General features: G+C 63.3%; 54 protein-coding genes (2 of these 54 cut by a window edge). 26 read left to right on the top strand and 28 right to left on the bottom strand.

Translation table 11 applies throughout. From position 1 onward, the window contains the following. Positions 1-706: the end of a pyruvate kinase gene (gene pyk, locus GEV38_RS22310; protein WP_013974057.1), read on the top strand. 749 nt of this gene lie to the left of the window's left edge; 706 of the gene's 1455 nt are visible here — the last part of the coding sequence; the start codon falls outside the window, past its left edge; its stop codon occupies positions 704-706. Between the two features lie 139 nt (positions 707-845). Here pyk and GEV38_RS22315 read toward each other — a convergent pair whose 3' ends face one another. Further along, positions 846-1766 carry an iron-sulfur-binding ferredoxin reductase gene (locus tag GEV38_RS22315; protein ID WP_015271664.1) on the bottom strand — a complete coding sequence of 307 codons (921 nt, stop codon included), beginning with the start codon at positions 1764-1766 and terminating at the stop codon, positions 846-848. A 248-nt stretch (positions 1767-2014) separates the two neighbouring features. Between GEV38_RS22315 and GEV38_RS22320 the strand changes: the two genes are divergently transcribed. Beyond that, positions 2015-3538: a fumarate hydratase gene (locus GEV38_RS22320; RefSeq protein WP_013974059.1), complete on the top strand. Its 1524-nt coding sequence runs from the start codon at positions 2015-2017 to the stop codon at positions 3536-3538. A 121-nt stretch (positions 3539-3659) separates the two neighbouring features. On the opposite strand, the gene GEV38_RS22325 is transcribed toward GEV38_RS22320, so the two are convergent. Both GEV38_RS22325 and GEV38_RS22330 read right to left on the bottom strand, forming a co-directional pair. After that, positions 3660-4538: a carbon-nitrogen hydrolase family protein gene (locus GEV38_RS22325; RefSeq protein WP_015271665.1), complete on the bottom strand. Its 879-nt coding sequence runs from the start codon at positions 4536-4538 to the stop codon at positions 3660-3662. Next, positions 4535-5125 (bottom strand): GNAT family N-acetyltransferase, encoded by a 591-nt coding sequence (locus GEV38_RS22330; protein ID WP_013974061.1) that lies wholly within the window; start codon positions 5123-5125, stop codon positions 4535-4537. Before GEV38_RS22330 ends, GEV38_RS22325 begins: the two co-directional genes overlap by 4 nt. 115 nt (positions 5126-5240) lie before the next feature. Here GEV38_RS22330 and GEV38_RS22335 point away from each other — a divergent pair, with 115 nt between their 5' ends. Beyond that, entirely contained in the window at positions 5241-5639 is a 399-nt protein-coding gene (locus GEV38_RS22335) for a nuclear transport factor 2 family protein (RefSeq protein ID WP_015271666.1), read from the top strand. 124 nt (positions 5640-5763) lie between these two features. Here GEV38_RS22335 and GEV38_RS22340 read toward each other — a convergent pair whose 3' ends face one another. The 6 genes from GEV38_RS22340 to GEV38_RS22365 form a co-directional block, all read right to left on the bottom strand. Further along, positions 5764-6342, bottom strand: coding sequence for a DJ-1/PfpI family protein (locus tag GEV38_RS22340; protein WP_015271667.1), 579 nt, complete (start codon positions 6340-6342; stop codon positions 5764-5766). A 51-nt stretch (positions 6343-6393) separates the two neighbouring features. Continuing rightward, positions 6394-7551, bottom strand: a complete 1158-nt coding sequence (locus GEV38_RS22345) for a phosphatidylserine/phosphatidylglycerophosphate/cardiolipin synthase family protein (protein WP_015271668.1) — start codon at positions 7549-7551, stop codon at positions 6394-6396. A gap of 1 nt (position 7552) precedes the next feature. Then, on the bottom strand, positions 7553-8134 hold the full coding sequence (locus GEV38_RS22350) for a YceI family protein (protein ID WP_015271669.1): 582 nt from the start codon (positions 8132-8134) through the stop codon (positions 7553-7555). A gap of 44 nt (positions 8135-8178) precedes the next feature. After that, a complete protein-coding gene (locus GEV38_RS22355) occupies positions 8179-8475 on the bottom strand; it encodes a hypothetical protein (RefSeq protein ID WP_013974066.1) in 297 nt (98 codons plus the stop codon). Further along, entirely contained in the window at positions 8472-9551 is a 1080-nt protein-coding gene (locus GEV38_RS22360) for a serine hydrolase (protein ID WP_102083291.1), read from the bottom strand. Before GEV38_RS22360 ends, GEV38_RS22355 begins: the two co-directional genes overlap by 4 nt. 172 nt (positions 9552-9723) lie before the next feature. Further along, entirely contained in the window at positions 9724-10611 is an 888-nt protein-coding gene (locus tag GEV38_RS22365) for a hypothetical protein (RefSeq protein WP_015271671.1), read from the bottom strand. Positions 10612-10771: 160 nt separating this feature from the next. Between GEV38_RS22365 and olsB the strand changes: the two genes are divergently transcribed. Together olsB and GEV38_RS22375 are read left to right on the top strand one after the other, a co-directional pair. Further along, entirely contained in the window at positions 10772-11527 is a 756-nt protein-coding gene (gene olsB, locus GEV38_RS22370) for an L-ornithine N(alpha)-acyltransferase (RefSeq protein ID WP_015271672.1), read from the top strand. Further along, the gene (locus GEV38_RS22375) at positions 11527-12315 is read left to right on the top strand and encodes a lysophospholipid acyltransferase family protein (protein ID WP_015271673.1); all 789 of its coding nucleotides are present in this window, start codon (positions 11527-11529) and stop codon (positions 12313-12315) included. The genes olsB and GEV38_RS22375 overlap by 1 nt, the downstream gene beginning before the upstream one ends. A gap of 61 nt (positions 12316-12376) precedes the next feature. Here the strand turns inward: GEV38_RS22375 and GEV38_RS22380 are convergent, their stop codons facing one another. Further along, positions 12377-12961 carry an ACP phosphodiesterase gene (locus tag GEV38_RS22380; protein ID WP_015271674.1) on the bottom strand — a complete coding sequence of 195 codons (585 nt, stop codon included), beginning with the start codon at positions 12959-12961 and terminating at the stop codon, positions 12377-12379. 150 nt (positions 12962-13111) lie between these two features. On the opposite strand from GEV38_RS22380, the gene GEV38_RS22385 reads away from it, so the two are divergent. Both GEV38_RS22385 and GEV38_RS22390 read left to right on the top strand, forming a co-directional pair. After that, on the top strand, positions 13112-13414 hold the full coding sequence (locus tag GEV38_RS22385) for a helix-turn-helix transcriptional regulator (protein ID WP_015271675.1): 303 nt from the start codon (positions 13112-13114) through the stop codon (positions 13412-13414). A gap of 17 nt (positions 13415-13431) precedes the next feature. After that, positions 13432-14493, top strand: a complete 1062-nt coding sequence (locus GEV38_RS22390) for an alkene reductase (RefSeq protein ID WP_054573320.1) — start codon at positions 13432-13434, stop codon at positions 14491-14493. Positions 14494-14612: 119 nt separating this feature from the next. On the opposite strand, the gene GEV38_RS22395 is transcribed toward GEV38_RS22390, so the two are convergent. The 3 genes from GEV38_RS22395 to GEV38_RS22405 form a co-directional block, all read right to left on the bottom strand. After that, positions 14613-15482 carry a hypothetical protein gene (locus GEV38_RS22395; RefSeq protein ID WP_015271677.1) on the bottom strand — a complete coding sequence of 290 codons (870 nt, stop codon included), beginning with the start codon at positions 15480-15482 and terminating at the stop codon, positions 14613-14615. Between the two features lie 87 nt (positions 15483-15569). Beyond that, positions 15570-16565: an NAD(P)-dependent oxidoreductase gene (locus GEV38_RS22400; protein ID WP_013974074.1), complete on the bottom strand. Its 996-nt coding sequence runs from the start codon at positions 16563-16565 to the stop codon at positions 15570-15572. A gap of 49 nt (positions 16566-16614) precedes the next feature. Then, positions 16615-17505, bottom strand: coding sequence for a LysR family transcriptional regulator ArgP (locus GEV38_RS22405; RefSeq protein WP_054573319.1), 891 nt, complete (start codon positions 17503-17505; stop codon positions 16615-16617). Between the two features lie 97 nt (positions 17506-17602). On the opposite strand from GEV38_RS22405, the gene GEV38_RS22410 reads away from it, so the two are divergent. Continuing rightward, a complete protein-coding gene (locus tag GEV38_RS22410; RefSeq protein WP_003258234.1) occupies positions 17603-18202 on the top strand; it encodes a LysE/ArgO family amino acid transporter in 600 nt (199 codons plus the stop codon). Between the two features lie 283 nt (positions 18203-18485). Further along, positions 18486-19082: a superoxide dismutase gene (locus tag GEV38_RS22415; protein WP_013974076.1), complete on the top strand. Its 597-nt coding sequence runs from the start codon at positions 18486-18488 to the stop codon at positions 19080-19082. 117 nt (positions 19083-19199) lie between these two features. Here GEV38_RS22415 and GEV38_RS22420 read toward each other — a convergent pair whose 3' ends face one another. Next, on the bottom strand, positions 19200-19949 hold the full coding sequence (locus tag GEV38_RS22420) for a hydroxypyruvate isomerase family protein (RefSeq protein WP_054573318.1): 750 nt from the start codon (positions 19947-19949) through the stop codon (positions 19200-19202). Between the two features lie 92 nt (positions 19950-20041). Between GEV38_RS22420 and GEV38_RS22425 the strand changes: the two genes are divergently transcribed. From GEV38_RS22425 to GEV38_RS22475, 11 genes are all read left to right on the top strand, one after another. Continuing rightward, positions 20042-20944 (top strand): GntR family transcriptional regulator, encoded by a 903-nt coding sequence (locus GEV38_RS22425; RefSeq protein ID WP_015271681.1) that lies wholly within the window; start codon positions 20042-20044, stop codon positions 20942-20944. Between the two features lie 624 nt (positions 20945-21568). Beyond that, on the top strand, positions 21569-23614 hold the full coding sequence (locus GEV38_RS22430; RefSeq protein WP_256381861.1) for a pyrroloquinoline quinone-dependent dehydrogenase: 2046 nt from the start codon (positions 21569-21571) through the stop codon (positions 23612-23614). 190 nt (positions 23615-23804) lie between these two features. After that, on the top strand, positions 23805-24542 hold the full coding sequence (locus tag GEV38_RS22435) for a TSUP family transporter (RefSeq protein ID WP_043935892.1): 738 nt from the start codon (positions 23805-23807) through the stop codon (positions 24540-24542). 29 nt (positions 24543-24571) lie between these two features. Then, positions 24572-25540: a TauD/TfdA family dioxygenase gene (locus GEV38_RS22440; RefSeq protein ID WP_054573316.1), complete on the top strand. Its 969-nt coding sequence runs from the start codon at positions 24572-24574 to the stop codon at positions 25538-25540. 425 nt (positions 25541-25965) lie between these two features. Then, a complete protein-coding gene (locus GEV38_RS22445) occupies positions 25966-28020 on the top strand; it encodes a bifunctional diguanylate cyclase/phosphodiesterase (protein ID WP_015271685.1) in 2055 nt (684 codons plus the stop codon). A 156-nt stretch (positions 28021-28176) separates the two neighbouring features. Further along, the gene (locus tag GEV38_RS22450) at positions 28177-29514 is read left to right on the top strand and encodes an imelysin family protein (protein ID WP_013974080.1); all 1338 of its coding nucleotides are present in this window, start codon (positions 28177-28179) and stop codon (positions 29512-29514) included. 277 nt (positions 29515-29791) lie between these two features. Beyond that, positions 29792-31219, top strand: coding sequence for a di-heme oxidoredictase family protein (locus tag GEV38_RS22455; protein ID WP_015271686.1), 1428 nt, complete (start codon positions 29792-29794; stop codon positions 31217-31219). 20 nt (positions 31220-31239) lie between these two features. Then, positions 31240-32304 carry an imelysin family protein gene (locus GEV38_RS22460; protein WP_015271687.1) on the top strand — a complete coding sequence of 355 codons (1065 nt, stop codon included), beginning with the start codon at positions 31240-31242 and terminating at the stop codon, positions 32302-32304. Between the two features lie 2 nt (positions 32305-32306). Beyond that, positions 32307-33404, top strand: a complete 1098-nt coding sequence (locus GEV38_RS22465; RefSeq protein WP_015271688.1) for a DUF1513 domain-containing protein — start codon at positions 32307-32309, stop codon at positions 33402-33404. 233 nt (positions 33405-33637) lie between these two features. Then, entirely contained in the window at positions 33638-34786 is a 1149-nt protein-coding gene (locus GEV38_RS22470) for an efflux RND transporter periplasmic adaptor subunit (protein WP_015271689.1), read from the top strand. 12 nt (positions 34787-34798) lie between these two features. Further along, entirely contained in the window at positions 34799-37843 is a 3045-nt protein-coding gene (locus tag GEV38_RS22475; protein ID WP_054573314.1) for a multidrug efflux RND transporter permease subunit, read from the top strand. A 107-nt stretch (positions 37844-37950) separates the two neighbouring features. Here the strand turns inward: GEV38_RS22475 and GEV38_RS22480 are convergent, their stop codons facing one another. The 5 genes from GEV38_RS22480 to colR form a co-directional block, all read right to left on the bottom strand. After that, positions 37951-38184, bottom strand: coding sequence for a hypothetical protein (locus tag GEV38_RS22480; protein WP_025340525.1), 234 nt, complete (start codon positions 38182-38184; stop codon positions 37951-37953). Continuing rightward, on the bottom strand, positions 38184-38882 hold the full coding sequence (locus GEV38_RS22485; protein ID WP_054573313.1) for a lipopolysaccharide kinase InaA family protein: 699 nt from the start codon (positions 38880-38882) through the stop codon (positions 38184-38186). Before GEV38_RS22485 ends, GEV38_RS22480 begins: the two co-directional genes overlap by 1 nt. A gap of 6 nt (positions 38883-38888) precedes the next feature. Next, positions 38889-39572, bottom strand: coding sequence for a class I SAM-dependent methyltransferase (locus GEV38_RS22490; protein WP_013974088.1), 684 nt, complete (start codon positions 39570-39572; stop codon positions 38889-38891). A gap of 107 nt (positions 39573-39679) precedes the next feature. Beyond that, positions 39680-40990, bottom strand: a complete 1311-nt coding sequence (locus GEV38_RS22495) for a HAMP domain-containing sensor histidine kinase (RefSeq protein WP_015271692.1) — start codon at positions 40988-40990, stop codon at positions 39680-39682. Beyond that, a complete protein-coding gene (gene colR, locus GEV38_RS22500) occupies positions 40980-41663 on the bottom strand; it encodes a two-component system response regulator ColR (RefSeq protein ID WP_003255215.1) in 684 nt (227 codons plus the stop codon). The genes GEV38_RS22495 and colR overlap by 11 nt, the downstream gene beginning before the upstream one ends. Positions 41664-41846: 183 nt before the next feature. Here colR and GEV38_RS22505 point away from each other — a divergent pair, with 183 nt between their 5' ends. Continuing rightward, positions 41847-42575, top strand: a complete 729-nt coding sequence (locus GEV38_RS22505) for a phosphatase PAP2 family protein (RefSeq protein ID WP_015271693.1) — start codon at positions 41847-41849, stop codon at positions 42573-42575. A gap of 201 nt (positions 42576-42776) precedes the next feature. Here the strand turns inward: GEV38_RS22505 and groL are convergent, their stop codons facing one another. From groL to GEV38_RS22530, 5 genes are all read right to left on the bottom strand, one after another. Further along, the gene (gene groL / locus GEV38_RS22510) at positions 42777-44417 is read right to left on the bottom strand and encodes a chaperonin GroEL (protein WP_013974091.1); all 1641 of its coding nucleotides are present in this window, start codon (positions 44415-44417) and stop codon (positions 42777-42779) included. A 48-nt stretch (positions 44418-44465) separates the two neighbouring features. Further along, a complete protein-coding gene (locus GEV38_RS22515; RefSeq protein WP_003260750.1) occupies positions 44466-44759 on the bottom strand; it encodes a co-chaperone GroES in 294 nt (97 codons plus the stop codon). 248 nt (positions 44760-45007) lie between these two features. Further along, a complete protein-coding gene (locus tag GEV38_RS22520; protein ID WP_039612990.1) occupies positions 45008-45469 on the bottom strand; it encodes an FxsA family protein in 462 nt (153 codons plus the stop codon). A 67-nt stretch (positions 45470-45536) separates the two neighbouring features. Next, on the bottom strand, positions 45537-46268 hold the full coding sequence (locus GEV38_RS22525) for a HugZ family protein (RefSeq protein ID WP_015271695.1): 732 nt from the start codon (positions 46266-46268) through the stop codon (positions 45537-45539). 149 nt (positions 46269-46417) lie between these two features. Further along, the gene (locus GEV38_RS22530) at positions 46418-47428 is read right to left on the bottom strand and encodes a DUF481 domain-containing protein (protein ID WP_023662443.1); all 1011 of its coding nucleotides are present in this window, start codon (positions 47426-47428) and stop codon (positions 46418-46420) included. Positions 47429-47594: 166 nt separating this feature from the next. Between GEV38_RS22530 and GEV38_RS22535 the strand changes: the two genes are divergently transcribed. Next, entirely contained in the window at positions 47595-47948 is a 354-nt protein-coding gene (locus GEV38_RS22535) for an MGMT family protein (RefSeq protein WP_003260756.1), read from the top strand. 43 nt (positions 47949-47991) lie between these two features. Beyond that, positions 47992-49539, top strand: coding sequence for an AmpG family muropeptide MFS transporter (locus tag GEV38_RS22540; protein ID WP_013974096.1), 1548 nt, complete (start codon positions 47992-47994; stop codon positions 49537-49539). 115 nt (positions 49540-49654) lie between these two features. On the opposite strand, the gene GEV38_RS22545 is transcribed toward GEV38_RS22540, so the two are convergent. The 3 genes from GEV38_RS22545 to GEV38_RS22555 all read right to left on the bottom strand — a co-directional run bounded on the left by GEV38_RS22545 (position 49655) and on the right by GEV38_RS22555 (position 52553). Continuing rightward, on the bottom strand, positions 49655-50899 hold the full coding sequence (locus GEV38_RS22545; RefSeq protein WP_015271697.1) for an MFS transporter: 1245 nt from the start codon (positions 50897-50899) through the stop codon (positions 49655-49657). A gap of 211 nt (positions 50900-51110) precedes the next feature. After that, positions 51111-51953 carry a mechanosensitive ion channel family protein gene (locus GEV38_RS22550; protein WP_015271698.1) on the bottom strand — a complete coding sequence of 281 codons (843 nt, stop codon included), beginning with the start codon at positions 51951-51953 and terminating at the stop codon, positions 51111-51113. Positions 51954-52067: 114 nt separating this feature from the next. Next, entirely contained in the window at positions 52068-52553 is a 486-nt protein-coding gene (locus GEV38_RS22555) for a YajQ family cyclic di-GMP-binding protein (RefSeq protein WP_013974099.1), read from the bottom strand. A 100-nt stretch (positions 52554-52653) separates the two neighbouring features. Here GEV38_RS22555 and GEV38_RS22560 point away from each other — a divergent pair, with 100 nt between their 5' ends. The 3 genes from GEV38_RS22560 to GEV38_RS22570 are packed head-to-tail and all read left to right on the top strand — an operon-like array spanning position 52654 to position 56208. Beyond that, a complete protein-coding gene (locus GEV38_RS22560; RefSeq protein ID WP_015271699.1) occupies positions 52654-53571 on the top strand; it encodes a putative 2-dehydropantoate 2-reductase in 918 nt (305 codons plus the stop codon). A 38-nt stretch (positions 53572-53609) separates the two neighbouring features. Continuing rightward, positions 53610-55640 (top strand): ATP-binding protein, encoded by a 2031-nt coding sequence (locus GEV38_RS22565; RefSeq protein WP_013974101.1) that lies wholly within the window; start codon positions 53610-53612, stop codon positions 55638-55640. Position 55641: 1 nt separating this feature from the next. Next, positions 55642-56208 (top strand): cob(I)yrinic acid a,c-diamide adenosyltransferase, encoded by a 567-nt coding sequence (locus GEV38_RS22570; RefSeq protein ID WP_015271700.1) that lies wholly within the window; start codon positions 55642-55644, stop codon positions 56206-56208. A gap of 143 nt (positions 56209-56351) precedes the next feature. Here the strand turns inward: GEV38_RS22570 and GEV38_RS22575 are convergent, their stop codons facing one another. Then, positions 56352-56764, bottom strand: the 3' end of a protein-coding gene (locus GEV38_RS22575) for a Nudix family hydrolase (protein ID WP_015271701.1). 532 nt of this gene lie beyond the right edge of the window; 413 of the gene's 945 nt are visible here — the last part of the coding sequence; its start codon lies beyond the right edge, outside the window — the gene reads right to left on this strand; the stop codon is at positions 56352-56354.

Below are 56764 nucleotides of genomic sequence, written 5' to 3' on the forward strand. Positions count from 1 at the left end.
CCTGGGCGTCGAAATCGGCGACGCCGAGCTGATCGCCATCCAGAAGAAGATCATCCAGCACGCCCGCCGCAACAACAAGGCAGTGATCGTGGCGACCCAGATGATGGAGTCGATGATCCAGAACCCGATGCCGACCCGTGCCGAAGTGTCCGACGTGGCCAACGCCGTGCTGGACAACACCGACGCGGTGATGCTGTCGGCCGAGAGTGCCGCCGGTGCCTACCCGATCGAAGCTGTCCAGGCCATGGCCCGTATCTGCCTGGGTGCCGAAAAGCACCCGACCAGCCAGAAGTCCAGCCACCGCCTGCACACTACCTTCGAGCGCTGCGACGAGAGCATCGCGCTGGCGGCCATGTACACCGCCAACCACTTCCCGGGCGTGAAGGCGATCATTGCGCTGACCGAGAGTGGCTACACCCCGCTGATCATGTCGCGCCTGCGTTCGCACGTGCCGATCTTCGCCCTGTCGCCGCACCGCGCTACCCAGGCCCGTGCCAACATGTTCCGCGGCGTGTACCCGATTGCCTTCGATCCGGCCTCGCTGCCGGCCGACAAGGTGAGTCAGGCAGCGGTCGACGAACTGCTCAAGCGTGGCCTGGTGGAGCAAGGTGACTGGGTAATCCTGACCAAGGGTGACAGCTACCACACCATCGGTGGCACCAATGGCATGAAGATCCTGCATGTCGGTGATCCGCTGGTCGGTTGATCTGCTCCAAACGGGGCCGCACTGCGGCCCCATCGCCGGCAAGCCAGCTCCCACAGGTTACCGCGCAGGCCCAGGTCTGTTGCAATGCTGTGGGAGCTGGCTTGCCGGCGATGGGGCCAGCCCAGATTACACAAATGCCTCAGGCATGCTCGACAAACACATCGGCAAACACCTGCCCCCGTGGCACTCCGGCAATGAACAGCCGCCGGGCAAACCGCTCGACACTCCCCGGCGCCCCGCACACCAGCGCCACCGTCTGCCGCGATGACGGCCGCAACCCGGCCAACGCTTCATCCAGCCGCTCTGCCAGTACCAACTCGACACTCACATCCGCCATCTTGCGCAACGGCTCGGCCAGATAATGCCCAGCGTCCTCGTGCGCCACATGCATGACCCTGATTTCCCCTTGGTGCCCCTGCCGCAGAGCCTCGCGCAAGATGCCCCACAACGGCGCCAGCCCGGTCCCCGCCGCCAGCAACCACAGCGGCCGCTGTTGCCAGTCCGGGTCGTAGTGCAAGGCCCCTCCCCTGAGCTCGCCCAGGCGCAGCACATCACCCAGCTGCAAGCCACGGGCCTTGTCACAAAAGGCGCCGGGGTGCTGGCAGTCGATATGAAACTCGAGGAAATCATCTTCGCCCGGCAAGCTGGCCAAGGAGTAAGGCCGCGCCACCGCGCCATTCCACAGCACCACATGCTGCCCCGCCTGGTAACGCATTGCCCGTTCGGGCCGCAGCCGCACGCGCAGCACATCGCCGAACCAGTCCAGGGCACAGACCTGCGCCGGCAGGCCATCCTGCTGCGGGTCGAACAGCGCCACGCGCAGATCTTCGACTACCCGACACTGACAGGCCAGCCGCCAGCCCTGGGCATGCTTGTCCGGCGCCAGGGCCTCGGGCATGGCATCCAGCGGTTGCCCGCCCAGGCAGTGCACCAGGCAGGCATGGCAACTGCCGGCGCGGCAACTGTAGGGTACGTTCAGCCCGGCCTCGTTCAAGGCATCGAGCAGGTTGCTGCCGGTCGGCACCGCCCAGCGGCGCTCGCCCACGCAAAGTACGGGCATGGTCGGTCTTTCTCCACATATCACAGTGCACTTTAAGCCAAGCACGCAACGGCAGCAAAAAGGATGCCCAACCACTGCCGACCATGGTCCAGACCGACCGCAGGTGTGCCCGGCACGGATGCGCGCTATACTGCCGCGCCTTTTTCCGTCGGCCTGACCTGCCGGCGCCTTGCAAGGCGCTTCGACACGCTGGTCGGCACCGTCGAGCGCCGTAATGAATGTTCCCGTCTTTAAGAGGAGCGCGCTGCATGACCGTGATCAAGCAAGACGACCTGATTCAGAGCGTCGCCGACGCCCTGCAATTCATCTCGTACTACCACCCCGTCGATTTCATCCAGGCCATGCACGAGGCCTATCTGCGTGAAGAATCGCCTGCTGCGCGCGATTCCATCGCCCAGATCCTGATCAACTCGCGCATGTGCGCCACTGGCCATCGCCCGATCTGCCAGGACACCGGTATCGTCACCGTGTTCATCCGCGTGGGCATGGACGTGCGCTGGGACGGCGCCACCATGAGCGTCGACGACATGATCAACGAAGGTGTGCGTCGCGCCTACAATCTGCCTGAAAACGTCCTGCGCGCTTCGATCCTGGCCGACCCGGCCGGTGCCCGCAAGAACACCAAGGACAACACCCCGGCAGTGATCCACTACTCCATCGTCCCCGGCGACAAGGTCGAGGTCGATGTCGCAGCCAAGGGCGGCGGCTCGGAGAACAAGTCGAAGATGGCCATGCTCAACCCGTCCGACTCGATCGTCGACTGGGTACTGAAGACCGTCCCGACCATGGGCGCTGGCTGGTGCCCGCCTGGCATGCTCGGCATCGGCATCGGCGGTACCGCCGAGAAGGCCGCCGTCATGGCCAAGGAAGTGTTGATGGAGTCCATCGACATCCACGAACTGAAAGCCCGTGGCCCGCAGAACCGCCTGGAAGAAATCCGTCTGGAGCTGTTCGAGAAGGTCAACCAGCTGGGCATCGGCGCCCAGGGCCTGGGTGGCCTGACCACCGTGCTCGACGTCAAGATCATGGACTACCCGACCCACGCCGCTTCGCTGCCGGTGTGCATGATCCCCAACTGCGCCGCCACCCGCCACGCCCACTTCGTGCTCGATGGCTCCGGCCCGGCCGAGCTGGAAGCGCCGTCGCTGGACGCCTACCCGGAAATCGTCTGGGAAGCCGGCCCGAGCGCCCGTCGCGTCAACCTCGACGCCATCACCCCGGAAGAAGTCGCCAGCTGGAAGCCGGGCGAAACCATCCTGCTCAACGGCAAGATGCTGACCGGCCGCGATGCCGCGCACAAGCGCATGGTCGAAATGCTCAACCGTGGCGAAGAGCTGCCGGTGGACCTGAAAGGCCGCTTCATCTACTACGTTGGCCCGGTCGACCCGGTCGGTGACGAAGTGGTAGGCCCAGCCGGCCCGACCACCGCCACCCGCATGGACAAGTTCACCCGCCAGATCCTCGAGCAGACCGGCCTGCTCGGCATGATCGGCAAGTCCGAGCGCGGCCCTGCCGCCATCGAAGCGATCAAGGACAACAAGGCCGTGTACCTGATGGCCGTCGGCGGTGCTGCCTACCTGGTGGCCCAGGCCATCCGCAAGTCGAAGGTCCTGGCCTTCGCCGAGCTGGGCATGGAAGCGATCTACGAGTTCGAGGTCAAGGACATGCCGGTGACCGTCGCCGTGGACAGCAACGGTGAGTCGGTACACATCACTGGCCCTGCCCTGTGGCAGAGCAAGATTGCCCAGAGCCTGGCAGTCGAAGTGAAGTAAATCTGCTGCAAAAGCGTCACGGCCCTGCTCTTTGTAGGAGCAGCCTTGTGCTGCGAAGAGGCCTTGTGTCACCCACAGATATTTGGGTGAGCACAGGCCCATTAGCAGCACAAGGCTGCTCCTACAGGGGGCAGATCCGGTCAAACTGCTCCGGCCAGTCCCTGCGGGTAAACACCTGCCCTTCCCGCCTCACCCGCCGTACTTCCTCAAGGTCCACCTCACAGACCAGCCACTGACTAGTGGCAGGGCTCGATTCTTCACTCAAGGCCACCACCCCATCCCCCGGCATCCCATGATCCGGCGGCACGAACAGCCCTGCCCGGCCGATATTCTCGTCCAGCGCCGGCGACCAGGGCGCCAGCCCGACCGTGGGGCTCTGCAACACCGCAATCTGGTTCTCCAGCGCCCGCGCCTGGGCACCGATGCGCACCCGGTGGTAACCCGCCTCGGTGTCGGTACAGCTCGGCGCCAGGATCAGGTCGGCACCACCCTCCGCCAGGCGCCGCGCCAGCATCGGGAATTCGTTGTCGTAGCAGATCAGGATGCCCAGGCGCCCCAGTTCAGTGTCGAACACCTGCAGCCCCTGGCCCGCGGCTATGTCCCACTGCTCCCGTTCGAAACGGGTCATCATCAGTTTGTCCTGGTAGCCCAGCACACCTTGGGGGCCGAACAGCCAGGCACGGTTGCGGTAGCGCCCATCGCTGTCCAGCACCGGTACACTACCCGGTTGCAGGTAGATACCCCAGCGCCGGGCAAGGCTCTCGCACAAGGCCCTCCAGGGTTCGATCAGCGGCTGGATACCGGCGATGGAAGCCTTCAGGTCACCCCGCTGCTCGGCACTCAGCTGCCCGCTGAGCACCAGGCCGGCGTACTCCGGCAACAGCAGCAAGCGGGCCCCCGCGTCCACCGCCTTGGCGCACAGGGCTTGCAGATGATCGGCGTAGGCCTCCCAGGTTTCATGCAGCTCGATGGCGTACTGGCAGGCCGCCAGGCGGATCATATCGGCAGTTCCTTGAGCCAGAACGACATCAGCTTGTCGGAGCTTTCCTGCTCGTCCAGGTCGCGCCAGGCGTAGCTGGTGCGCAGCGACGGGTCGTGCAGGAAGCCGCGGTTACGCCAGAAGCCATGCAACGGCTTGTAGTCCGCAGGCCGCCGCGGATGCACACCTGGCCGCTCGACCGCACAGAACGCGCAATAGTCGAACTCGGCCAGCTTGTGTGCGTAGGACTCGCGCTCGATGAAAAAGCGCACCCCCAGGCCCTGGCCACGGTACTCGGGCAGTACCACCGATTCACCAAAGTAGTACACGCTGGCCGGGTCGCGCCCCTGGGCCAGGAACGGCTGCTGGAACTCGGGGGCGACATCCACCAGCGGCAGGCCGGTGGAGGCACCGACCACCTTGCCGTCGTCCAGCGCCAGCACCACCAGGCTGCGCCCGGAGCGGGCATAAGTGGCCAGGTAGTCGGCCTCGTACTCCGGGGTGCCGTCATAAAGGTAGGGAAACTCGCGAAACACGGTAAGGCGCAGGCGAGCGAGGTCATCGATGTAAGGCGCGATAGCGGCGCCGTGCAACAGGCGTATTTCCATGCTTGGCGGTCGTTTTGTCGATGTGGATGACGCGCTCGGCTAAGCCGGGCTTGAGGGGAAACCCTATCATCCGGAGCGACGACCCGCCTTTTCCCTCCACGACAGGTATTGTTCCATGACCGCTACCGAACTGGTAAATGCTTACTACGCCGCCTTCAATGCGGGCGACATGCCGGCCTTTCTCGCCCTGCTCAGCGAGGATGTGATCCACGACATCAACCAGGGCGAGCGGCAGATGGGCAAGGCCCGGTTTGCAGCGTTCATGGACAAGATGAACCGCTGCTACCGCGAGCGCCTGGCCGATATCGTGGTGATGCAGAACGCCGACGGCAGCCGCGCGGCGGCGGAGTTCACCGTGCATGGGGAATATCTGGCCGATGACGAAGGGTTGCCGGCGGCCAACGGGCAGACCTATGTGCTGCCGGCAGGGGCGTTCTTCTATATCCATTGCGGGAAGATTGCCCGGGTGACCAACTACTACAACCTCAATGACTGGGTCGAGCAGGTGGGTTAAGCCTGGTTGAGCTGTGTTGCCTGCACTGGCCTCATCGCCGGCAAGCCAGCTCCCACAGGTACTCCACAGGTCTTGAAACCTTCGCTAAACCTGTGGGAGCTGGCTTGCCGGCGATAAGGCCGTATCAGGCAATACGGGTACCAAGCACCTTGAGGAATGCCGCCAACCACGCCGGATGCGCCGGCCATGCCGGTGCCGTCACCAGGTTGCCGTCCACATGCGCCTGGTCCACCGCGATATCGATGAATGTCCCGCCCGCCAAGCGCACTTCCGGGGCGCACGCCGGGTACGCACTGCATTCGCGCCCTTCCAGCACGCCGGCCGCCGCCAGCAACTGGGCACCATGGCAAACCGCCGCGATCGGCTTGCCGGCCTGGTCGAACGCCCGCACCAGCTCCAGCACCCGCTCATCCAGGCGCAGGTACTCCGGTGCACGACCACCCGGGATCAGCAGCGCGTCGTAACTCTCGGGCCGTACACGCACGAAGTCATAATTCAAGGCAAAGTTGTGCCCCGGCTTTTCGCTGTAGGTCTGTTCGCCCTCGAAATCATGAATCGCGGTACGCACCGTCTGCCCCGCGACCTTTTCCGGGCATACCGCATGCACCGTGTGCCCGACCATGCTCAGCGCCTGGAACGGCACCATGACTTCGTAATCTTCGACGTAGTCGCCGACCAACATGAGAATTTTCTTTGCCGTCATCGCACCCACTCCTTCGATTGCCTTGAGCCAATCACTGCACGATAGCTGGTCTCAGTCGCGACGGTCGAGCAAGTTGACCACCAACCGGTCCAGCCACCCCCACAACCGCTGCTTCACCCGGCGCCACAGCGGCCGGGCATTCCAGTGGCCCAGGTCGACCACCTCGCTCAACGCGAAATCACGCTCGAAACTGGCCTGCACGGCAGCCGTCAGCGGCGGGTCGAGTGCCTCGATATTGGCCTCGAGGTTGAAGCGCAAGTTCCAGTGATCGAAGTTGCATGAGCCGATACTGACCCAATCGTCGATCAACACCATCTTCAGGTGCAGGAAACACGGCTGGTACTCGTAGATACGCACCCCGGCGCGCAGCAGACGCGGGTAATAGCGATGCCCGGCGTAACGTACCGATGGATGATCGGTGCGCGGCCCGGTCAGCAGCAGCCGCACATCGACCCCCTTGCCGGCAGCCCGGCGCAGCGACCGACGCACGCTCCAGGTCGGCAGGAAGTAAGGCGTGGCCAGCCACACTCGCTGCTTGCCGCTGTTGATCGCGCGCACCAGCGAATGCAGGATGTCCTGGTGCTGGCGGGCGTCGGCATAGGCTACCCGGCCCATGCCCTGCCCCTGTGCAGGCACCTTGGGCAGGCGCGGCAGGCCAAAGCCCTCGGCGGGGCGCCAGGCTGTGCGACGGTTGTTGGCGTGCCACTGGCGGTCGAACAGTAACTGCCAGTCGCTTACCACCGGCCCCTGCATCTGCACCATCACCTCGTGCCATTCACTGGTCGCCTCGCCCGGCGTCCAGAACTCGTCGGTGACGCCCGTGCCGCCCACCACTGCCCAGCGTTCGTCCACCAGCAGCAACTTGCGGTGATCGCGGTACAGGTTGCGCAAGCCACGCTTCCAGCGCAGGCGGTTGTACCAGCGCAGGTACACACCTGCGTCCAGCAGGCGCTGACGCAACTTGCTGTTGAAGGCCAGCGAGCCATAGTCGTCGAACAGGCAGCGCACCCGCACGCCACGTCGGGCAGCCTGCTCCAGCGCTTCGACCACCGCATCCGCGCAGTCACCGGCCTCGACCAGGTACAGTTCCAGGTCGACCTGGAATTCGGCGCGCATGATCGCCAGGAGCATGCGCGGAAAAAACTCGGGGCCGTCGATCAGCAGTTCGAACTGGTTGCCATCCCGCCAGGGAAAGACCGGCCCCGGCATGTCAGCGGGCGGTGAAGATCAGCACCGCGCTAACCGGCACCGACGGGTTGATGGACTTGAGTCCGGCGAACTTGCGCAGGCGTTGCAGCCCCGGCAGCAGGCCGAAATCCTCGGCGCGCAGCACCAAGGGCTCCAGGGTCACCACCTGGAAGCGTCGCTCGTCCAGGCGGGTGGCCAGCAGCAGGGCGTTGTAGCTGTGGGACTGGCCATGCAGCGTCACGGTCAATGGCAGGCGTAGTTCGATCTGGGCACCGTTGGCCAGGTCGTTGATCGGCCGTAGGTCCAGTTGCGCCTGCACCTTGGCTTCGGCAAAGCGCTCGACCTCGAACAGGTCCTCGCGCATGCGTTCATCACGCAGCGGAATACCGCTGCTCACCGAGTCCATCTCGATGCTCAACGCGGCCACTCCCTTGCGGTCGACCGTTCCATGCAGCACCAGGAAGCGGTGCACTTCGGCGGTGTTACCGTTCTTGCCGGTAATGAACGAAAGGCGCGAAGACTCGCCATCGAGGTGCCAGTTGGCGTGGGCGGGCAGGCAAAAAGCCAGCAACAAAGCGGGCAGCAGGCGGGGCAGCTTGAACATGACAGATCTCGTGAAACCAGGCCGCCAACCTTACCCGCCCGCCTTCACGGCAGCAAGCGGCAGCCCTCGCGCGGGCCTTGCCAGGCAGCCTGATTGCGACGGCCCAGGCCTTCGGCGGTGACCTGCCGCTGTTGGCTGTCTTCCTCCAGCAGGCTCAGCGGCAGCCATTGCTTCACGTAGCCTTGGCAATACGCCGGCTCGAACCCCATGACGAAGCGGCACGAGCAATATTCCTTGGCCGAGTAGGCCGAAAGGATACCGGGGAAGTCCGCCAGGGCCTGGCGCTCATGCCAGGCCCAGTAGACCACCCCCAGCAGCACCACCAGCAGCACCCGCTTCATGCCCCCTCCCCAGCCAGCGCCGCGAGTATCCGCTTGAGCAGTTCATCGTGCTGGTAGCTGCCGTCGCGGTCATCGGCGTAACGCACGATCACCAGCTTTTGCGCGGGCAGCACGTACAGCGCCTGGCCCCAGTGGCCAAGGGCTGCGTAGGTGTCCGCGGGAGCACTCGGCCAAGGCCGGGCAGCGCCGACCAGCGGCTGATTGAGCCACCAGTGGCCACCGGGGTTGGCCTCGCCGGGCAGTGCTTCGGCTTTGGCAAACGGCGTGCGGTTGAAAGCCACCCAGGGCTTGGGCAGCAATTGCCGATCCTGCCAACGCCCGTCGCGCTGCATCAGCAGGCCGATGCGCGCCAGGTCGCGAGCGCTGAGGTACAGGTAGGACGAACCCACATAGGTACCCGCGCGGTCCCGCTCCCATACCGCGCTGTCGATCCCCAACGGAATGAACAGCGCATGCCAGGGGTAGTCGGGGTACTGACCGGCATCGAGCATGCCGCGCAACGCCGCGGCCAGCAGGTTGCTGTCGCCACTGGAATAGAGAAACCGCTGGCCCGGGCTGGCCACCGCTTCCCGCGCCGCGGTGTAGGCCGCCATGTCCTCGCGGCCACGGGTATACAGCATGGCCACCACCGAGGACTTGAGCGGGGCGTACTCGTAGTCTTCCTGCCAGTCCAGGCCGCTGGCCCAATGCAGCAGATCGGCCATGCGCACGCCGGGATGGGCGTGCATGGCCGGGTAGAAATGGGTCACCGGGTCCTGCAACTGGAAGCGGCCTTCGCCCTGGGCTATGCCCAATAGCGTGGCGAGTACGCTCTTGCTGATCGACCAGGTCAGGTGGGCGGTGGCGGCAGTGCTGGGGGCGGCGTAGCGTTCGTGGAGGATGCGGCCGTCGCGGATGATCAGCAGGGCGTCGGTGCGGATGCCGCTGCGTTCGGGGGTGGTGCGTGCGGGGAAGGCGTAGGCGTCGACGGCTTGCCAGTCGAGGGGGGTGTTGTCGATTGGCCAGTCGGGTTCAGGCCAGTCTTCGGCCCGGGCACAACCCGCAACCATTATCAGGATGATCAACAGTACCTTCATCGTGATCGCCGTTATTGGGGCCGCTGCGCAGCCCTATCGCGACACAAGGCCGCTCCTACAGGTACAGCGTCAGCCTGAACTTGACGCGTTCCCCTGTAGGAGCGGCCTTGTGTCGCGAAAGGGCCGCAAAGCGGCCCCAGGATTCATCGGATCACACAAACCTATCAGGCATTCATGACAATCCCGCAGCAGCCCAAGCCTTGTTCAGCCGCTTCTCCCGCGCCGCCGCCGCCAGCGCCATCACCCCCTGGTCACGCTGCCAGATCTGCGCCCACTGCGCCGGCCCCGCCGCCAACGCGGCATCGATCTCCCCTCGCAGCGCCTGGAACTGTGCAAACAATCCTCCCAGCAACAAATGGCAACCAACGCTATCGGCGCACTGCCGGCTACCTTCGGCACACCCGGCCAGCAGCCCAAGCAGCTGCAGGCGCAGGGCCTGCGGCCAGGCGCACTCCTGCCCCACGCCATAGAGCCAGGCCGTCAACGCCGTAAGCACATACAAGTCCTCCAGCGAACGGAACGGCTTCACATAGGCATCCCAACCATCACCGGCCAATAACTCGCACGCCGCGTGCTCCAGCACCAGTCGCCCATGGCCTACCTCCGGCATCAGCGGCAGGGTCGGCAGCGCTTCCAGCGTCACACCTGGCTCCCCGGGGTAGACCACCGCCAGGTTCAACTGCGGCGCCGCGCCCGTCGCCTCGCAGCGCGCCGCCACCAGCAGCCATTCCGCCTCCAGGCCTGCAGTGACGAAGTCCTTGCTGCCGGTCAGCCGCAAGCCGTCCAGGCGCGTGCGCATGTCCGCCGGCCGCACGCTGCGCCGTTCGGTGGCGCACAGGGCGCCGAGGCTGGGTGGAGCACTGGGCCACAGCACGCGCAAGGCGGCCTGGTAGCCGACCAGGAAGGCCAGGCCGGGGGTGGCCATCGCGCGCCCGCCGAGCACCGCCAGTTCGAACGGCGCAACCGGGCCAAGGCGCTCGAGCAGCGCGGCATAGGTTTCGCCCAGGGTGCCCGCCAGCGCTTGGCGAAGCGGGTCGTTGAGTCGTTGCAACCAGGCCATCGGTCGGCTCCTTGCTGAAGGGCTTTCAGTTGTGGCTCAGGGGGTGTCACGCAAGCATCACCAAAGATTCACAGGGGTGACACCCCATCTACCTAGGCTGACTTTGCACAACAAAGCCGACCGGCCGCAACCCTTCATGGCTGGCTTATGGAGACTCGTAATGACTCGGATCGCTCACGCTGGCGACAACAGCACCGAACGCCGTCTGCAAGCCGAACGCCTGGTTGGCGCCGCGGCCCTGCAGGAAGCCCAGGCCCTGCGCTACAAAGTGTTCAGCGCCGAATTCAAGGCCAAGCTCAAAGGAGCCGAGCAAGGCCTGGACATGGACGACTACGACGTGCACTGCCGCCACATTGGCGTACGCGACCTGAGCACCGGCGAGCTGGTTGCCACCACCCGCCTGCTCGACCATCAGGCCGCCAGCAGCCTGGGCCGCTTCTATAGCGAAGAAGAATTCAGCCTGCACGGCCTGTTGCAGCTGCAGGGCCCGATCCTGGAGCTGGGCCGAACCTGCGTAGCTCCCGACTACCGCAACGGCGGCACCATCGCCGTGCTCTGGGGCGAACTGGCCGAAGTGCTCAACGAAGGCCGCTACAGCTACCTGATGGGCTGCGCCAGCATCCCCATGCAGGATGGCGGGGTGCAGGCCCACGCGGTGATGCAGCGCCTGCGTGACCGCTACCTGTGCACCGAGCACCTGCGCGCCGAGCCGAAGAACCCGTTGCCCAACCTGGCCCTGCCGAACAACGTCATCGCCGAGATGCCACCGCTGCTCAAGGCGTACATGCGCCTGGGCGCGAAGATCTGCGGCGAGCCGTGCTGGGACGAAGACTTCCAGGTGGCCGATGTGTTCATCCTGCTCAAGCGCGACGAACTGTGCCCACGCTACGCCCGCCACTTCAAGGCAGCGGTCTGATGCCGAAGCTGCGGGTAATGGCCCGCCTGACTCGACTGCTGCTGGTACTGCTGCTGGGCATGCTGATGGCCAGCGTGATCGCCCTGGGCGAACGCCTGGGGTTCAAGGCGCCCATCGAGCGCCGCCAGCGCTGGACCTGCCTGTTCATGAAGCGCCTGGTCGCGGCCCTTCCCTTCGATGTGCGGGTGATCGGAGAGCTGCCCCAACGGCCAATGCTGTGGGTCAGCAACCACGTGTCCTGGACCGATATCCCGTTGCTTGGCATGCTGCTGCCGCTGTCGTTCCTGTCAAAGGCCGAAGTGCGGCACTGGCCGGTGGCCGGCTGGCTGGCGGAAAAGGCCGGCACTTTGTTCATCCGCCGTGGCGGGGGCGACAGCCAGCGCCTGCGTGAGCAGATCGCCGGGCAACTGGGTCTTTCCCGGCCGCTACTGATCTTCCCGGAGGGCACCACCACAAGTGGCCGTACCCTGCGCACCTTCCATGGTCGCCTGCTGGCAGGTGCCATCGACCGTGGCGTGGCGGTGCAGCCGGTCGCTATCCAGTACCTGCGCGATGGCCAGATCGACCCGATTGCACCGTTCATTGGTGACGATGACCTGGTGTCGCACCTGATGCGCCTGTTTGCCCTGCCGCGGGGCGAGGTATGCATTCACCTGCTGCAGCCGATCGGCAGCGTGGGCAAGGAGCGAGCGGTGCTGGCGTTGCAGGCGCAGCAGGCGATTCACCTGGCGTTGTTCGGGGTTGAAGAAGTCGAGCTGGCGCCACGGCGGCAGGCGCGGGCTGCCTGAACTCTTGCACTGCCAGTACCGGCCTCTTCGCGGGCTTGCCCGCGAAGAGGCCAGCGCAGGACTAACTGCCAGACAACCGGCCAGCCGCTGCAAACGCCTGCAACTGTGGATAAAACTCCCTGAAGTCCGCCAGCAATGGCTCATACAGCCGCTCCAGCTCCCCCATCACCCCAACCATCCCCTCCGGCCGCGACAAGCGCCGGGCAATACCGTTGAACACCTGCTCCAGCGTGGCAAAATCGCCATACGCCCCCAGCCAGTCATCCGCCGCCATGAACGGCGCAATCCGCGCCAGCCGCCCCGGCAACTCGGGCTCCGCCAGCAATACCCGATAAAAGTCCCCGGTGAACTGCTCCAGCGGCTGCTCGGCATAATCCTGCCAATGCCGGGCCAGGCAATGGTCGAAAAACACATCCAGAACGATACCGGCAAAGCGCCGCCGCTCACGCGGAAAACGCGCAAGAGCCGCCAACACCAACGGGTGCTGGTCGGTATAGCTGTCGATATGCCGGTGCAGCCGGATGGCCGCCTCCAGCGCTGGCGGGAAGCGCCCTTCCAGCGAGCCTTTGACGAAGTCGCCATACAGGCTGCCAAGCAGTTGGTGCGGCGCCGGGCCGCCAAGGTGCAGGTGTGCGAGGTAGTTCATGAGCGCAGTCTAGCACCGCCGGCCCATATATCGTTATAACGCGATATAGCGATTCGTGCTCAGCTCAGAACCTCTTCATATTTGTATATCGGGAAACCACGATTTACATTTCGTTCTATCGCGATATACCGCTACAACGAGCCTCAACCCATGCCTATCGATCTCGACGAAATCATAAAAGCGCTGGCCCACCCGGTCAGGCGAGAAATCCTCAGCTGGCTGAAGGACCCGGCGACACAATTCCCCGACCAGTACCACAGCACCGAGAACGGTGTATGTGCCGGGCAGATAGACCAACGCTGCGGTCTGTCGCAGTCGACCGTCTCCGCCCACCTGGCCACCTTGCAGCGCGCCGGGCTGATCAGCAGCCAGAAGATCGGCCAATGGCATTTCTTCAAACGCAACGAAGCCACCATCCAGGCGTTTCTCGAACAACTGCGCCAAGCACTCTGAACAGGCAGGTAACCGTAATGACCACGCTTTTCGATCCGATCACCCTGGGCGACCTGCAACTGCCCAACCGCATCATCATGGCCCCGCTCACCCGCTGCCGGGCCGACGAAGGCCGCGTGCCCAACGCGCTGATGGCCGAGTATTACGTACAGCGCGCCAGCGCCGGGCTGATCCTCAGCGAGGCGACCTCGGTCAGCGCCATGGGCGTCGGCTACCCGGATACCCCTGGTATCTGGAACGACGAACAGGTGCGTGGCTGGAACAACGTGACCAAGGCCGTGCATGCCGCCGGCGGGCGCATCTTCCTGCAGCTGTGGCATGTTGGCCGCATCTCCCACCCCAGCTACCTGAACGGCGAGCTGCCGGTGGCCCCCAGCGCGATCCAGCCCAAGGGCCATGTAAGCCTGGTGCGCCCGCTCAGTGACTACCCCACCCCACGCGCGCTGGAAACCGAAGAAATCATCGACATCATCGAGGCCTACCGCAGCGGTGCCGAGAATGCCAAGGCTGCCGGTTTCGATGGCGTGGAAATCCACGGCGCCAACGGCTACCTGCTCGACCAGTTCCTGCAGAGCAGCACCAACCAGCGCACCGACCGCTACGGCGGTTCGTTGGAAAACCGTGCGCGGCTGCTGCTGGAAGTGACCGATGCGGCCATTGAGGTGTGGGGCGCAAACCGCGTGGGCGTGCACCTGGCGCCGCGGGCCGATGCCCATGACATGGGCGATGCCGACCGTGCCGAAACCTTTACCTACGTGGCCCGTGAGCTGGGCAAGCGTGGTATTGCCTTCATCTGCTCGCGGGAAAAGGAAGCCGATGACAGTATCGGCCCGCTGATCAAGGAAGCGTTCGGCGGCCCGTACATCGTCAACGAGCGGTTTGACAAGGCCAGTGCCAATGCCGCCCTGGCCAGCGGCAAGGCCGACGCCGTGGCGTTTGGCGTGCCGTTCATCGCCAACCCTGACCTGCCGGCGCGGCTGGCGGCGGATGCGCCGTTGAACGAGGCGCGGCCGGAGACTTTCTATGGCAAGGGGCCGGTGGGGTACATCGACTATCCGACTATCCGCGGTTGTAACTGAAATCGCCGGGGCCGCTTTGCGGCCCTATCGCGACACAAGGCCGCTCCTACAGGGGAACGCGATTTCCTGTAGGAGCGGCCTTGTGTCGCGATAGGAGGGCAAAGCCCTCCCCTGCAATGTCACGGCCGGGCATTGATCTGCTGCTGCAGGTTCTGGATCTGGCTCTGCAAGGTATTTAGGTTGCGTGTCGTCTGCGCCCGGAAGGCGTCGAATTCCTGCACCGAAGCACCACTGGACGCCGCCGCGGCCGGGCGGTTATCGATCTGGCTCTTGAGCACCAGGATGTCCTGCTCCAGGTCCTGGATGGCCGCGCTCGGGTTACCCTGCTTCTTCAGCGCAGCAACCTCGCTGCCCAGGCTCTTGAGCTGCGCATCCAGCTTGGCGCCATCCACCTGCGCGGCCTTCAGCGCAGCAACCTGTTCGTTCAGGCCCTTGAACTGGGTATCCAGCTTGCCACCATCGACCTGGCCCGAGCGCAATGCGGCCAGCTCACCATTCACCGCCTTCAGTTGCGCCTGCAACTGGGTTTGCAGCTGGGTCACGGCCTTCTGCTGTTCGCGGGTATCAGCCAGTACCTGCTCCAGGCGCTTGCCCAGATCGCCGGTCTGCCCGGCCACCCCCTGCTGCAACTGACGCAGTTGCAGCTTCAACGCCTCGCTGTTGGTAGTGGCGCCGGATTCGCTGGCCGCCACCTTGCCGCTGATCGCCTGCAGGCGCCCGGCAGCCTCTTCGCTGATGCGAGCGAAGCTTTCCTGGGTCGCCACCAGTTGCTGCTCCATCAGCGAGATCTGCTGGAAGCTCCACCAGCCAAGGCCCGCCAAGGCGATGAACGAGGCCCCGAGCAATGCCCACAGCGGCGCCGTGCTGGCACCGCGAGCGGCCTTCTGGCGGCTGCGCACCACGTGCGCCGGCATCAGTTCGTCATCGTCATGGGTGCCCGCCCGCAGGCTAGGCACGTCATCGTAGTCATCGTGAGCATGGTTACGCATGGATACATTCAACCGCGGTAGTCGCAAAGAGGCACGAGTATAAACCGCCAGCGCGGCGCGTTGATGACCATTGTCGGCCGGCCGGCTTTACTGCCCCGGCGGCTGGTGCTTCCACCAGGCACAGAATTCATCCAATGCCGTCCACAGGCTGACCTTGGGCTGGTAGTCCAGGTACTGTCGGGCGCGGCTGATATCCAGGGTGAAATCGCGGCTCATCACCTGCATCCCCAGGCGCGACAGGGTCGGTTGCGGGCGTCCCGGCCACAACATGCAGGCCGCCTCGTTCAGCGCGGCCAGGCTGTAGGCCAGGCCGTAGGAACGGTAACGGGTAACCTGCGGCAGCTGCATCTGGCGCATCACGTAGTTGACCACATCCCACAGCGGCAGCGGCTGGCCGTTACTGATGTTGTAAGCCTGGCCCAGCGCCCGGTCGTCAGCGAACAGGGCACTGAGCAGTGCTTCGTTAAGGTTGTGCACGCTGGTGAAATCGACTTTGTTCAGGCCGTTGCCGATGATCGCCACGCGCCCCTTGCGCTGCATCTGCATCAGCCGCGGGAAGATACTGGCATCGCCAGCGCCGGTGACGAAGCGTGGGCGTAGCGCCAGCACCTCGAGGCCGAACTCCTGGGCACCGAACACTTTCTGCTCGGCCATGTACTTGGTCTGCCCGTAGTGGTCGTGGAAGCGGCGCGGCACCTGGTCTTCACGGATTTCCAGGCGCGAGCGGCCATTGAAGTAGATCGACGGCGACGACAGGTGTACCAGCCGCCGTACGTGCTCCTTCAAGCAGCCCTCGACCACGTTTTCGGTGACCACCACATTGCCTTGATAGAAGTCCTGGTAGCGCCCCCAGTTGCCCACTGCGCCGGCGCAGTGCACTACCGCCTCGACGCCCTGGCACAGGCGGCGGGCCAGCTCGGCATCCCCCAGGTCGCCGGGGATGAACTGGGCGCCGCGCTTGACCAGGTGCTCGACCCCTTCGGCTCGACGGCCGCTGACCCGCACGTCCAGGCCCTGCTCCAGGGCAAAGCGTGCAAAGCGCCCGCCAATGAAGCCACTCGCGCCGGTGACCAGAATTCGCATGTAAGACTCCGTCTTGCCAGATTTCAGATGCAACTGACGCCAGCCGTGGCTACAAGGGCACCAGCCATTGCCGTGCGGTGTGCCGAAGGTGGTCGGTCAGTTGCGCGAGCAGTTGCCCGCCATTGCGCCAATGATGCCAGTACAGCGGCACATCGATGGGGGTATCACTGCAGATTTCCACCAGCTGGCCGCTGGCCAGTTGCTCGCGGGCCTGCAGTTCGGGCACCAGGCCCCACCCCAGGCCGGCTTCGGTCATGCGCAGGAAGCCTTCGGACGACGGGCACAAGTGGTGCAGGAAGCCATCCTCGATGCCCAGTGATGCCAGGTAGCGGTGTTGCAGGAAGTCGTCCGGGCCGTACACGATCGCCGGGGTACGGGCCAGGCGGCTGGCGGCGAAGCCCTGCGGAAAATGCCGCGCCATGAACCCGGGGCTGGCCAGCGCCCGGTAGCGCATGGCACCCAGTGGCAGGCTGCGCGCCCCGGCCACCGGCCGCTCGCTGCCACACAGGCAGGCCGCAACTTCGCCCGCACGCATGCGTTTCAGGCCCACTTCCTGGTCTTCCACCACGAGGTCGGTCAGCACATTCTGCTGTGCGCAGAAGTTACCCACCGCACCGGCCCACCAAGTGGCCAGGCTGTCGGCATTGAGGGCGATGCGCAAGCGCTCCGGCATGCCCTCCTCGTCCAGCGCCGGCACCTGGCGCTGCAGGTCGCGCTCAAGCAGGCGCACCTGCTGCACATGGTTGAGCAACTGGCGGCCGACTTCGGTCGGGCTTGGCGGCGTGGCACGCACCAGCACCGGCTGGCCGACCCGCGCCTCAAGCAGCTTGATGCGCTGGGAAATGGCCGACTGCGACAAGCCCAGCACCTGCGCCGCGCGTTCGAAACCACCCTGCTCGATCACGGCGGCGAGGGCGGCCAGCAGCTTGTAGTCGAACATCGATTTTCCTAATGACGGATCAGCTCTATTTGTTTTTCTTATACAGCGTGGTTCATCACAATGGCCAGCATCTTTTAGACGCTTTGGAGAGCGCGCCATGTGGCAAAGCTATCTCAACGGCATGCTCGTGGCCTTCGGCCTGATCATGGCCATCGGTGCACAGAACGCTTTCGTCCTCGCCCAGAGCTTGCGCCGCGAGCATCATTTGCCGGTGGCGGCACTGTGCATCGTCTGTGACGCCATCCTGGTGGCTGCCGGAGTGTTCGGCCTGGCCACCGTGCTGGCGCACAACCCGACCTTGCTGGCGATCGCCCGCTGGGGCGGCGCGGTGTTCCTGATCTGGTACGGCGCCAAGGCTTTGCGCAGCGCCTGCTCCAGGCAGAGCCTGCAGCACCAGCAAGGCCAGGGTGCGCGCTCACGCCGCGCGGTGTTGCTCAGTGCCCTGGCGGTGACCCTGTTGAACCCGCACGTGTACCTCGACACGGTGCTGCTGATCGGCTCGCTGGGCGCCCAGCAGGCTGCGCCTGGCGCCTACGTGGCCGGCGCTGCCAGCGCCTCGCTGCTGTGGTTCTCGACCCTGGCGATCGGTGCGGCCTGGCTGGCGCCGTGGCTGGCCAGGCCGGCGACCTGGCGCATGCTCGACCTGATGGTGGCGGTGATGATGTTCGCGGTGGCGGCGCAGTTGATCTTCAACTGACCCTGGGCTTGTCACAACATTTCTAGCGCCTGGCAGATCGAGCGCCGCGCGGGCGGCGCTCGATCTGCCAGGCGCCACAAGGGGTAAGCCGAACACCACCGGTCGGCACACCCCAACCGCTCTGGAACCTCTATTCCCTATCTTTGTTGCGTGGTTATGCGCCGGGCCCGGTGCTATGATCCAGCCCTTGCGTCGCAAAGAGTACAAACTCGCCGACGCTCATCGGGCCGCCCGTGATCGGCCTTGCGCAAACCGCAAACAGACCTGAATCAGGAGATCCACCATGGCTTTTGAATTGCCGCCGCTGCCGTACGCCCACGATGCCCTGCAGCCGCACATCTCCAAGGAAACCCTGGAGTATCACCACGACAAACACCACAACACCTATGTCGTGAACCTGAACAACCTGGTCCCAGGCACCGAATTCGAAGGCAAGACCCTGGAAGAGATCGTCAAGAGCTCTTCGGGCGGCATCTTCAACAACGCCGCTCAAGTCTGGAACCACACCTTCTACTGGAACTGCCTGGCACCAAACGCCGGTGGCCAGCCGACCGGTGCCCTGGCTGACGCCATCAACGCCGCTTTCGGTTCCTTCGACAAGTTCAAGGAAGAGTTCACCAAGACTTCGGTTGGCACCTTCGGTTCCGGCTGGGGCTGGCTGGTGAAGAAGGCTGACGGTTCCCTGGCCCTGGCCAGCACCATCGGCGCCGGCTGCCCGCTGACCAGCGGCGACACCCCGCTGCTGACCTGCGACGTCTGGGAACACGCCTACTACATCGACTACCGCAACCTGCGTCCGAAGTACGTCGAGGCGTTCTGGAACCTGGTCAACTGGGCCTTCGTTGCCGAACAGTTCGAAGGCAAGACCTTCAAGGCCTGAGTCATCCAGCCTTGAGACAGAACCCCGGCGCCACGCCGGGGCTCTTCGAAAATCCGATGCCAGTCCTCTGGTATCGGATTTTTTTCGGGGCATGCGAGGGGCCAGAACGCCGTATTTTCAGGAAACGTACCGATCAAGCCAGCCAAGGCTATCTACAGTGGCACCCGTAGGCCGATACTCACATCCAACCCACCCTGCATACCCGCGCTGCTCCAGCGCCGCCAGCAACCCTGCAACATCCATCTGCCCCGTCCCCGGCTGATGCCGCCCCGGGCAGTCGGCCACCTGCACATGCACCGTCCGTTCAAAGAACTGCGCCAGCACATCGGCAGCATTTCCGGTCAGCAACTGTGCATGATAAAGATCAAGGATCAGCCCCATACCGGGATGCGCCTCCAGCACCCGCTGCGCCTTGCCGAAGTCGGACATGTAATACCCCGGCATTGCCTGCGTGCAGATCACCTCGATCAATGGCCGCAGCCCCTGGTCTTCAAAATACTTCACGGCATAGTCCAGGTTGCTCGCGTACACCTTGTCGGCGCCATCCTCGTGGGTTACCCCGGACATCAGGTGCACATCCGCACACGCCAGTGCGCGGGCATAGCTGACGGCCTGGCGTAACCCGTCACGGAACTCGGGCTCCTTGCCCGCCACCGCGGCAATACCCTTGGAAACGCCAGCCGGCGCAGCGAACTGGACCAATGGCAACCCATATTGCGCCAGTTGATCAGCCAACAAACTCGCGTCGAATTCATAGGGTGACGGGAATTCCACCGCGCGAAATCCGGCGGCGGCAGCGGCTTCGATACGCTGCAGAAAAGGCAGTTCATTGAACTGGAAGCCGAGATGAGCATTGAATTTGAGCATGCGTATAGATCCATCCGTGTGTGGTATTTTCCTGCCCCAGTCCGACCCGAATCTGCTGGATCGACTGAAGATAACCATTCGGAATACAGCCTGTGATAAAGAAAGATCTCGCCCTGCAGTTGGCCCCTCGCGTCATCGAGATGATCCGCGCCCGGTCGATGAAGGCCGGCGAGCCATTGCGCGAGCAGACCTTCGCCCAAGCCTTCGATGTCTCCCGCTCCCCCATTCGCAGGGTATTTGCCCTGCTCGCCGAGTGGAACATCGCGGTGCAGGAGCCCAATCGCGGCTACTTTCTGAAACAGGACGCCGGGCAGATCCAGGAAACCACTGTACCGCCCACCTGCGACCCATTCGAAGACTTCTACCTGCGCGTGGTGGACGACATCCTCAGCGGGGAAGTCCCTGCCGAATTCTTTGAGGCCCAATTACTGCGACGCTACTCCGTGCCCCGCGGGCAACTGCTCAAGGTCCTCAACCGGCTGGCCAGCGAAGCCATGGTCGAGCGCAAGCCCGGGCAAGGCTGGAGCCTTAACGAATTCGTACACAACGCCCAGACCCACATCCAGAGCTACCGCTTCCGCATGGCCATCGAGCCGGCCGCACTGCGCGAACCAGGCTACAAGGTCAACCAGGCCGCATTTGCCAAAGCCCGGGAGCAACAGCAGGCCATGCTCGACGGCGAAATTCACCAGCTGTCACGTGCCCAACTGTTCGAAATTGGCGCCCAGTTTCACGAAATGATCGTGCAGTGCTCGGGCAATCTCTTCTTCATAGATGCCATACGTCGGCAAAACCAGCTCAGACGCTTCATGAGCTACAAAGCCAACGTCGACCGCAGTCGCCTGATGACGCAATGCCTGGAGCACCTGCACCTGCTCGACTTGATCGAGTCCGGTCGGCGTGAAGAAGCCGCTCAGTTTCTCTGGAAACATCTGGACGAAGTCGGCCGGCTCAAGACCCGTCAGGATGCCTTGCTGGAAAGCCAGCAGGCGTAACCCCTTCCCCCGCCTTCCTTTCATTACCCGCGCGTTCAGATCAGGGAAGGCAGCTTAGACATTGCCTTCTTTTTACGCAAGATACAAAACCGCCCTGAGATTCAGCGCCAGGAGTAAATTTCGCGCCACTTATTGTATTTCATTGTAAGAATAAGCAATTATGCGCGCCGCTCGGACGCACTGTGGCACCGAATCACACAGGGATGATTGCAATGAAACAAGGAACGTTGGCTAACGGGACGGGGGTCTCCAGCCTGCTGTTCGGGGTGTACACGATTCTGCTGGCCCTGCTTGGCCTGACGCTGGCCTGTCAGGGAAGCACGCTGGTCAGTGCCGGCGGCTCGCCTTACTACGCAATGATGGGTACCGCATTGCTGCTGTCAGCCGCACTCATGGGCCTGAAGAAGTCGCTCGGCATCTATCTCTACGGTGCAGCATCCCTGGCCACCTACGGCTGGGCAATCTGGGAATCCGGCTACAACGGCTGGGCCTATATCCCACGTCTGGCATGGCTGGTACTTCTCAGTGTGATCTTTCTGGCCTTCTGGCCTCTTGTCCGGCGCGACTTTGCCAAAGTCAACAAGGCACTGTATTTCAGCGTCATGGGGGGGGCTGCCGCTGCTGATGGCGGCCACCATCCTGACACCGCTGTTCTTCCCCAACACCGTTCACCTGGCCGACTCGCCCGCTATCACCGCACATACACAGCAACCCTTCAGCCGCAGTACCGTGACCTCACCGGACGCCAATGTCGCCGCGTCCCACGACAAGACCAACTGGACCGCCTATGCCGGCTCCAACCTCGGCAACCACTATTCCGCTGCGGCGCAGATTACCCCAAGCAACGTTTCCGGCCTGGTCAAGGCCTGGGAGTATCATCATGGCGATGTGAAACAGCCTGGCGAAAAAACCAAGTATCTGAACGAGGCCACGCCAATCAAGGTTGGCGACTCGCTGTATACCTGCACGCCCAAGCAAATCATCATTTCGTTGAGCGCCACTACCGGCAAAGAGAACTGGCGCTACGACTCGAAAGTCGACCCGGACTATTTCGCCAACGGTGGTGCCTATTGCCGTGGTGTCTCGTACTACGAAGTACCCAATGCCAGTGGCCTATGCGCCAAACGCATCATCTGGGGTACCAACGACATCCGCCTGGGTGCAGTTGATGCGCTCACCGGGCAGGCCTGCCCAGATTTCGGCACGGCAGGCTTTGCCGACCTCAAGGACGGCCTGGGCACGTTCCGCAAAGGCTCCACCGGCATCACTTCTGCACCACTGGTAATCCGTGGTGTGGTCATTACCGGTGGCCGCGTGCTTGACTCGGATGTGCGCCCGGCGCCATCAGGTGTGGTTCGCGCCTACGACGCAGTCAGCGGCAAACAGAAGTGGGCCTGGGACCTCGGTCGCCCCGACAGCACTGCGCCTGCCGACGCCGATGAAACCTATACGCTCAGCACGCCCAACTCATGGGCGCCGATTTCCGCCGACGACGAACTGGGGCTGGTCTACATCACCACCGGCAATGCTGCAGGCGACTTCTATGGCGGTACCCGTACCGAACAGGAAGACAAGTTCAGCTCTTCACTGGTGGCCCTGGATGCGCTCACCGGCAAGGTCAAATGGCATTTCCAGACCGTCCATCACGACCTCTGGGACTACGACCTGAGCCCACAACCGGCGCTGATCGATTTCCCCACGAGCAGCGGCCCACGCCCGGCCGTCATTCAAGCGACCAAATCGGGCCAGTTGTTCGTCCTCGACCGCGCCACCGGCGAACCGCTGGTCGACGTGGTGCAGGCTGCCGTCCCGCAGGGCACTGCCCCTGGAGACTACACCGCGGCGACGCAGCCGCTGTCACCAAGCATGCCGAGCACCATGGGCCGCCCATCGAAAAGACCGGAAGTGCTGACCGAAGCCGACGCCTGGGGCCTGACGCCGTTCGATCAGTTGCAATGCCGCATCGAGTTTCGCCAGGCGCGTTACGAAGGGATCTTTACACCGCCGGTAGTCGGCCAGCAAAGCCTGATCTTTCCCGGCCATCACGGCGGCCTGAACTGGGGCGGAGTGATGGTGGACCTGCAGCGAGGCCTGCTGATCATCAACAACCAGCGGTTGCCGTACATGCAGGGGCTGGTTCCACGCGAACAGCTCGATGCGATCAATGCCAAGTCGTTTCAGGAGTCGCCGGGCAATAACCAGGGGTTCCGCGTCCAGGCCGGTCTGCCGTTCGGGGCAATCAAGGACCCATGGATGTCAGCGCTGGAACAGCCGTGCATCGCACCACCCTGGGGGTTCATCTCCGCTATCGACCTGCGCACACGTGAAGTGCGCTGGAGCCGCCCGTTCGGCACCGGCTATGACAGTGGGCCCTTGGGCATCGCCTCGAAACTGCGCTTCGAAATCGGCACTCCGAGCGACGCTACTGGCGTGGCTACAGCAGGAGGCGTGACCTTCATTGGCGCTGCCATCGACCGTTTCATGCGCGCCTACAACAGCGAAAGTGGTGAATTGCTGTGGGAAGAGCGCCTACCGGCCGGCAACCAGGCTTCGCCCCTGACCTACATGAGCGAAGGGCGGCAGTACGTTGTTGCCGTGGTCGGCGGGCATGACCGGATTCCGACCAAGCTGGGTGACAGCATCATTGCCTGGGCGCTGCCGGAAAAATAGCGCGCCCGCTGCGTAAAGGCGCTGCTCGGCACTGAAAGCCAGGCGCTGACATACCCGCTATCAACCAATCATCGACAGCCGATGGCGCGCCGTGCGCCGTCGGGTGGCTGCGTGCGCGCCACAAACAGCAACGAGCAACTGCGGTACAGAAGTGCCCGCTTGAATTCATGTCAATCAGACAGGAGTGACAATGTTTGAACTATCCGCTGGCCTATATGTTTTGGTGGGCGTCAGTTTTCTAACTTCTTTGATGACTGCCGCTATCGGCGTAGGCGGCGGGATTGGCCTATTGGCAGTCATGCCGCAGTTCCTGCCCATTTCTGCCGTTGTGCCGGTGCATGGCCTGATTCAGATGGTCAGCAACGGCAGCCGCTTCGCCTTCGATTACAAGCACGCAAAAATCGAGATTCTCCCGCGTTATGTCATCGGCTGCCTTTCAGGGGCAGCCATCGGTTACTTCTTCATTGGGCATTTCCCGGAAAAGTACCTGTCGTTGATTCTCGGCATCTTCATCCTGGCGATTACCTGGACCAAGCTGGTCGCCTCGCTCGGCTTTGTCCTGAAAAACTTTGCCATCGTTGGTTTCCTGCAAACGTTTCTATCACTGTTCGTTGCCGTCACCGGGCTTATTTCCCAGCCGATCCTGATGAGGATGAACATCAACAAGGATCAGGTCATCGTCACCCACGCCATGCAGATGAGTGTATTGCACGGCCTGAAAGTAGCTGCCTTTGTCTTTGCCGGCTTTGCCTTCATGGACTATGCCCAGTTGATCATCATCATGATCACCGCCTCCACCGCCGGTTCCTACCTGGGCGGCTTTCTTCGAAACCGAATATCGCAACGTGTTGGCGCCATCCTGCTTAAAGCCGGGGTGACGTTCTTCGGTTTGAAAATGATTGTGGACCACTTTATTCAAAACGTCTGAGCTTCATCCATTCAAACAAGGAGTTTGAAATGATCGCGCGTAAAAAGTTTGATTCCAAGGACAGCCAGGGGATCTCGACTTTTCTTCATGAACATGGATACTGCGTAATCAACCCCGAGGACGATTCGCTCGAGGCCTTTCGCGCGGTGGCAGGCCGGTTCGGCCTGATCCAGTTCCATACCAAATCCGACAAGACTGGCGTGGTCGGCGGCGGCGATCCGATCAACAAGGACTGGCAAGCGTTCAGGGACGACTACCACGGCGAACTGTCGAGCGACTTCTATCCCCATACGGATGGCTCGTTCCTCAATGGCATGGCGTATATCGATGGGGTTGCCAGGAAGATTACCCCGCCCAAATACGTCATTCTGCAGTGCGTTTCCAAACCGCAGTTTGGCGGTGACAACTTCCTGGTGGATGGGCAACGCATTTATAATGACCTGCTGGTGAATCATCCCGACATCCTGAGGATCCTGATGACCAGTGGCAGTGTCACGTACTGCCGTGATGACCTGCTGTCGATCGATTGTTCTGTCTTCGAAAAGGTCAATGAGAACAAACTGCGTATTCGCTACCGGTATGACAGCACTGCGTTCAGTCCGGAATGGGCCAGTTCCGCCTTCCAGTATATCCAGGATAAATATTCAACCAACCCGGACTACATCACCAACATTAGCCTGGAACCCGGCGAAATCCTGGTCATGGACAACTTGCGAGTATTGCATGCACGCCACCAGTTCACTGACGGCAACATGAAAAGAAAAGTCCGTAGGCTGTGGATTGCCGATGACACAAGCATGGTATTCAAGAATATTCTCAACCAGTCGCCGGTGCGCAGGGCCATGTTGCCGTTCCAGAAATACAATATTGCCGCCGCCGAGAACGCGCCTGCCTTCATCGATTACAGTTGCGGGATTCGGTTTCAGTCGGACATGTTCCTGACCCCGCCCTGTGCCGAACTTGAACAATGGCCGGCCAGCAGTGCCAATCGCCAATAACCCTTTCCCCGCACTACTGTAACTGCCCGATAACGCGTGCCTTCACAGTGCCTGCCTGATGGCGGATGCTGTGCTCGTCTGCATGCGTACACAGGTGGTTGCCTTTCATCGCAGGGATCCGTCCGCTTCTCCAGCGGCGTGTAAATCAGACCCGCCCCACAGGCGCTACTCCATTTGGAGGAATGTGCCATGCCTGAGGGGGCGGGCTTGCCCGCGAAGCGGTCGACACGGTTTTCATCCACGCCCCACCCGCAAAACGCTTGCTCAGCCCGCATACCACGCTAACATCAAACCTCTGGAAGATTGTCACGGCGCATTCAAGTTGCGGGGTCAGGCAACCGATACACTTCTGATGGTCGGCCGATAGTGTATCGTCATCGTTGATGGCAAAATGATGCCATGCGCATGGATTAAGGAAACCCCCATTGAAGCTGGAATTGCGGAACAGCTTGTCGGTCAAGTTGCTCAGGGTCGTGCTGCTGTCGGCGCTAGCGGTCGGTGTCGTGCTCAGCTGTGCGCAAATCGTCTACGACACCTACAAGACCCGCCAAGCCGTGAACAGCGATGCCCAACGCATCCTCGACATGTTCCGCGACCCCTCGACCCAGGCGGTATATAGCCTCGACCGCGAAATGGGCATGCAGGTGATTGAAGGCCTGTTCCAGGATGAATCGGTACGCATGGCCTCCATTGGCCACCCCAACGAAACCATGCTCGCAGAAAAGTCCCGCCCGCTGCAGGACATGTCCATGCGCTGGCTGACCGACCTGATCCTCGGCCAGGAACGTACCTACAGCACGCAACTGGTCGGCCGCGGCCCCTACAGCGAATACTACGGCGACCTGAGCATCACCCTCGACACCTCGTCCTACGGCGAAGATTTCCTGATCAACGCCGTGATCATCTTCATTTCCGGCGTGTTGCGGGCCCTGGCCATGGGCCTGGTGCTGTACCTGGTCTACCACTGGCTGCTGACCAAACCGCTGTCGAAGATCATCGAGCACCTCACCCAGATCAACCCCGACCGCCCCAGCCAGCATCAGCTACCGCTGCTCAAGGGCCACGAGAAGAACGAGCTGGGCCTGTGGGTAAATACCGCCAACCAGCTGCTGGCCTCGATCGAGCGCAACACCCATCTGCGTCACGAGGCGGAAAACAGCCTGCAACGCATGGCCCAGTACGACTTCCTCACCGGCCTGCCCAACCGCCAGCAACTGCAGCAGCAACTGGACAAGATCCTCGTCGACGGTGGCCGCCTGCAACACCGCGTGGCGGTACTGTGCGTAGGCCTGGACGACTTCAAGGGCATCAACGAGCAGTTCAGCTACCAGGTCGGCGACCAGTTGCTGCTGGCCCTGGCCGACCGCCTGCGCGCCCACAGCGGCCGACTGGGCGCCCTGGCACGCCTGGGCGGTGACCAGTTCGCCCTGGTGCAGGCCAATATCGAGCAGCCCTACGAGGCCGCCGAACTGGCGCAGAGTATCCTCGACGACCTGGAAGTGCCGTTCGACCTCGACCACCACCAGCAGATCCGCCTGCGCGCCACCATCGGCATCACCCTGTTCCCGGAAGACGGCGACAGCACCGAGAAGCTGCTGCAGAAAGCCGAACAGACCATGACCTTGGCCAAGGCCCGTTCGCGCAACCGCTACCAGTTCTACATCGCCAGCGTCGACAGCGAGATGCGCCGCCGTCGCGAACTGGAAAAGGACCTGCGCGAAGCCCTGCCACGCAACCAGCTGTACCTGGTGTATCAGCCACAGATCAGCTACCGCGACCACCGCGTGGTCGGTGTCGAAGCACTGCTGCGCTGGCAACATCCGGAGCTGGGCATGGTGCCCCCGGACCAGTTCATCCCCCTGGCCGAACAGAACGGCAGCATCATCGGCATCGGCGAATGGGTGCTCGACCAGGCGTGCCGGCAATTGCGCGAATGGCACGACATGGGCTTCAGCGACCTGCGCATGGCGGTCAACCTGTCCACCGTACAGCTGCACCACAACGAGCTGCCGCGGGTGGTCAACAACCTGCTGCAGGCTTACCGCCTGCCACCACGCAGCCTGGAACTGGAAGTCACCGAGACCGGCCTGATGGAAGACATCAGCACCGCCGCCCAGCACCTGCTGAGCCTGCGCCGCTCCGGAGCACTGATTGCCATCGACGACTTCGGCACCGGCTACTCGTCGCTCAGCTACCTGAAATCGCTGCCGCTGGACAAGATCAAGATCGACAAGAGCTTCGTCCAGGACCTGCTGGACGACGATGACGACGCCACCATCGTCCGCGCCATCATCCAGCTGGGCAAGAGCCTGGGAATGCAGGTAATCGCCGAAGGCGTGGAAACCGCCGAACAAGAAACCTACATCGTCGCCCAGGGCTGCCACGAGGGCCAGGGCTACCACTACAGCAAGCCGCTGTCGGCCCGTGAGCTGACCAACTTCCTCAAGCAGGCACAGCGAAACCAGGTTTCGATGTTCTGAGCCGCCTGCCCGATTACAGCCCGTGACCGGCATTTACACGAATTGCATGCCCGCCCCTTTACAGCAAATGCAAATCTTTCGCATGATGTTGTCGTTTCGCGTGCCACGGCGCACCGTCCACCCCTTGGTCCAACCACACGACGCAGGAAACCAATAATGATTCGAATGCCTCTGGCCTCCGCCAGTCTGCTGGCCATTGCCATCGCTCTCGCCGGTTGCGGCGAAGGCAAGGACGACAAGGCCGCCGCGCCGCAAGCCCAGGCACCTGCTGCCGCCAGCACCACCGCTGCAGCGCCCGGGGCTGTCGACGAAGCCGCCGGCAAAGCCGTGGTCAAGCATTACGCCGAGCTGGTCTACGCCGTGTACAGCGACTCGCTGAGCACCGCCAAGACCCTGCAGACCGCAGTCGACGCGTTCCTGGCCAAGCCGAACGACGAAACTCTGAAAGCAGCCAGGGAAGCCTGGGTCGCCTCGCGCGTACCGTACCTGCAGAGCGAAGTATTCCGCTTCGGCAACACCATCATCGACGACTGGGAAGGCCAGGTGAACGCCTGGCCGCTGGACGAAGGCCTGATCGACTACGTCGACAAGAGCTATGAGCACGCCCTGGGCAACCCGGCGGCCAACGCCAACATCATCGCCAACACCGAGATCCAGGTGGGCGAAGAGAAGATCGACGTCAAGGACATCACCCCCGAGAAGCTGGCCAGCCTGAACGAACTGGGCGGCTCTGAAGCCAACGTCGCCACCGGCTACCACGCCATCGAGTTCCTGCTCTGGGGCCAGGACCTGAACGGCACCGGCCCGGGCGCTGGCAACCGTCCGGCGTCGGACTACCTGGAAGGCAAGGGCGCCACCGGTGGCCACAACGACCGCCGCCGTGCCTACCTGAAAGCGGTCACCGACCTGCTGGTCAAGGACCTCGAAGAGATGGTCGGCAACTGGGCACCGAACGTTGCCGACAACTACCGCGCCAAGCTGGAAGCCGAGTCGGTCAACGACGGCCTGCGCAAGATGCTGTTCGGCATGGGCAGCCTGTCGCTGGGCGAACTGGCTGGCGAGCGCATGAAGGTTTCGCTGGAGGCCAACTCGCCGGAAGACGAGCACGACTGCTTCAGCGACAACACCCACTACTCGCACTTCTACGATGCCAAGGGCATCCGCAACGTCTACCTGGGCGAGTACACCCGCCCGGACGGCAGCAAGGTGACCGGCCCGAGCCTGTCGTCGCTGGTGGCCAAAGTAGACCCGGCTGCCGACGCCACCCTCAAGGCCGACCTGGAAGCCACCGAAGCCAAGATCCAGGTGATCGTCGACCACGCGCTCAAGGGCGAGCACTACGACCAGCTGATCGCTGCCGACAACGCAGCCGGCAACCAGATCGTGCGTGACGCCATCGCCTCCCTGGTCAAGCAGACCGGTGCGATCGAGCAGGCCGCGGGCAAGCTGGGCATTGCCAACCTGAACCCGGATACCGCGGATCACGAGTTCTGATCCTGCTGTAGCGGTTCTGAAAGAGGCGGCCTTCGGGTCGCCTTTTTTGCTTCCGGCCCTATCGCCGGCAAGCCAGCTCCCACAGGTTCCCCACTGGGCTCAGAGGCTGTGGGGTACCTGTGGGAGCTGGCTTGCCGGCGATAGGGCCCGACCAGGCAACCACAAACCATGGCCAACTGACACCGATTTCATCCAGCAATTGCAAATTGCTCTTATTCAAACTCCCTCACCCTGCTAAGCTTGCACGCCGGTTTTTCGCTCACGCCCAGGATTTTCGATGTCCTTGTCGCTGTCCCGACTCTCCCCCCTGCTGCTGGCCTTTGCCCTTGCCGCCTGCGATGACGCCCCGCGTTTCACCCAGGCCGAGCCCGGCGAAGCGTTGTCGGGCGGCAAAGCCACCGTGCAGCGCACTGACCGCAATGCCTATTCCCTGCCCTCGGCCAACCTCTCGCCCGAGCGGCGCCTGGATTTCGCCGTAGGCAACAGTTTCTTCCGCAACCCCTGGGTGATCGCCCCGTCCACTACCACCGCCCGTGACGGCCTGGGGCCGCTGTTCAATACCAATGCCTGCCAGAACTGCCACGTGCGCGACGGCCGCGGCCACCCGCCAGAGCCGGGCGACAGCAACGCCGTATCGATGCTGGTACGCCTGTCGATCCCCGACCAGCCCTACCTGGCCAAGGTGGTCGAACGCCTCGGCGTGGTGCCGGAGCCGGTCTATGGCACCCAGCTGCAGGACATGGCCATCCCCGGCGTGACGCCGGAAGGCAAGGTGCGGGTCAGCTACACCAGCGAAACGGTGTCGTTCGAGGATGGCCACCAGGTCGAGCTGCGCAAGCCGGCCCTGCAGATCACCCAGCTCGGCTATGGCGTGATGCACCCCGACACGCGCTTTTCGGCGCGGGTGGCGCCGCCGATGATCGGCTTGGGCCTGCTCGAAGCCATCCCCGAGGCCGACCTGCTGGCCAACGAGGATCCCGACGACCGCAACCGCGACGGCATCCGCGGCCGGGCCAACCGGGTGTGGGATGACGCCCAGGGCAAAACCGTGGTCGGCCGCTTCGGCTGGAAGGCCGGGCAGCCCAACGTCAACCAGCAGAACGTGCATGCCTTTGCCGGCGACATGGGCCTGACCACCACCCTGCAGCCCAACGATGACTGCACCCAGGCGCAGTCCGACTGCCTGGCCGCGCCCAACGGCGACGGTGCCGATGGCGAAAAGGAGGTCAGCGACAACATCCTGCGCCTGGTTACCTTCTACACGCGCAACCTGGCCGTACCGGCCCGACGCGACGTGGGCTCGCCGCAGGTGCTGGCGGGCAAGAACCTGTTCTACCAGGCCGGCTGCCAGGGCTGCCATACACCGCAGTTCACCACAGCCGCCAATGCCGCCGAGCCGGAGCTGGCCAACCAGTTGATCCGTCCTTACAGCGACCTGCTGTTGCATGACATGGGCCCGGGCCTGGCCGACGAGCGCACCGAATTCGCCGCCAACGGCCAGGACTGGCGCACCCCGCCACTGTGGGGCATCGGCCTGAGCGAAACGGTCAGTGGCCACAGCCAGTTCCTGCACGACGGCCGCGCCCGCAACCTGCTCGAGGCCGTGCTCTGGCACGGTGGCGAGGCCGAGTCGGCACGCAATTTCGTACTCACTTTCAATGCCGAGCAGCGTGCCGCGTTGCTGGCTTTCCTGAACTCACTTTAAAAAGCGCAAAGGAGCCGGGCATGTTCCGACCCAAACTGTTGTTCACCAGCCTCGCCGCACTCGCCCTCGGCGCCTGCTCGCCGCAGGACCCGCAAGCCGTGACCTCCGCTGCCATCGCCAAGCAGGTGATCCTGCCCACCTACAGCCGCTGGGTCGAAGCCGACCGCACGCTGGCCGCCAGCGCCCTGGCCTACTGCGAAGGCAAGGAAACCCTGGACAAGGCCCGTGCCGACTTCCTCAATGCGCAAAAAGCCTGGGCCGAGCTGCAACCGCTGCTGGTCGGCCCGCTGGCCGAAGGCAACCGCGCCTGGCAAGTACAGTTCTGGCCCGACAAGAAGAACCTGGTCGGCCGCCAGGTCGAGCAGCTGGTCAACGCAGACCAGCCGGTCGATGCCGCGGCCTTGGGCAAGGCCAGCGTGGTGGTGCGTGGCCTGTCGGCCTACGAGTACATCCTGTTCGACAGCAAGCCGGACATCGCCACTGCCGAGCAGAAAGCCCGCTACTGCCCGTTGCTGGTGGCCATCGGTGAACACCAGAAAACCCTGGCCGAAGAGATCCTCAAGGGCTGGAACAGCACCGACGGCATGCTCTCGCAGATGACCAAGTTCCCCAACCAGCGCTACGCCGACTCCCACGAGGCCATCGCCGACCTGCTGCGCGCCCAGGTCACCGCCCTGGACAGCCTGAAGAAAAAGCTCGGTGCGCCGATGGGCCGCCAGAGCAAGGGCATTCCGCAGCCACTGCAGGCCGAAGCCTGGCGCAGCCACAGCTCGCTCAAGAGCCTGGAGGCCAGCCTCAAGGCCGCCGAAGCGGTCTGGGTCGGGGTCGACAACCAAGGCCTGCGCGGCTTGCTGTCCAGCGATCAGAAAGCCCTGGCAGACAAGATCGACGTCGCCTACGCTGCCTCGCTCAAACTGCTGGCCGACAACCAGAAAACCTTGGGCGAGCTGCTGGCCGACGACGCTGGCCAGCAAACCCTGAACCAGATCTACGACAGCCTCAACGTCGTCCACCGCCTGCACGAAGGCGAGCTGGCCAAGGCGTTGAACATCCAGCTGGGCTTCAATGCCAACGACGGTGACTGATCATGCTGCGACGCCAGGCCCTCAAACTCGGTAGCGTATTGCTCAGCGCCCTCACCCTGGGCGGCTGGAGCCTGTTCCGCAACAAAGGCAGCGAGCCCCTGCTGCTGTCGGCGCGTGACGACGGCGACGGCAAGCACTATGCGGTCGCGTTCCGCCTGGACGGCACCCAGGTGTTCAGCACCCAGGTCGCCCAACGTTGCCATGCCATCATCCATCACCCGGACCTGCCGATCGCCCTGTTCGTCGCCCGCCGTCCCGGCACCGAAAGCTACCTGGTCGACCTGCGCGACGGGCGCCTGCTGCAAACCGTCACCTCGCAGCCGAACCGGCACTTCTACGGCCACGCGGTCATCCACAAAGGTGGCGAATGGCTGTATGCCACCGAGAACGACACCACCGACCCGGGGCGTGGCGTACTCGGCGTGTACCGCTTCGAAGGCGAGCGCCTGGTGCACAGCGGGGAGATTCCGACCCACGGCATCGGCCCGCACGAAGTGGCCTGGCTGCCGGACGGCGAAACGCTGATCGTGGCCAACGGCGGTATCCGCACCGAAGCCGAAAGCCGGGTGGAGATGAACCTCGACGCCATGGAACCGAGCCTGGTGCTGATGCAGCGCGACGGCACCCTGCTGAGCAAGGAAACCCTGGCCCAGCAGATGAACAGCGTGCGCCACCTGGCGGTGGGCAGCGATGGCACCATCGCCGCCTGCCAGCAGTTCATGGGCGATGCCGATGAAACCGCCGAATTGCTGGCGATCAAGCGCCCTGGCGAGCCGTTCAAGGCCTTCCCGGTACCGGAGCGGCAGTTGCAGGCCATGGCCCAGTACACCGCCAGCGTGGCTATCCACAGCGAGCTGCGGCTGGTCGCGCTGACCGCGCCACGGGCCAACCGCCTGTTTGTCTGGGACCTGGACAGCGGCGCGGTGCGGCTGGATGCGCCAATGCCCGATTGCGCGGGGGTGGGCGCGGTACAGGACGGCTTTGTCGTCACCTCCGGGCAGGGCCGTTGCCGGTTCTATGATTGCCGCAAGGCCGAACTGGTCGGGCAACCGATGAACCTGCCGTCCGGTTTCTGGGACAACCACCTGCATCTCGTCTGATTTTCGGGTTGGCTGTACTGGCCCCTTCGCGGCTAAAGCCGCTCCCACAGGAATAGCGCAACCCGCTGACTGCGCGGCCCCTGCGGGAGCGGCTTTAGCCGCGAAGGGGCCGGCCCAGGCATTCCACTCCCCTTCCCCCAAAAAACAGTCAATACTTCCCCCATCCACACGTGGGCAGGATCGCCCGTTGTCGTGTCTAAGCGAATAACAACCGCATCCAAGGAACCGGACCTATGCTGCGCCGCCGCATGCTCATCATGTTGGCCGTGGTTCTGCTGATCGTGCTGGCCCTGGGGGGCTACAAAGCCTTTTCGATCTACCAGCAGATCCAGATGTTCACTGCCCCCAAGCCGCCCATCACCGTGGCGGCCGCCTTGGCCGAACAGCGCCCGTGGCAAGAGCGCCTGCCCGCCGTCGGCAGCCTCAAGGCGCTACAGGGCGTTGAACTGAGCCTGGAAGTGGAAGGCATCGTCAAGGCCCTGCATTTCGACTCAGGCCAGCAGGTCAAGGCCGGGCAACTGTTGCTGCAACTCAACGACGACCAGGAAACCGCCCTGCTCGGCACCGCCCAGGCCGACCTGGGCCTGGCCAAGGTAGATTTCGGCCGTGGCAGCCAGCTGGTCGGCGACTCGGCCATCTCCCGCGGCGAATTCGACCGCCTCACCGCCCAGTACCGGCGCAATCAGGCGGTGGTCGACCAGCTCAAGGCATCGAAGACCAAGAAGAGCATCAGCGCTCCGTTCAGCGGCACCATCGGCATTCGCCAAGTGGACGTCGGCGACTATCTGGCCGCCGGCACGGTGATCGCCACCCTGCAGGACACATCCAGCCTCTACGTCGACTTCAACGTACCGGAACAGGCCCTGCCACACCTCAGCCTGGGCCAGCAGGTGCTGGTGCAGGTGGCCGCCTACCCGGGCCAGACCTTCCCCGCCAGCCTCAGCGCCATCAACCCCAAGGTCGAGGAAACCACGCGCAACCTGCTGGTGCGCGCAACCATGGCCAACCCGGACAGCAAGCTGCTGCCGGGCATGTTCGCCAGCCTGCTGATCCTGTTACCCAACCCGCAGCCACAAGTGGTGGTGCCTGAAAGCGCCATCACCTACACCCTGTATGGCAACTCGGTGTATGTCGCAACGCCGAAAAAGGACAAGGACGGCAAGCCACTAAACGACGACAAGGGCCAGCCGCAGCTCACCGCCGAGCAGCGCGCGGTGCAGACCGGCGAGCGCCGTGACGGCGTGGTGGTGGTCAGCAAGGGCCTGCAGGCCGGGGAACAGGTGGTCACCGCCGGCCAACTGAAGCTCACCCCCGGCGCCGCGATCCGCATCGGCCAGGACAAAGCCCTCAAGCCCGCACAGGGCACGCCGGGCAAGGACTGACAGGAGGCTGGCATGGCGTTCACCGACCCGTTCATCCGCCGCCCGGTGCTGGCCAGCGTGGTGAGCCTGCTGATCCTGCTGCTGGGCTTCCAGGCCTGGAACAAGCTGCAGATCCGCCAGTATCCGCAAATGGAAAATGCCCTGATCACGGTAACCACCGCCTACCCCGGCGCCAACGCCGAGACCATCCAGGGCTATATCACCCAGCCGCTGCAGCAAAGCCTGGCCAGCGCCGAAGGCATCGACTACATGACCTCGGTGAGCAGACAGAACTTCTCGATCATTTCCATCTACGCCCGCATCGGCGCCGACAGCGACCGGTTGTTCACCGAACTGCTGGCCAAGGCCAACGAAGTGCGCAACAAGCTGCCCCAGGACTCGGAAGACCCGGTACTGAGCAAGGAAGCCGCCGATGCTTCGGCGCTTATGTACATCAGTTTCTACAGCAAAGAGATGAGCAACCCGCAAATCACCGACTACCTGTCGCGGGTGATCCAGCCCAAGCTGGCGACCCTGCCGGGCATGGCCGAAGCGGAAATCCTCGGCAACCAGGTATTCGCCATGCGCATCTGGATCGACCCGGTGAAACTGGCGGGCTATGGCCTGTCTGCCATCGACGTGACCAATGACGTGCGCCGCTACAACTTCCTTTCCGCGGCCGGCGAGGTGAAGGGTGAATACGTGGTCACCAGCATCAACGCCAGCACCGAGCTGAAGTCGGCCGAGGCGTTCGCCGCCCTGCCGGTCAAGACCAGTGGCGACAGCCGCGTGCTGCTTGGCGATGTGGCGCGGGTCGAGATGGGGGCGGAAAACTACGATACGGTCAGCTCGTTCGACGGCACCCCATCGGTGTACATCGGCATCAAGGCCACACCAGCCGCCAACCCGCTGGACGTCATCAAGGAAGTGCGGCGCATCATGCCCGAGCTGGAAAGCCAGCTGCCCTCGGCGCTGAAGGTATCGATCGCCTATGACGCCACGCTTTTCATCCAGGCCTCCATCGACGAAGTGATCAAGACCCTCGGCGAAGCTGTACTGATCGTCATCGTGGTGGTGTTCCTGTTCCTCGGTGCCCTGCGTTCGGTGCTGATTCCGGTGGTGACCATTCCGCTGTCGATGATCGGCGTGCTGTTCTTCATGCAGATGATGGGCTATTCGCTCAATCTGCTGACCCTGCTGGCAATGGTGCTGGCCATCGGGCTGGTGGTGGACGACGCGATCGTCGTGGTGGAGAACATCCACCGTCACATGGAAGAAGGCAAGTCGCCGTTCGACGCCGCCCTCGAGGGCGCCCGCGAAATCGCCATGCCGGTGGTGTCGATGACCATCACCCTGGCGGCGGTGTATGCACCGATCGGCTTCCTCACCGGGCTGACCGGCGCATTGTTCAAAGAATTTGCCCTGACCCTGGCCGGTGCGGTGATCATATCCGGCATCGTTGCCCTCACCCTGTCACCAATGATGTGCGCGCTGCTGCTGCGTCAGGAACAGAACCCCAGCGGCCTTGCCCACCGCCTGGACGTGCTGTTCGAACGCCTGAAGGTGCGCTACCAGCGCCTGCTGCACACCACCCTCGACAGCCGGCCCGTCGTGCTGGTGTTTGCCGTGATCATTCTGTGCCTGATTCCGGTACTGCTGAAGTTCACCCAGAACGAACTGGCGCCCAACGAAGACCAGGGGGTGATCTTCATGATGAGCAGTTCACCCCAGCCGGCCAACCTTGATTACCTCAACGCCTATACCGACGAATTCACCCCGCTGTTCAAGGCTTTCCCCGAGTATTACTCGTCGTTCCAGATCAACGGTTTCAATGGCGTGCAGACCGGCATCGGCGGCTTCCTGCTCAAACCCTGGAACGAGCGCGAGCGCACGCAGATGGAGCTGCTGCCGCTGGTGCAGAGCAAGCTCGAAGAAATCAGTGGCCTGCAGATCTTCGGCTTCAACCTGCCGTCGCTGCCCGGCACCGGCGAGGGCCTGCCATTCCAGTTCGTGATCAACAGCGCTGGCGACTACCCGGCACTGCTGGATGTGGCCCAGCGCATCAAGGCCCGCGCCCAGGAATCCGGCAAGTTCGCCTTCCTCGACATCGACCTGGCCTTCGACAAGCCCGAAGTGGTGGTGGATATCGACCGGGCCAAGGCGGCGCAGATGGGGGTGTCGATGGACACCTTGGGCAGCACCCTGGCGACCTTGCTGGGCGAGGCGGAAATCAACCGCTTCACCCTCGAAGGCCGCAGCTACAAGGTGATTGCCCAGGTCGAGCGGCCTTACCGCGACAACCCCGGCTGGCTGAACAACTACTACGTGAAGAACGACCAGGGCCAGCTGCTGCCACTATCCACCCTGATCACCCTCACCGACCGCGCCCGCCCGCGCCAGCTCAACCAGTTCCAGCAGCTGAACTCGGCGATCATCCAGGGCGTGCCCATGGTCAGCCTGGGCGAGGCGCTGCAGACCGTACAGGGCATCGCCCGCGAGGAGGCTCCGGAAGGTTTCGCCTTCGACTATGCCGGCGTGGCGCGCCAGTACGTGCAGGAAGGCAGCGCGCTGTGGGTGACCTTCGGCCTGGCATTGGCGATCATCTTCCTGGTGCTGGCGGCGCAGTTCGAAAGCTTCCGCGACCCATTGGTAATACTGGTGACGGTGCCGTTGTCGATCTGTGGCGCGCTGCTGCCACTGTTCCTTGGCGTATCGAGCATGAACATCTACACCCAGGTCGGGCTGGTGACACTGATTGGGCTGATCAGCAAGCACGGCATCCTGATTGTCGAGTTCGCCAACCAGTTACGTGAGGAGCGCGGCATGAGTGTGCGCGAGGCGATCGAGGAAGCCGCGGCGATTCGCCTGCGGCCGGTGCTGATGACTACGGCAGCGATGGTATTTGGCATGGTACCGCTGATCCTGGCGACTGGTGCGGGGGCGGTCAGCCGCTTTGACATCGGTACGGTGATTGCCACCGGGATGTCGATTGGTACGCTATTTACCCTGTTCGTGTTGCCTTGTATCTACACCCTGCTGGCGCACAAGGCGATTGCCAGGGAAACATCGGTTGCCTGAAACGGCCTCTTCGCGGGTAAACCCGCGAAGAGGCCGGCAAGGCAGAGGCAAAAATGCCATAGGCCCCGCAATCGCGAGGCCTCTGGCATTCCCACCTACCACCGGGTTCAACCGAACGGCCGCAACCCCTGGCGCATGCCGAACAGGAACAGCAACAGGTCCTGATCCGGCGCGGCCTCGGCCTGTTGCTGCGGTTTCACATCCCGCGGCAACGCGCACTGGTCGGCCAGCTCCGCCTTGCTGAACACCGTCGGCCTCGGCTCTTCCCAGGCAGCCACCGCCACGGTGGTCACCGCCAGGCCAGCTACCAGGAACAAAGCTCGAGCTATTTCTAGTTTCATTACCCTAACCCTTTGACAGCGCTGCCAAACGCCATCTGGTAAAAGTAGAGCAGTGTTTGCCATTCCGCGTCATTCATCGACGAATGGCGGCGCAGCTGGCGCAGGTCATTGCCCGCCGCACGCTGGCAGCTGATGCGCCGACGGCATTTTTCCAGGTCCAGCAGCGCGACTTCGACCCGGGCCTGCTCGCCCTCGCCAATCACCTTGACGAACACATGCTTGCCATACAGGCAACCGTGCTGCCAGTGCCCCAGATGCATGCGCGCCAGGTTGTCCGCCAGGTCCTTGAGCATGCGCTCATGCACCACCTGCGGGTAACGCTCGCGGGCACCTTCGGCATGCCAGGTATCGAGTTCGACGAAACCGTCGAGTGCTTCGCTCACCAATAGCGCACGCCACTGCTTGTCGGCACCACGTTCGGCGCCACAGAAGACGATGCGCGGTACACGCACCCCCAGTTGCTCGAAGCTGTTCAACGCATCGAGCTCACGCAATACGGTCGGCCGGCCGAAAGGGTGCAGCAGGCTACGGTAGATATGCCCGACCTGGCGCTTGGCATACAGCAGCTTGCCATTGCCATCGTCGAGGCGTTGCACACCGCTCTCGCCACCACGGCGCTGGTTAGGCTCCTCGACCCACTCGCCCTGCTGGCGCCAGTAAAAATCGAACCGCGACTCCCCGCTCTGGGCTACAGCCATCAAACACTACCCCTTACGCAATACATATACCCTCCACATGGCATAGAACGGCAGGAAATCGAGGCGTTCCTGGATTCTGAAGCCGGCGGCTCGGAATTCTTCTTCGACCGTATCGGCCGGTAACACAAAACGGTTCTGGTAGTTGTCCTGGTCGCCCTTCCTGGACCTGCGGCGCTGTTCCAGTTTTTTCCGGCGCCAGGCCTTGAAATTACCATCCACCCACAATGACAGGATCACACTATCACGGCTAACCCGTTGAAACTCCGAAAGAATGGTCTTTCTGTGCGCCGCTTCGCCGATGTGGTGGAACAAGCGCATGCAGAAGATGCTGTCCACCGAATTGTCCGGCAAGTCGATGGCAAATGCCGAAGTCTGCAAAGGGCGTACCCGTGCCACCACCTCTGGCGCTTGCGCGGTACAGGCTGTCTCGATCATCGCTTCTGAGTTGTCGGCGCCGATGATCACCCGGTTGGGCTTTTCTGCCAGCAACGGCCAGAAGCGGCCAGCACCGCATGGCAGGTCGAGGACCAGCCCAGGCTCACCAGCCAATGCCAAGGCACGACGCGCCAGTTGCTCATCACGCTTGTGGGAAAGGCGTCGCGCCAGGCCATCCTGGTGCTTGAGAAAGTACTCGCGGGCATGTTCTTTGTCGTACTTCTCGGAAAATTCAAGCTTGATGGGGCTACGCATTGGGCATCTCCTGACTCCATTCCGCCCACATTAGGTAAGCAAGCGTATGAATCAGGTCATGCTGGTGTGAAAAATATGTTGAGCGCCGAATGACCTGTTACCACAGATTACTCGACCAAAGCCTCCGGATCGCCCTTGGCCGCGGTATTGCTCAGGTCGACCACGAAACGGCAGCCGTGGGGCAAGGTTGATGTGAGGGTGACATGCCAACCTTGGTCATCGCAGATGCGCTGTACCAACGACAGGCCCAGGCCCAGGCCCTCACCGCGCCGCTCATCGCCGCGCACGAACGGCCGGAACATCGCCTCGCGCTGTTCCTCCGGGATACCCACGCCACTGTCCTCCACGCTGAAGCCGTTGGCTTCCAGGCTCAGGCGGATGTAGCCGCTGTCGGTGTAGTGCGCGGCATTACGCAGCAGGTTGCCCATTACCGACTGCAGGAAGGTGGCGTTGTACAGTACCGGGCTGGCACTGACGCGGCCATCGTAATACAAGGCCAGGCCCTTCTGCTCGATGGTGTCGCGCCAAACCCCGACCAGTTCGTCAGCCACCTCCCGCAGGGTGGCCCGCGATGCCACCGCACCCTCGTCGCGCTGTGCCCGGGCCAGCATCAGGAAGGTCTTGACCAGCTCGCGCATTTCTTCCGTGGCCCGCGCCACGCGCTCCACCTGGCTGCGCGAGCGGGCGTCCAGCGTCGGGTTTTCCATCAGCAGCTCACACGAGGTGGCCAGCACCATCAAGGGTGTGCGCAATTCATGGCTGACGTCGCTGGTGAACAACCGTTCGCGGGTCAGGGCATCGCGCAGGCGGCCCAGGGTATCGTCGAAGGCTACCGCCAGCTGGCCGACTTCGTCCGCGGCATAGTCCGGTGCCAGCGGCGGGGCCAGCCCCAGCAACTGGTCACGGTGGCGTACCTGGCGCGCCAGGCGGATCACCGGCGCCATCACCCGGCGCGCCACCAGCCAGCCGAGGATCACCGCCAGTACCAGGCTGAGCACGAAGCCCACCACCACCACAGCGAACAGCAAGCGCTCGCGCTCTTCGAAGTCGCTCTGGTCCTGCAACAGCACATAGCGACGGCCATCAACGATCTCGACCATGGCGTGGTACGACAGTTGATCGCGGAATACCTCGTGGAAGCCGCGGTCAAGGTGGCGCAGGTCCTTGGGAAGTTCGAAGTCGTCGCGCCCGCCGCTGAAATAGAACAGTTGGTCGGGGCGGGGGCGGTGGCTCCAGTCGCTGACGCTGTCCATGCGCAGCAAGCGCTGCAAGTCACCGCCCAGCACCGAGGAAATCAGCCGCTCTTCGACCAGGTGCACGGTGCCGACGATGCCAAAGGCGAAGGCCCCGGCCACCAGCGCGCTCATCAGGGCAAAGGCGATGATGATGCGCTGGGCAAGGCTTTGCTTAAACTCCATCACGGCCCTCGGCGAGGCGATAGCCGACGCCATGGACGGTATGCAGCAGCGGTTTTTCAAACGGCTTGTCGATCACCTGGCGCAGCTGGTGCACGTGGCTGCGCAGGCTGTCGCTGTCAGGGCAATCATCTCCCCACAGGGCTTCTTCCAGCACTTCGCGACGCAATACGTGCGGGCTTTTCTGCATCAGCACCGCCAACAGCTTGAGGCCGACCGGGTTGAGCTTGAGCAAGCGGCCCTGGCGGGTGACCTCGAGGGTGTCCAGGTCATAACTGAGGTCGGCCACCTGCAAGGTGCGGCGCCCACCGCCCTGGGCCCGGCGCAGCACCGCTTCGATGCGGGCGGCCAGCTCCGACAGGGCGAAGGGCTTGAGCAGGTAGTCGTCGGCACCGGAGCGGAAGCCTTGCAGGCGGTCGTCCAATTGGTCGCGGGCGGTGAGCATGATCACCGGCGTGTCGCGGCGGGCGTCTTCGCGCAGGCGCTTGCACAGGGTGTAGCCGTCGATGCCCGGCAACATGATGTCGAGCACGATCAGGTCGTAGTGCTCGGTGGCAGCCAGGTGCAGGCCGGACAGGCCATCCTGGGCACAGTCGACGGTATAGCCTTTCATGCCCAGGTAATCGGCCAGGTTGGCCAGGATATCGCGGTTGTCTTCAACCAAAAGAATGCGCATCGGTTTCTCCTGTGCGGCGCTTCTCGCTGTGGTGCGCGGCAGGCGCAGCTTAAGGCCTATGCCTGCAGGGTGCCAGCCCCAGGGAAAATTCAGCGCACTTGACGGTTTTTTCACTGATCCTTCACGGACACAGGATAGCGGGCGGCCGACAATGCCCGATCTTTTTCGCGCCCTGGAGCCGCCATGCAGCAACCAAATCGCCCCCGCCCGATCAATTTCTGGCTTTATCTGGGGCTACCCCTGGCGACCGCAATCGGCCTGATTCTGCTGGAACTGACCTCGGTCGACATGGACATTGCCAACCTGTTCTTCGACCCTGCTGCCGGGCAGTTCATCGGCCGCCACAGCTATTTGCTGGAGAACATCCTGCATGACAGGGTCAAGCAGGGGGTGATCCTGCTGGGAGTGATGTCGCTGGTGACCTTTGCTGCCAGCTTCTTCTGGAAGCGCCTGTTCGGCTGGCGCCGTGAGCTGGGCTGCCTGGTGCTGGCACTGGGCCTTTCCACGGCGTTTGTCACACCGCTGAAGAAAGTGACCCAGGTGCAATGCCCGTGGAGCCTGACCCAGTTTGGCGGGAAGGAAACCTACAGCAAGCTGCTGGAGCCGCGGCCGGCAACCGACAAGCCCGGGCTGTGCTGGCCGGGCGGGCATGCCGCCACCGGGTTCTGCCTGTTCGGGCTGTTCTTCATGTTGCGTGATCGCAAGCCAAGGCTGGCGCGAGTGGCGTTGACGGTGGCCTTCGTCGCCGGGTCGGTGCTGTCGCTGGGGCGGATGATGCAGGGAGCGCACTTCCTGTCGCACAACGTGTGGACGGCGGTGTTCTGCTGGTTGATCGGCTTGGGGTCGTATTACCTGGTTCTGTATCGGCGGGGAATGGCTGAGGTGCCTGCTGCCGAGCGTAGCGTTGCCTGACCCAGGGGCCGCTTTGCGGCCCTTTCGCCGGCAAGCCAGCTCCCACAGGTACAGCGCAAGTCCCAGTGTTGGCGCAATCCTGTAGGAGCGGCCTTGTGTCGCGATGGGCTGCAAAGCAGCCCCAATGGCCCTCACAGGAAAACAAAAAAGCCCCGGTTCTCGCGAACCGGGGCTTTTCATGGTGCAGGGGGTAAGGCTGGCTTACATCATGCCGCCCATGCCACCCATGCCGCCCATGTCAGGCATGCCAGCAGCTGGCTTGTCTTCTGGCAGGTCAGCGACCATGGCTTCGGTGGTGATCATCAGACCGCCGATCGAAGCAGCAGCTTGCAGCGCCGAGCGGGTGACTTTGGCTGGGTCCAGGATACCCATCTCGATCATGTCGCCGTATTCGCCGGTAGCAGCGTTGTAACCGAAGTTACCCGAACCTTGCTTGACCTTGTCAGCGACAACGCTTGGCTCGTCGCCGGCGTTGGCAGTGATCTGGCGCAGCGGCGCTTCAACAGCGCGACGCAGCAGGGCGATACCGACGTTCTGGTCTTCGTTGTCACCTTTGAGGTTGGCAATGGCAGCCAGGGAGCGAACCAGGGCTACGCCACCGCCAGGCACCACGCCTTCTTCAACGGCTGCACGGGTAGCGTGCAGGGCGTCTTCAACGCGGGCTTTCTTCTCTTTCATTTCAACTTCGGTGCCGGCACCGACCTTGATCACGGCAACACCGCCAGCCAGTTTGGCCAGACGCTCTTGCAGCTTCTCGCGGTCGTAGTCCGAGGAAGTCTCTTCGATCTGGGCACGGATCTGCTTGACGCGTGCTTCGATCTCGGTGTCGGCGCCAGCGCCGTCGATGATGGTGGTGTTTTCCTTGGACAGGATGACGCGCTTGGCGTTACCCAGGTGCTCCAGGGTAGCGGTTTCCAGCGACAGGCCGATTTCTTCGGAGATGACCTGGCCGCCAGTCAGGACGGCGATGTCCTGCAGCATGGCCTTGCGGCGGTCGCCGAAGCCCGGAGCCTTGACCGCAGCAACCTTGACGATGCCGCGCATGTTGTTGACTACCAGGGTAGCCAGGGCTTCGCCTTCAACGTCTTCGGCAACGATCAGCAGTGGGCGGCCGGCTTTGGCAACGGCTTCCAGAACTGGCAGCAGCTCACGGATGTTGGAGATCTTCTTGTCGACCAGCAGCAGCAGCGGGCCTTCCAGCTCGGCAACCATGGTGTCCGGCTTGTTGACGAAGTACGGGGACAGGTAGCCGCGGTCGAACTGCATGCCTTCAACGACCGACAGTTCGTTTTCCAGGCCCGAGCCTTCTTCAACGGTGATCACGCCTTCTTTACCGACTTTTTCCATGGCTTCGGCGATGATTTCACCGATGGAGTTGTCGGAGTTGGCGGAGATGGTACCTACCTGGGCGATGGCCTTGGAGTCGGCGCATGGCTTGGACAGGTTCTTCAGCTCGGCGACGACGGCAGCGGTGGCCTTGTCGATGCCGCGCTTCAGGTCCATCGGGTTCATGCCGGCAGCGACGGCTTTCAGGCCTTCGTTGACGATGGCCTGAGCCAGGACGGTAGCGGTGGTGGTGCCGTCACCGGCAGCGTCGTTGGCCTTGGAAGCAACTTCCTTGACCAGCTGGGCGCCCATGTTCTCGAAGGCGTCTTTCAGCTCGATTTCCTTGGCGACGGAAACGCCGTCCTTGGTGATGGTCGGAGCGCCGAAGCTCTTGGCCAGCACCACGTTACGGCCTTTCGGGCCCAGGGTCGCTTTTACCGCGTCAGCCAGAACGTTGACACCAACCAGCATTTTCTTACGAGCGGAATCGCCGAATTTTACGTCTTTAGCAGCCATGATCGTTTAATCCTTGGAATTCTTTGGAGTAACGGGAAGTCGGGGAAATCAGCCTTCGATAACGGCGAGGATTTCGTTCTCGGCCATGACCAGCAGGTCTTCGCCATCGACTTTCACGGTGTTGCTGCCCGAGTAAGGGCCGAAAACCACTTTGTCACCCACTTTCACGGCCAGTGCGCGAACTTCGCCGTTGTCCAGGATGCGACCGGTGCCGACGGCGACGACTTCGCCGCGGTTTGGTTTTTCAGCGGCCGAACCCGGCAGGACGATACCGCCAGCGGTTTTCGATTCTTCTTCGCTGCGACGGATAACGACGCGGTCATGCAGAGGACGAAGCTTCATTGTCGATCTCTCCCAAATTGTGGTTTTCATCGGCCGGTGTCGACACCGGCGGGTTGTTGCTGTCCGGCGTTGCCGGGGTGGCCCGCAATGGGCGAACCACCTGAGTTATGCCTGGTGTTGCCACCAGAAACCTTGCGGTGACCACTACATGAGGCCGCCATATTCAATTACAAGGCTTGCTTCAGAAAATTTTTCATTAGCGCCTTGGCCCCGCAAAAAGCTGGGGCCGCAAAGCGGCCCCCCGGTTATTACTTGTCGCGGCGCTCGTACTCGCCTTCGATCACATTCGGCCGATGCCCGCCATCACGCGGCCGGGCCTGGAAAGGGTCGTCCTGAAAGGCGCGTTGTCGCATGGCCTGGGCCTCGGCACGCTCGCGCATCTTGCGCGCGGCCAGATGACGGGTGAATGGCAGCAGGCAGAGCAAGCCCAGCACGTCGCTGATGAAACCTGGCAGCAACAGCAGGCCACCACCAACGGCCAGCATCATGCCCTGAAACATGTCCTCGGCGGGCAGTTCGCCACGCTGCAGGCTTTCACGGGCGCGCAGTGCGGTTGCCAGCCCGGCCACGCGCATCACCAGCACACCCAGGGCGGAGCCGGCGATGATCAGCAGCAGTGCCGGGAAGAAACCGATGGCGGCACTGACCTTCACGAAGACGAACAGCTCCAGCACGGGAAACAGGAGAAACAGCAGTAGAAAAGCACGCATCAAAGCATTCCTCGTCGGAAGAGAACCTTCCTGTAAGACCAACAGATGGATGCGTGCGCTCGGGTTTTCAACCCTCGACTTCCGTCGCAACCGGCCACTGGTCGGCGCGAGCCAGCAAAACCAGGGCTTCGCGGACTTGTGTCGGCGTATTGCAAGTACTTGGGAAGGGCAACCAGTGCACCGCCTGGCCAATACGCAGGTGCATGCCTTCGCTGTCTACCCCGACCATCTGTGCTGGCGCATGGCTTGGCAGCTCGGTCAGTTGCACATAGTGGGCGATGGCGTTGGCGTGGTCGCTGTTCATATGCTCGACCATGCTTGCCTCGGCTTTACCGGCGAACGGGTTGGCCAGAGTTACCTGGTCAAGCCAGTGGATCGCGCCGAAGCCGCCGATGTAGCGGTGGCGCACCGGCTGCAGCACCCAGAAGTCGAAGTCGTGGGCCTTGTGGTAGTTGGCCGCGTCCGGGAAATAGCGGTAGTAACGCTCTGCGGCAGCCTCGATGGCGGCCTCCTCCACCAGCTTGTGCGCCTCGGCCATCACCGTCAGGCGCCCCACGGCCTGCACGTCCTCGGCTTCGCGCTCACCTACCAGTAGCGAGCACTTGGGATCCTTCTGCAGGTTGTGCGTGTGCTGGGCGATGCGGCTGATGAGGATCAACGGGTTGCCCTGGGCGTCCAGGCAGTACGGCACGACCGAGCCGAAGGGGTAGCCGGGCATCGACTTGGAATGGGTCGAGAGCACGCCGCGGTATTCCTTGAGCAGCAGCTCCCGGGCGGGACGGATGGCATTGGTACTCACTTGGGGGCGGCTCCTGATATCGGGCTGGATGGGACAAGATAAGCATTATCAGATCCAGTGCCAATGGGGCTGCTTTGCAGCCCATCGCGACACAAGGCCGCTCCTACAAGGGATCGCGTACATCCTGTGTCGCGATGGGCCGCAAAGATTTACCAGGTAACGCCGAAGCCTGCGGTATAGCGGGTCTTGTCCAGGTCACTCTCACGGGTACCGGTGATGATGTCCTTCTCCGCCTTGAGGTTGAGCGAGGCCCATTCAGTGACCTTGTAGCGCAGGCCAACCTCGGCATCCAGCGCATAGTCGGCCACGCCACCCAGCGGCTTGGCGAACTCGCCGTTGGTGAACAGCTGCACGTTCTTGCCAATCAGGTAGCGGGTGTAGTCCCACTTCACCGCCGCAGAATAGAAGTTGTCCTTGGCGCCATCCTGGTATTCGAAGTCGGTGCGGTTGATCAGCGACCCCAGCGAAAACGCGCCCAGTTCGTTGTCCCAGAACTGGTAACCCGGGCCGGTACCCACGGTGCGCTGGCGAGCAAGGTCTTCGATGCGGTCGCGCTTGTACTCCATGCGCCCTTGCCAGAACCACTTCTCGGTGAGGAAGCGGTCCAGGGCATACTCGGCACTCCAGTTGTCTGTGGTGGTGACGTCGTCCTTGGTCTCGCGGTTGTATTCGCCTTCGGCATTGTGCCGCCAGCGGCCATGGCGGGCGCTGGTCTTGAAGCCGACGTCGTAGTCGTCGGTGTCGTTCTCGGCGCGCTTGTAGTCCAGCGCCACGTCGACGTTGCCCTTCCACACGAAATCCTCGACCAGGGGCTTGGGCTTCATGATCTGCTCAATGCTGGCCAGCTCCACGGTCTTCGGCGCCTCGCCATTGGCCAGGGTCACCTTGCCAGGCTCGGCGGCCTTCAGCGACTTGGCGCGCTCACCGCTGTAGGCGTCCTGCTTGACCAGCATCTCCTGGTCGCTCTCCAGGGTCTGGACCTCTTTCCAGTCCAGGGCGATGGAACCGCCATAGGGGGTTTCCAGCAGCAACTTGCCGCCGTCGAAGACTTTGATCTTGCCGCTGAGACGGTCACCGTTCTTCATCCATACGGTGTCGGCGAACACCGGGGAGGCGCAGAGGGAAACAGCAAGCAGGCACAACAAGGATCTAGAATACATAAGCGGGCTATGATTTTCGGACTACAGGTTCGATTTGGCGAAAAAAGCCGGGCATTATCCGGATAACGACGACCAGAGCAAGAAAAGACCGGGAGCATGCCGTTGAGTTCAACTCTCATTTGCCAGACCGCCGGTCCGGTTTCATCTGCAGCCCAGAGGGGGCCTGATGTCTGACGGATATGAGCACGCCCTCGACTCCGCCGAGGGCCGACGGACGGTGCTGTATTCGGTACTTGGCCAAGTTCCGGCCGGCAAGGTGGTCAGTTATGGCCAACTGGCCGAACTGGCAGGGCTTGGGCGGGCGGCACGCTGGGTCGGACGTACCCTCGGGCAACTGCCCGCGGACACTCGCCTGCCCTGGCACCGGGTGCTCGGCGCAGGCGGTCGCCTGAGCCTGGCACTGGGTACCCCGTCTGGGGATGAACAACGGGCGCGCCTGCGTGCGGAGGGTGTAAATGTAACCAACAATCGTGTGGATATGACGCGCCATGGCTGGCGCCCGATGGAGCACAGCGGTTAGAGTGCGCGTTTTGTTTTCGCAAACTTGAGGCAGATGTTGGCCCATGCCCCGTAAAACCTGGCGCGCTGCGCTTGCTGCCTATGCCAGCCCGTCAACCTTGGTACTTTTGCTGCTCGGCTTCGCCGCCGGTCTGCCCTACATGCTGGTGTTCTCCACCCTTTCGGTGTGGTTGCGCGAAGCTGGCGTGGCCCGCGAGACCATTGGTTACGCCAGCCTGATCGGCCTGGCGTACGCCTTCAAGTGGGTGTGGTCGCCACTGCTCGACCAATGGCGCCTGCCGCTGCTCGGCAGCCTGGGGCGCCGGCGTTCGTGGTTGTTGCTGTCGCAAGCGCTGGTGGTGATCGGGCTGGTCGGCATGAGCCTGTGCGACCCGCAGCAGCATCTGTCTTGGCTGATCGCCCTGGCGGTGTTGGTGGCCTTCGCTTCGGCCACCCAGGACATCGCGGTCGATGCCTACCGCCTGGAAATCGCCGACGACCAGCGCCAGGCTGCACTCGCCGCCAGCTATATGGCCGGCTACCGCGTGGCGGCCCTGCTGGCCACGGCTGGTGCCCTGTTCTTCGCCGAGTGGTTCGGCTCCACTGGCTTCAGCTACCTGCACAAGGCCTGGGCCGGCACCTACGTCATGTTCGCGGTGATGATGCTGCCCGCCGTGTTCACCACCCTGATCATGCGCGAACCGCCCGTACCCATGCGTACCCAGCTGTCGGCAGCGCGCTATGGGCTGGTGCACCAGCTGGCCTCGGTGTTCGTGCTGATAATCTTGCTGGTATCGGTACCGGCCAGCTTCACCCAGATGTTCAATACCGGCTGGTCCAGCGTCATCTCCGGTGATGCAACGCCACTGGACCTGCTGCTGGAAGACCGCGCCTTCCTGCGCCTGATCCTCTATGTGCTGCTGACATGGGCGTGCCTGTCGAGCCTGGGCCGTCGCGGCCTCGCGCCGGTGCTGACCCCGGTCAACGACTTCATCGCCCGCTACCGCTGGCAGGCCCTGCTGTTGCTCGGCCTGATCGCCACCTATCGCATGTCGGACACGGTAATGGGCGTGATGGCCAACGTGTTCTACATCGACATGGGCTTCACCAAGGACCAGATCGCCAGCGTCAGCAAGATCTTCGGCCTGATCATGACCCTGGTCGGCGCAGGTGTTGGCGGCCTGCTGATCGTGCGCTTCGGCATCATGCCGATCCTGTTCATCGGCGGTGCGGCCTCCGCGGGCACCAACATCCTGTTCCTGATGCTGGCCGACATGGGCCCGAACTTGCAAATGCTGGTGGTGACCATCTCGCTGGACAACTTCAGCTCCGGCCTGGCCACCTCGGCCTTCGTTGCCTACCTGTCGAGCCTGACCAACCTGAAGTTCTCGGCTACCCAGTACGCGTTGCTCAGCTCGATCATGCTGCTGTTGCCAAGGCTGATCGGGGGTTATTCGGGGGTCATGGTGGAGAAATTCGGTTACCACGACTTCTTCCTGATCACTGCCCTCCTTGGCGTGCCGACCCTGATCCTGATTGCCCTGCAGTGGCGCCAGGAGGCCGGGCCGGGCAAACCGGTTGCAGAGGAAGGTTCGGCGGCCGAGCGGCCCTGACTGGTTTGTATTGCCTGTACCGGCCTCTTCGCAGCACAAGGCTGCTCCTACAGATACATCACAGCTCTGTAGGAGCAGCCTTGTGCTGCGAAGAGGCCGGTGCAGGCAATAAAGTTTACTGAGCAACAGCCCCCTCACCAGGCCTTCCACCCACCACAAACCACAGCGGCCACAGCGCCAAGGCCCCCGCCACACCCGCCGCCAGGGCAAAGTGCAGCAAGCTGGTCCCGGCCCCAATCATCGCCAGCAGCGCCCCACCCAACCCCAGCAAGGCAATGGTGATCATCCCCAGCATGGCCGAGACCAGGCCCTTGCTCTGCTCGCTGGCGAACAGCGTCATGCGATACAGCACCGCGTTGGCCACGCCCAACCCCAGCGCGTACAGCGACATGCCCGCCACCACGCTGGTCACACTCGGCCAGTACCATGTCGCCAGTCCCATAAGGCACAGGCCGGCCAGGTATGGCCACAATGCACCACGCACCAGCGCCGCCAACGGATAGCGATCGGCAATGCGGTTGATGATCAGGTTGCCCAGGATCAGCCCGCCAAACACCGGCAACTGCCACAAGGCGTACTCCATGGTGCTCAGCCCCTCGTCGTGGATCAGCAGCACCGGCGACAGGCCGATCCAGCCAATCAGCGGCAGACCGACCAGGCCCAGGGCCGCGCTGCCAGCGACAAAGCGGCGGTTGCCCAGCAACTGGCCGTAGCCGGCCAGCAGTGGCAGCAGGTGGATCGGCGTGAATGCCAGGCGCGAGCCGTCACGGCGCTCCACGCCCAAGGTCTCCGGCATCAGCCGGTACAGCAGCAGCCAGGCCACAACCGCGCCAATGGCGAAGGCCACGAACAGCCAACGCCAGTCCAGCCACTGCAACAGCAAGGTGCCCACCAACGGCCCGAGCAAAGGCGAGAGCAAGGCGATATTGGCCAGCAGGGCCATCATGCGCACGGCGTCGGCTTCGCTGAAGGCTTCGTTCAGGGCCGGGTAGCTGACCGTGACCACAAACCCCAGGCCGATGCCTTGCAGCAGGCGCAGCAAGTTGAACAGGCCGATGTCGTGGACCCAGAAGGTGGCCAGGCAGGCCAGGCCGAAGAACGCGCAGCCGATCAGCAGCAACGGGCGCCGGCCATAGCGGTCGGCCAACGGGCCGATCAGCCATTGCAGCACCACGCCCCCCAGCAGGTACAGGTTGAGGGCGTGGGGAATGTATTCGGGGCTGGCATCCAGGTCGCCGACCACCACCGGCATGGCCGGCATGACGGCATCGCTGGCCAGGTAGGTGAGCAGCTCGAACAGGGCCAGGGTCAGGCCGAACAGCAAGGCACGCAGGGGGGTGATGTACAGCAGTGGTTTCATGATGGCGTATCGGGTGTGGCAGGTGGGGTCAGGCTATATGCCAGAAATGGCGGGGTATTGCTGTGAACAAGTGTAAAAAGCCGGGGCCGCTTCGCGCCCCATCGCCGGCAAGCCAGCTCCCACAGGGACACAGGCCTGAAGACTGTGATAACCCTGTGGGAGCTGGCTTGCCGGCGATGGGGCGCGAAGCGGCCCCGGCTTCAACGCGGTATTACTGCGCTGCAGTCTCCTGCACCACGCGAATCACCCGCTGCGGGAACGGAATGTCGATTCCTTCGGCCTTCAACCGGTCACGCGCATGCTCGTTGAGCATGAACATCACATCCCAGTAATCGGCGGTCTTGGTCCACAAGCGCAAGGACACTGTGATCGAGCTGTCGCCCAGGGTCGCGACCACCGCCTGCGGCGCCGGGTCGGGCAGCACGCGCGGGTCCTGCGCCAGCTCCAGCAGCACGTTGCGGGCCTTCTGCAGGTCGGCCTCGTAGTCCACGCCCACATCGAACACCACCTTGCGCGTCGGCTGGCGGTTGGTGTTGGTGATGATGCCGTTGGACAGGCTGCCGTTGGGCATGATCACCGTCTTGTTGTCACCAGTGCGCAGCACGGTGTGGAAGATCTGGATGCTGTCGACGGTGCCGGCCACGCCTTGCGCCTCGATCCAGTCACCGATGCGGAACGGGCGAAACATCAGGATCAGCACACCGCCGGCGAAGTTCGCCAGGCTGCCCTGCAAGGCCAGGCCGATGGCCAGGCCCGCGGCACCGATGGCGGCAACGAACGAGGTGGTCTCGATACCGATCATCGACGCCACGCTGACGAACAGCAGCACCTTCAGCACGATATTCGACAAGGTGCTGATGAAGCCCTGCAGCGCCAGGTCGGCGTTGCGCAGGCCAACCAGCTTGCCCAGGCGGGCGCTGACCTTGTTGATGATCCACCAGCCGACCGCCAGGGTCAGCAGCGCCAGCAGCACACGGCTGCCATATTCCATGATCAAGGGGATCCAGGTCTGGGATTGGCGGACCAGCTGATCGACTTCAGCGTTCAAATCCATATTCATCTCCTGATGCCGAGCGGCAAGTACACGGTAGAACTGGCCACGCGCGATGGCGCAGCCCCGGTCCCCATGGACATCATTTGGCCATCGGGGTTCCGGGCGATGCCCACATCAGTCGCGGAAGTTGTTGAACTGCAATGGCATGTCGAATTCCTTGGTACGCAGCAGCGCAATGGCTTCCTGCAGGTCGTCGCGCTTTTTGCCGGTAACGCGTACCTGCTCGCCCTGGATGGCGGCCTGCACTTTCAGCTTGGCATCCTTGATGGTGGCGACGATCTTCTTCGCCAGATCCTTGTCGATACCTTCGCGGAACTTGGCTTCCTGTTTCTTTTCCTTGCCCGAGGCGTACGGGTCCTTGGTTTCCAGGCACTTCACGTCGATCTTGCGCTTGACCAGCGCCAGGCGCAGGATTTCCAACATCGCTTCGAGCTGGAACTCTTCCTCGGCGGTGAGCATCACGGTCTGCTCTTTGTCCTTGAACTCGAAGGTGCCCTTGCCCTTGAGGTCGTAGCGACGGTCCAGGTCCTTGATGGCGTTGTCGACCGCGTTCTGCACTTCGTGCTTGTCCAGTTCCGATACCACGTCGAACGAAGGCATGGTTGTTCTCCCAAAATAAAAGCGCGCTCAGGCTGAAGATGGAGCGCGCTGGGTTTGACGGTTAAAATGCGGGCTCATTATAACGGGTTGCGAAACGCATATGAGCAGCACCTGGCATATTCTCGGCGCCGGTAGCCTGGGCAGCCTGTGGGCTTGCCGCCTGGCGCGCGCGGGCAAGGCAGTGCGCCTGATCCTGCGTGACGGGCAGCGGCTGCAGGCCTACCAGCAGGCCGGCGGCCTGACCCTGGTCGAACAGGACCAGTCCCGCCACTACGCCATCCCCGCCGAAACCGCGCAGGCACGCGGCCCGATCCATCGCCTGCTGGTGGCCTGCAAGGCCTACGACGCCGCCCCGGCCATCGCCGGCGTGGCACCTCGCCTGGCCGAAGACGCTGAGGTGGTTCTGCTGCAGAACGGCCTGGGCAGCCAGGACGAGGTCGCCGACCTGGTGCCCCATGCACGCTGCATCTTCGCCTCCAGTACCGAAGGCGCATTCCGCGAGGGAGATTGGCAGGTACGCTTTGCCGGCCACGGCTTCAACTGGCTGGGTGACCCACGCAACCCGACGATCCCGGCCTGGTTCGATGACCTGCATCAGGCTGGCATCCCTGCCGAGTGGACGGTGGATATCCTCACCCGCCTGTGGCGCAAGCTGGCACTCAATTGCGCCATCAACCCGCTGACCGTGCTGCACGACTGCCAGAACGGCGGGCTGCTGGGGCACCTGGGCGAAGTGGATGCGCTGTGCGCCGAGCTGGCCCAACTGCTGCACCGCTGTGGCCAGCCAGAAGCGGCAGACGGGCTGAACGAAGAAGTGCAGCGGGTGATCCTCGCCACTGCGGCCAACTACTCTTCCATGTACCAGGATGTACGCGCAGGCCGCCGCACCGAGGTGCACTACCTGCTTGGCCATGCCTGCCGCGCCGCCGGCCGTCATGGCCTGCAGCTGCCAGAGCTGGAACGCCTGCTGCAGCACTTGGTCGATAACCTGCGTGTGCGTGGTTTGCCCTGCGACTGACGCAGCCCTTTCAACCGGATACGGATATTGCCTAGCCCATGACCTTGCGCCAACGCCTGGAAAACCTCCCGGTCGGGCAGAAGCTGCTGGCGGCCCTGCTGGTGTTGCTGGTGACCATCCTGTTGGTGGCCAACCTCACCTTCATCAGCGCCGCCTACTGGATCACCCAGGAAAGCATGGCGCCACAGGCGCTGCACACCATCGGCCGGCTGGTGGCCAACCCGCAACTGGCAGCGCGCGCCGGCGATACACCGGACACCGCCAGCGCCCTGCTGAAGGAGCTGGACAGCTACACGCCGCTGCGCGCCGCTGCCGTCTACGGTGGCGATGGCCGCATGTTGGCGCAGCTGCAGCACGGCGAGCCGCTGGCACTGCCCAAGCGTTTTCGCAACATCGACGGCTGGCGCCTGATGGAGTTTCGCAGCACCCAGCTGATCCGCATGCCACGTGACGCCAACCCGCCCGCACACCTGCTGCTGGTGGCCAGCAGTGAACTGCCCACGGCTTTCTACACCGGCACCCTCAGCGCCAGCCTGGGCATCCTGGTGTTCAGCATCCTTCTGTGGATCGTCATAGCCCGACAGATAAAACGCCTGATCACCCAGCCGATCAACCAGCTCGAAGAGCTCAGCCGCCAGGTCACCCGCGAAGAGAGCTATGCCTTGCGTGCGCAGCGCGGTAACGACGACGAAATCGGCAGCCTGGCCGAAGCGTTCAACACCATGCTCTCGCGCATCGAAGCCCGCGAACAGCAACTCAAGCGCACCCGCGACGAGTTTCAGGAGGCCTACGACCAGGCCCAGGGCCTGGCCGAGGAAACCCGCCACACCAACCGCAAGCTGGAACTGGAAGTTCAGGTGCGCAGCAAGATCGAGAAAAAACTCACCGGCTTCCAGAACTACCTCAACAGCATCATCGACTCGATGCCCTCGGCACTGATCGCCCTCGATGAGCAGCTCTACGTGACCCAATGGAACCACGAAGCCACGGTACTTTCCGGCACGCCTCTGGACGAGGCGCTGAATCAGCCGATCTTCATTGCCTTCGAACCGCTCAAGCCGTTCCTGCCGCAACTGAAGGAAACAGTGGAAAAGCACCGGGTGGCGAAGATCGAACGGGTCACCTGGCCCAAGGGTGACGACCTGCGCCACTACGCCCTGACCTTCTACCCGCTGACCGGTGGCGGCGGCCGTGGCGTTGTCATCCGTATCGACGACATCACCCAGCGCCTGTCGCTGGAAGAAATGATGGTGCAATCGGAAAAGATGCTTTCGGTCGGCGGCCTGGCCGCCGGCATGGCCCACGAGATCAACAATCCGCTGGGCGCGATCCTGCATAACGTGCAGAACATCCGCCGGCGCCTGTCACCAGAACTGCCGCGCAATCAGGAACAGGCAGAGGAGCTGGGCATCGACCTGCCCACGGTCAACCGCTACCTGGAGAGCCGCGAAGTGCCACAATTGCTCGACGGCATCCAGCAGGCCGGTGCCCGGGCAGCGAAGATCGTCACCCACATGCTCAGCTTCAGCCGCCGCAGCAACCGTCAGCTGGCGCCGTGCGACCTGCCGGCGCTGATCGATCAGGCGGTGGAGATTGCCAGCAACGACTTCGACCTGGCCATAGGCTTCGATTTCAAGGGCCAGGCCATCGTGCGTCAGTTCGACCCCGACCTGGGGCCGGTGCCGTGCACCGCCAACGAATTGGAGCAGGTGCTGCTCAACCTGCTGAAAAACGCGGCCCAGGCCATCCACCAGCGGCCGCAGCCGAGCGAGCCCGGGCGCATCACCCTGCGTACCCGCTTGAGCCCGCCATGGGCGGAAATCCAGGTCGAGGACAACGGCGTCGGCATGCCCGAAGGGGTGCGCAAGCGCACCTTCGAGCCGTTCTTCACCACCAAGGAAATCGGCCAGGGTACCGGGCTGGGGCTGTCGGTCTCGTACTTCATCATCACCAACAACCACAAGGGCCAGATGGAAGTGCAGTCCACGCCCGGCCAGGGCACCTGCTTCACCCTGCGCTTGCCCCTTGGCCAGCCGGCAGCGGTGGCGCCGGCCAAAATGGAGAAATGACATGGGCTACCGCCTGTCGAAGATCTACACCCGCACCGGCGACAAAGGCGAAACCGGCCTGGGCGATGGGCGCCGGGTGCCCAAGGATCACCCGCGGATCGAGGCGATTGGCGAGGTGGACAGCCTGAACAGCCAGCTGGGTTTGCTGCTGGCGGGGCTGGCCGAACAAGGGCTGGATGAAGTGAGCGCGGTTTTGGCGCCGTGCCAGCACCGCCTGTTCGACCTGGGCGGTGAGCTGGCGATGCCCAGTTATCAGGCGTTGGACCTGGCGGAGGTGGCGCGGCTTGAGGCAGCGATCGATGTGTGGAATGAAGAGCTGGGGCCGTTGAAAAACTTTATCTTGCCCAGTGGCTCGGCGCTGGTGGCGCAGGCGCATGTGTGCCGGAGCCTGGCGCGCAGTGCGGAGCGGCGGTGCCAGCAGCTGAATGCGCTGGAGCCGTTGGCGGGGGTTGGGTTGGCGTATATCAACCGGCTTTCGGATCTGCTGTTTGTGGCGGCGCGGATCATTGGGCGGCGGCAGGGGGTGGCTGAGGTTTTGTGGCAACCTGCTGAAAAGCCTAAAGGCTGAAAGTGCCGGGGCTGCTTTGCAGCCCGTCGCGACACAAGGCCGCTCCTACAGGGGGGTCGCGATTCATTCAGGATTACGCGATTCCTTTGTAGGAGCGGCCTTGTGTCGCGATGGGCCGCAAAGCGGCCCCAATTTCAGGCGGCTCAGATCTCAGGCCAGAACGCCCGGATCCCGGCCACACCCTGTGCCCCTGCTTCCCAGGCCTGCTCGCGCTCACCCGGCCCTACCCCACCCAACAGGTAGACCGGCTTGTTGAACCCGGCAATCAAACGTTGCGCCTCGTCCCACCCCAGCGGCACCGCCTCAGGATGTGTCCGGGTTGCCTGCACCGGCGACAAAGTGACAAAGTCCACGCCCATCTGCTCCGCCAGCGCCAGCTCTTCGGCACTGTGGCAGGACGCCGCCAGCCAGCGCTCCTTGGGGAACGGCCGGCCGTTGGCGGCATACTTGCGCAGTTGTGCAGCCGTCAGGTGCCAACCCGCGGCTGGGAAGTCACCCAGCCACTCCAGCGGCCCCTTGAGCATCAGCTGCGCCTTGCCCGCGCAAAGGCCGACCG

Source organism: Pseudomonas sp. 13159349 (assembly GCF_013305685.1).
GTDB classification, from domain to species: Bacteria; Pseudomonadota; Gammaproteobacteria; order Pseudomonadales; family Pseudomonadaceae; genus Aquipseudomonas; species Aquipseudomonas asiatica.

Coding starts and splice junctions, on each gene's coding strand:
- GEV38_RS22410 (WP_003258234.1), top strand. CDS start 17,603: ATGTGGCAAAGCTATCTCAACGGCATGCTCGTGGCCTTCGGCCTGATC.
- GEV38_RS22390 (WP_054573320.1), top strand. CDS start 13,432: ATGACCACGCTTTTCGATCCGATCACCCTGGGCGACCTGCAACTGCCC.
- GEV38_RS22395 (WP_015271677.1), bottom strand. CDS start 15,482: ATGCGTAACCATGCTCACGATGACTACGATGACGTGCCTAGCCTGCGG.
- GEV38_RS22405 (WP_054573319.1), bottom strand. CDS start 17,505: ATGTTCGACTACAAGCTGCTGGCCGCCCTCGCCGCCGTGATCGAGCAG.
- GEV38_RS22315 (WP_015271664.1), bottom strand. CDS start 1,766: ATGCCCGTACTTTGCGTGGGCGAGCGCCGCTGGGCGGTGCCGACCGGC.
- GEV38_RS22490 (WP_013974088.1), bottom strand. CDS start 39,572: ATGCGTAGCCCCATCAAGCTTGAATTTTCCGAGAAGTACGACAAAGAA.
- GEV38_RS22450 (WP_013974080.1), top strand. CDS start 28,177: ATGATTCGAATGCCTCTGGCCTCCGCCAGTCTGCTGGCCATTGCCATC.
- GEV38_RS22540 (WP_013974096.1), top strand. CDS start 47,992: ATGCCCCGTAAAACCTGGCGCGCTGCGCTTGCTGCCTATGCCAGCCCG.
- GEV38_RS22415 (WP_013974076.1), top strand. CDS start 18,486: ATGGCTTTTGAATTGCCGCCGCTGCCGTACGCCCACGATGCCCTGCAG.
- GEV38_RS22365 (WP_015271671.1), bottom strand. CDS start 10,611: ATGGCCTGGTTGCAACGACTCAACGACCCGCTTCGCCAAGCGCTGGCG.
- GEV38_RS22440 (WP_054573316.1), top strand. CDS start 24,572: ATGATCGCGCGTAAAAAGTTTGATTCCAAGGACAGCCAGGGGATCTCG.
- GEV38_RS22345 (WP_015271668.1), bottom strand. CDS start 7,551: ATGCCGGGGCCGGTCTTTCCCTGGCGGGATGGCAACCAGTTCGAACTG.
- GEV38_RS22455 (WP_015271686.1), top strand. CDS start 29,792: ATGTCCTTGTCGCTGTCCCGACTCTCCCCCCTGCTGCTGGCCTTTGCC.
- GEV38_RS22400 (WP_013974074.1), bottom strand. CDS start 16,565: ATGCGAATTCTGGTCACCGGCGCGAGTGGCTTCATTGGCGGGCGCTTT.
- GEV38_RS22475 (WP_054573314.1), top strand. CDS start 34,799: ATGGCGTTCACCGACCCGTTCATCCGCCGCCCGGTGCTGGCCAGCGTG.
- GEV38_RS22520 (WP_039612990.1), bottom strand. CDS start 45,469: ATGCGTGCTTTTCTACTGCTGTTTCTCCTGTTTCCCGTGCTGGAGCTG.
- GEV38_RS22530 (WP_023662443.1), bottom strand. CDS start 47,428: ATGTATTCTAGATCCTTGTTGTGCCTGCTTGCTGTTTCCCTCTGCGCC.
- GEV38_RS22385 (WP_015271675.1), top strand. CDS start 13,112: ATGCCTATCGATCTCGACGAAATCATAAAAGCGCTGGCCCACCCGGTC.
- GEV38_RS22325 (WP_015271665.1), bottom strand. CDS start 4,538: ATGATCCGCCTGGCGGCCTGCCAGTACGCCATCGAGCTGCATGAAACC.
- GEV38_RS22435 (WP_043935892.1), top strand. CDS start 23,805: ATGTTTGAACTATCCGCTGGCCTATATGTTTTGGTGGGCGTCAGTTTT.
- GEV38_RS22355 (WP_013974066.1), bottom strand. CDS start 8,475: ATGAAGCGGGTGCTGCTGGTGGTGCTGCTGGGGGTGGTCTACTGGGCC.
- GEV38_RS22570 (WP_015271700.1), top strand. CDS start 55,642: ATGGGCTACCGCCTGTCGAAGATCTACACCCGCACCGGCGACAAAGGC.
- GEV38_RS22335 (WP_015271666.1), top strand. CDS start 5,241: ATGACCGCTACCGAACTGGTAAATGCTTACTACGCCGCCTTCAATGCG.
- GEV38_RS22350 (WP_015271669.1), bottom strand. CDS start 8,134: ATGTTCAAGCTGCCCCGCCTGCTGCCCGCTTTGTTGCTGGCTTTTTGC.
- GEV38_RS22560 (WP_015271699.1), top strand. CDS start 52,654: ATGAGCAGCACCTGGCATATTCTCGGCGCCGGTAGCCTGGGCAGCCTG.
- GEV38_RS22480 (WP_025340525.1), bottom strand. CDS start 38,184: ATGAAACTAGAAATAGCTCGAGCTTTGTTCCTGGTAGCTGGCCTGGCG.
- GEV38_RS22380 (WP_015271674.1), bottom strand. CDS start 12,961: ATGAACTACCTCGCACACCTGCACCTTGGCGGCCCGGCGCCGCACCAA.
- GEV38_RS22430 (WP_256381861.1), top strand. CDS start 21,569: ATGGCGGCCACCATCCTGACACCGCTGTTCTTCCCCAACACCGTTCAC.
- GEV38_RS22515 (WP_003260750.1), bottom strand. CDS start 44,759: ATGAAGCTTCGTCCTCTGCATGACCGCGTCGTTATCCGTCGCAGCGAA.
- GEV38_RS22545 (WP_015271697.1), bottom strand. CDS start 50,899: ATGAAACCACTGCTGTACATCACCCCCCTGCGTGCCTTGCTGTTCGGC.
- groL (WP_013974091.1), bottom strand. CDS start 44,417: ATGGCTGCTAAAGACGTAAAATTCGGCGATTCCGCTCGTAAGAAAATG.
- olsB (WP_015271672.1), top strand. CDS start 10,772: ATGACTCGGATCGCTCACGCTGGCGACAACAGCACCGAACGCCGTCTG.
- GEV38_RS22320 (WP_013974059.1), top strand. CDS start 2,015: ATGACCGTGATCAAGCAAGACGACCTGATTCAGAGCGTCGCCGACGCC.
- GEV38_RS22420 (WP_054573318.1), bottom strand. CDS start 19,949: ATGCTCAAATTCAATGCTCATCTCGGCTTCCAGTTCAATGAACTGCCT.
- GEV38_RS22360 (WP_102083291.1), bottom strand. CDS start 9,551: ATGAAGGTACTGTTGATCATCCTGATAATGGTTGCGGGTTGTGCCCGG.
- GEV38_RS22485 (WP_054573313.1), bottom strand. CDS start 38,882: ATGGCTGTAGCCCAGAGCGGGGAGTCGCGGTTCGATTTTTACTGGCGC.
- GEV38_RS22470 (WP_015271689.1), top strand. CDS start 33,638: ATGCTGCGCCGCCGCATGCTCATCATGTTGGCCGTGGTTCTGCTGATC.
- GEV38_RS22550 (WP_015271698.1), bottom strand. CDS start 51,953: ATGGATTTGAACGCTGAAGTCGATCAGCTGGTCCGCCAATCCCAGACC.
- GEV38_RS22555 (WP_013974099.1), bottom strand. CDS start 52,553: ATGCCTTCGTTCGACGTGGTATCGGAACTGGACAAGCACGAAGTGCAG.
- GEV38_RS22460 (WP_015271687.1), top strand. CDS start 31,240: ATGTTCCGACCCAAACTGTTGTTCACCAGCCTCGCCGCACTCGCCCTC.
- GEV38_RS22535 (WP_003260756.1), top strand. CDS start 47,595: ATGTCTGACGGATATGAGCACGCCCTCGACTCCGCCGAGGGCCGACGG.
- GEV38_RS22495 (WP_015271692.1), bottom strand. CDS start 40,990: ATGGAGTTTAAGCAAAGCCTTGCCCAGCGCATCATCATCGCCTTTGCC.
- GEV38_RS22340 (WP_015271667.1), bottom strand. CDS start 6,342: ATGACGGCAAAGAAAATTCTCATGTTGGTCGGCGACTACGTCGAAGAT.
- GEV38_RS22505 (WP_015271693.1), top strand. CDS start 41,847: ATGCAGCAACCAAATCGCCCCCGCCCGATCAATTTCTGGCTTTATCTG.
- GEV38_RS22330 (WP_013974061.1), bottom strand. CDS start 5,125: ATGGAAATACGCCTGTTGCACGGCGCCGCTATCGCGCCTTACATCGAT.
- GEV38_RS22465 (WP_015271688.1), top strand. CDS start 32,307: ATGCTGCGACGCCAGGCCCTCAAACTCGGTAGCGTATTGCTCAGCGCC.
- colR (WP_003255215.1), bottom strand. CDS start 41,663: ATGCGCATTCTTTTGGTTGAAGACAACCGCGATATCCTGGCCAACCTG.
- GEV38_RS22375 (WP_015271673.1), top strand. CDS start 11,527: ATGCCGAAGCTGCGGGTAATGGCCCGCCTGACTCGACTGCTGCTGGTA.
- GEV38_RS22565 (WP_013974101.1), top strand. CDS start 53,610: ATGACCTTGCGCCAACGCCTGGAAAACCTCCCGGTCGGGCAGAAGCTG.